The sequence below is a fragment of the Brucella tritici genome (genome assembly GCF_902825325.1).
Classification (GTDB): Bacteria; Pseudomonadota; Alphaproteobacteria; order Rhizobiales; family Rhizobiaceae; genus Brucella.
In genome coordinates, this window is the sequence record NZ_CADEAR010000011.1 from 112,259 (window position 1) to 169,929 (window position 57,671).

Below are 57,671 nucleotides of genomic sequence, written 5' to 3' on the forward strand. Positions count from 1 at the left end.
CCGTGCGATCCAGAAAATCACGGTCGTGGCTGACCAGAATGACTGTGCCGGGAAAACCTGCGACAAGCTCCTGCAGCAGATCGAGGGTTTCCATATCGAGATCGTTGGTTGGTTCGTCGAGGATAAGCAGGTTTGCGGGCCGCGCCAGAACGCGGGCCAGCATCAAACGGGCACGTTCGCCACCGGAAAGTTCGCGAATGGGCGTGCGCGCCTGCTCAGGCTGGAACAGAAAGTCCTTCATATAAGACACGACATGCCGTTGCTCGCCGTTGACCACGAGGCTTTCGCCGCGCCCGTCCGTCAGGTAATGCGCCAGTGTCTCATCCAGATTGAGGCTTTCGCGCTTCTGGTCGAGTTCGGCCATTTCGAGATTGACGCCAAGCCGCAAGGTTCCAGAATCCGGCGCAAGCTTGCCAGTCAAAAGCGACAGAAGCGTCGTCTTTCCGGCACCGTTGGGTCCAACGAGACCGATACGGTCACCGCGCTGCACACGGATCGAAAAATCCTTGACCAGCACGCGCTCGCCATAGGCCTTGCTCAGCCCCTTGGCTTCAATCACCAGCTTGCCGGATTCCTTTGCATCGCTTGCCGCCAGAACCGCCGTCCCTTGCGCCTTGCGATGATTGCGAAAATCGGCGCGCATGGAATGTAGTTCGCCGAGGCGGCGCATATTGCGCTTGCGCCGGGCGGTAACACCGTAGCGCAGCCAATGCTCCTCGCGCGCGATCTGGCGCCCGAGCTTGTGATGGTCGCGCTCTTCCTCCTCCAGCACCTTGTCGCGCCATTCCTCGAAATGGCCAAAACCCTGCTCCAGACGACGCGTGATGCCACGATCCAGCCAAACCGTCGCCCGGCTGACATTCTCCAGAAAGCGGCGGTCATGCGAGATCAAAACAATGGCGGAGCGAATCTGGCGCAGTTCACTTTCCAGCCATTCGATGGTGGTCAGATCCAGATGGTTGGTCGGCTCGTCCAGCAGCAGAACGTCGGGCTGCGGTGCAATCACCCGCGCCAGAGCGGCACGCCGCGCCTCGCCGCCGGACAGATGATCCGGCTTTTCTTCTCCCGTCAGGCCGAGATGTTCGAGAAGATAGGTCACACGATGCGGGTCGTCGGCAGGCCCCAGCCCCGCTTCCACATAGGCACGCACATTGGCAAAGCCGTCCATATCCGGCACCTGTGGCAGATAGCGGATAGTTGCTCCCGGATGTTTGAAAACCTCGCCCGATGTCGCCTCCACCATACCGGCTGCAATCTTGAGCAGGGTGGATTTACCCGAACCATTGCGTCCTACGAGCGCGATGCGGTCGCCTTCGCTCACCGAGAGGCCGGCATCCTCCAGAAGCGGCGTGCCTCCAAAGGTGAGCTTGATCTGGTCGAGGCGAAGGAGTGGTGGTGCCATGGTTCTTTTCGATAAACAGGGTTTAAAATTCCGCCCTGCTTGTCCGCGACAAAAGCCGTTCTGTCAAATGGTACGGCACGAAAAGACCCATGAAAAACAAACAGGCCGGGTTTCCCCGACCTGTCAGCAAACTTATTTATCCAGCAATTGCTGGCCTAGTCATTACTGGCCCAATGCTTACTGGCAAGGCGCTTCGTAGACGCGGCCATACGGATCGCGGTAGCGGCAGTACTGCGTGCCATTGCGCGTCTGGGCTGCACCAAGGAGCGTACCGGCAACGCCGCCGATAGCAGCGCCAGCAAGAGCGCCACGACCATTGCCGCCGATTGCGCCACCGGCGAGAGCGCCGAGTGCTGCGCCACCGACACCGTAACCGGCCGTGCGCTGTTCATTCGTCGTGCATGCAGCCGTCGAGAACGCGAGCACGCCAGCAACAGCAATCATCGTAAGACGTGATTTCATTGAAACATCTCCTACAAGAGTTGAACTAATCACCGACTTTGCGTCCCCAATTTCGGCGTAAAGCAGATGACACCCGCTTGGCCCATTTACAATACGTTTCGCTCGCCAGCGTCAAGCTCTTTCGATTAATAAGGTTAGCGGCCTTGGCGCGGTGTTTCCTCCATCGCCAAGTTGGCGATAAGTATCGCCAATCCAGAATGCGCAGTAACACGAAGTGTTCCACGAACTACATTAGACACTGTCCATGAAGAGCCGAAGGGCAGTGTCACATTATCTAACGGCCACTCCGCATTTGTGATCGAAAGGCCTTCGACAGTGTTGAAATTAATCACACTGAACGGCGTTCCATCGGGAAAGTCATAGACATAATCTCCCGGCGGCAGGGGCCAGGCTTCCTCGGAGCCACTGGATAAAAGCACGTTCCGTCCTTTTGCCGCCTGCGCTGTCGCCATGGTCAGGTGCAGCAGCGTGTGATCAGTGCGCTGCCCGCCGAAAGCTCCACAGAGGATCACCCGATCCGCACCCCGCATATAGGCTTCCTCGAAGGCCAGTTCTCCATCCGTCATGTCCTTGGCGGCAGGGAACGTCTTTTGCGGCACGTGTCCATATTGCACGCGAAGCTCTGCGGAAGTCGAATCGAAATCGCCGAGCCACAGTTCCGGTTCGACACCAAGCGCCGCAGCATGCCTGATCCCGCTATCGGCAGCGAGAATACGCGCATCTGCAATTTGGCGCTTCAGGCGATCGGTCACGACCAGATCGCCGCCGAGGAGAATGACGAATGTGCTCATAAGCCGCTCATAACACGGGCTAATCCGCGCCGGAAGCCTGCATTCGCTGCCGGTGCGATACCCCGAAACATTATTGCCCTTCCCGTTGCGAAAGATTATTGTCGCAACCGCTCTAACGGGGTGCCATCCGCTTCCGCGGATGGCTGAGAGGCCCAAAAGCATTTCCAGCAAAAGTGTAAAACGGTTTTGCGTCCAGAAATGCGGAAAAAAGGCCAACCCGCTGAACCTGATCCGGTTTGCACCGGCGGAGGGATTAGACGCTCCATAAACGGCGCTCAATCCTCTTGTAGTAAAAGAAAGGAAGTGCCGTGATGCGGCTTTTATCTTTGCTGGCTATTTCATTTTCCGCAGCTATGGCTTTCACGCCTTCAGCGCAGGCGAAAGACAAGCTCACCGTCTATACCTATGACAGTTTCGTTTCCGAATGGGGTCCGGGGCCAAAGGTCAAGGAAAACTTCGAGAAGGAATGCGGCTGCGAAGTTGACTGGATCGCCTCCGCCGATGGCGTTGCCCTGCTGAACCGTCTCAAGCTCGAAGGCAGCAATACCAAAGCCGATATCGTCCTCGGTCTCGATACCAATCTGACGACCGAAGCGCGCGCCACCGGCTTTTTTGCACCAAGCGGCATCGACCAGAGCAATGTGAGCGTTCCGGGCGGCTTTAAGGACGATATCTTCGTTCCCTACGACTACGGCTATTTCGCCGTGGTCTACGATTCGGAAAAGCTGCCCAATCCTCCAAAGAGCCTGAAGGAACTGGTCGAAGGCGATCCTTCGCAGAAGATCGTGCTGCAAGACCCGCGCACGTCAACGCCGGGGCTGGGCATGCTGCTCTGGATGAAATCCGTCTACGGCAATGAGGCGGAAGCGGCCTGGCAGAAACTGCAGAAGCGCATTCTCACCGTCACACCCGGCTGGTCGGAGGCTTATGGACTCTTCACCAAGGGCGAAGCCCCGATGGTACTGTCCTATACGACGTCTCCCGCCTATCACATGATCGCGGAAAAGACGGAGCGCTATAAGGCTCTGGCCTATCCGGAGGGTAATTATCTCCAGATCGAGTTAGCCGCTCAAACCACGACCGGCGCAAAAAATCCTCTGGCGCAAAAATTTCTGGCTTTCATGACCGGCCCCGGTTTCCAGAATGTCATTCCTGAAACCAACTGGATGTATCCAGCCGGCAAGACTTCCGCCCCACTTCCAGCCGCTTTCGACGCACTGCCGAAGCCCGAAAAGATGCTTCTCCTCCCTTCCGACGAAGTCGCCAAGAACAGGAAGTCATGGGTCGATGAATGGCTGGCCGCGACCAGTAAATGACGACATTTCCGGCACAGCACCGCACGAAGAACATATCCGCCGCGAAGCCCGCTGCGGGTGCACTGGCGCTTGTCTTTCTGGTCGTGCTTGCCGGCGGCGCGCTTATCGCATTGGCATTTGAAGCGGGCAGCGGCGGCTTCGATGCCGCTGCCAATTTTGACACCTATCTATGGCGGGTTGCTCGTTTCACGATCCTGCAGGCAATCGCTTCAAGCCTGCTTTCCGTGCTGTTTGCGGTTCCTGTCGCCCGCGCACTCTATGCCGAAGCAAATTTTCCGGGGCGCGGGCTTATTCTGCGCCTGTTTGCCCTGCCGCTTGCTCTACCCGCACTCGTTGCAGTGCTCGGCGTCACCAGCATCTATGGCCGCAACGGATTCATTGCGCATCTGTCCGAAGCCGCAGGTCATCCATTCCAGCCTGATATCTACGGAATCACCGGCATCCTGATCGCCCATATCTTCTTTAACATGCCGCTTGCGGTCCGTCTCATTCTGGCAGGATACGAATCCATACCGACCGATTACTTGAAGCTTGCCGCACAGCTCGGCATGGGTAATGGAGCGCGCTTCCGGCTCATCGAATGGCCCGTGATCCGGCGCAATCTGCCGGGCATGATCGGCCTCATTTTCATGCTCTGCGTGACCAGTTTCACGACCGTGCTGACGCTCGGCGGCGGGCCTCGTGCCACCACCCTGGAAGTTGCAATCTACCAGAGCCTGCATTTCGATTTCGATCCGGGCCGGGCGGTCGCCCTCACCTTCACGCAGCTTGTATTGACATTGCTTGTCCTTCTGGCCCTGCGTCTCACCGGAAGGCCATCGGAAGAAGCCTTCACCCATTCCGCGACACCACGACGCTACGGCAAAGCGTCCACGGCTGAGCACATTTCAAACATTGTCGTTATCGGGATAGGTTTCCTCTATGTCGCGCTGCCGATTGCAGGTGTGGTCATCTCCGGTCTCGCTGCCGATCTTGTACGACTATTGACGGAGAGAACGGTCTGGCGCGCGATCGGCACCAGTCTGGTACTCGGTTTTTCAGCAGCACTCCTCTCGGTCATTCTGTCGCTTGCGCTTGTGTCAGCACGTGAAGCAGTGAAAGAACGTAAGCTCGCCAACATCTTCGATACAGGTGCCAGCCTGATCCTTGTCATGCCGCCAATTGTGATCGGCGCTGGCTGGTTCATCCTGCTTCGCCACTTCACCGATCCGTTTGCGATGGCACCATTCATGGTCGTCACCGTCAATGCGGCGATGGCCATGCCCTTTGCCGTGCGTCTGCTGCGCCCGGCGTGGGACACGGCAGCCAGCCGACACAACCGGCTTTGCGCACAACTGGGCATTCGCGGCTTCAACCGTTTCCAGCTCATCGACTGGCCGTCGATCCGCAAACCTTTCGGCATGGCCTTTGCCTTTGCCATGGCGCTTTCTCTTGGCGACCTCGGCACGATTGCCCTGTTCGGCAGTGACGCGCTTTTGACGCTGCCCTATCTCCTCTTGCAGCGCATGGGCAGCTATCGCACATTCGACGCGGCGGGTCTGGCGCTTATTCTCGGGCTGCTTTGCCTCGTGTTGATGATGATCGCGGATCGCGCATCCCGAAAGGAAACGCCTTCTCTATGAATGCCACGATAAACGCCCTTGCCGAAATTCGCCTCGATGACCTTCGTTTCAGCTATGGCGAAACCGCCATGCATTTCGATGCGACGATAAAGGGCGGTGTCATTGCTGCGGTTGTCGGGCCAAGTGGTTCGGGCAAGTCGACACTTCTCAACCTGATTGCCGGTTTCGAACTCCCGCAATCCGGTCATATCTTCATTGGCGATAAAGACGTGAGTGAACTTTCGCCAGCCGACCGGCCTGTTTCGATGGTGTTTCAGGAAAACAACCTGTTTGCCCACCTGACCGTCGAACAGAATGTCGGTCTCGGACGCTCGCCGAACCTGAAGCTGACCGCAGAAGATAGCATCGATATCGCAGAAGCCCTGTCGCGTGTCGGGCTCGCAGGCAAAGAACAGCGCAAGCCTGAAGCGCTTTCCGGCGGCGAACGCCAGCGCGTAGCGATTGCCCGCGCCCTCATACGCCAGCGCCCGATTCTGCTCCTTGACGAAGCCTTCGCCTCACTTGGCCCGGCGCTACGACACCAGATGCTGGATCTGGTCAGGGAGCTTCAACTTGAAACCGGCATGACGGTGCTGATGGTAACGCACACGCCTGAAGATGCGCTCTATCTTGATGCAGTGTTGCTTTTTCTCGACAGTGGTCGGATTTCCGCGATGGGCCCCTCTGCCGAACTGCTTTCGCCGACTGGACCGGAAGCATTGCGGCACTATATCGGCGAAAAGCGGAGTTCAGGGCTAAGCCTCAAATAGAGTTACAGTTGCGGACATATTTTGTTCGCAATCTGCCGGAAGAACCGGTTACAGATTTCTTGTGCTGCCTTGGACGGCTTGTACCTGTTCTGGTCTGTGGCTAGATTTGGCCGCGGATCAAGCAATCTGATTCAGAAGCGAGGATAAAATACTGTTCCGTCAATCGACCCGTTCCCGGGCCTTCCTGCGTCTACCCATCTCCCTGCCAGAATGGACGCAGCAAAATTGGCGGAAACCAGCCATCGGTCTTGGCTTGCTTGCGATCGCCCTGATTTCAGGTTGCCAGTCGATCAATTCCAGCAAAGATCTGGGCCTGCAGCCTTCCGACAATCCGGTGACTGTCGACAATGTAACACGCAATGACCGACTGGCCCAGCTTGGTGCCCAGCAGCATCCGCGTATCCTCGCGACCTATGGCGGCGAGTACAAGGACCAGAAGCTTGAGCGCATGGTGGCGAAGATCGTCGGCAAGCTGACGACCGTTACTGACAAGCCGGACCAGACCTATCGCATCACCATTCTTGATAGTCCCAATATCAATGCCTTCGCATTGCCGGGCGGCTATCTCTACGTAACGCGCGGCCTGCTGGCGCTCGCCAACGACTCTTCGGAAGTCGCGGCTGTCATCGCCCATGAAATGGGCCATGTCATTGCCAATCACGGCATTTTGCGGCAGGAGAAGGAAGCTGAGACAGCCATAGCCGGGCGCGTTGCCAGCGAAGTGCTGCATAATGAATCTGCCAGCCGCGAAGAAGCGCTGCGCGGCAAGTTGCGGCTTGCCCAGTTCTCGCGTAATCAGGAATTGCAGGCGGATGCCATCGGCATCAAGATGATCGGCGAAGCTGGTTATGATCCGTTCGCTTCGGCCCGTTTCCTGCAATCGATGGAAGCCTATACGGGTTTCCGCTCGGTTTCGGGCGCGACAGACGCCAGCCTCGACTTCCTGGCAAGCCACCCGGCAACTCCGCAGCGTATCCAGCTTGCGCTCGGACATGCACGCCGCATCGGCGCACCAGGAGTCGGCACGACTGATCGCGATTCCTTCCTCAACGGTATTGACGGCCTTCTTTACGGCGACTCACCCAATGAAGGTTATGTCCGCGAACAGACCTTCATCCATCCGAAGCTCGGCGTCACTTTCCGGGCACCAGATGGCTTCACCATCGACAATTCAGCCAATGCGGTCATGGCAAGCGGCCCCGGCGAAGTTGCCATTCGTTTCGATGGCGCATCTCTTCCGGCCGGATCGAATCTTGCCGACTATATCCGGTCGGGCTGGGTGACCGGTCTCGACGACAGTTCGATCCAGACCACCACCATCAATGGATTGCCCGCTGCGACTGCGCGCGCCAGTGCCGACCGGTGGCAATTCGACATTGTGGTTATTGGTGCAAACAACAAGGTCTATCGCTTCCTGACAGCGGCACCGAAAGGCAGTAACGCGCTTCTGCCTGCTTCACAGACGGTCACCCAGTCCTTCCGCCTGCTGTCGCCAGCCGAACAAAACGCCATCAAGCCGCTTCGCATCCGCGTCGTGACGGTGAAGCCGGGCGACACGCTGGCCAGCCTGTCGGCACGCATGCAGGGCACCACCCGCAAGCTGGAACTGTTCCGCCTTCTCAATGCCATGTCGGCGGGAGCGACGGTTTCGGTCGGCGACCGCGTGAAGCTGATCAGCGAGTAAGTCACGATGACGGAAACTCTCATCCACTCTGTCCTTGCTGGAAAAGTCGCTCCTCTCGGGGCTCGCGGCGTTCCAAGCGGCATCGACAAGCAGCCGGTTTCCGGCAAGGCCCGCGTGACTTTCGAAGGGCTGGACTGCGATGCGCAGGGCGATCGGAAAGTGCATGGCGGCCCGGAAAAGGTGCTTCATCATTACCCGCACGATCATTATGCGGTCTGGCGCGAAGAGATTGGCGAAAACCCGCGTCTGAATCTGCGCGGTGCTTTCGGCGAAAACATCTCCACGTCGGGTCTCGATGAACACAATGTTGCCGTGGGCGACAGGTTCCGGCTCGGCAGTGCACTTGTCGAGGTTTCACAGGGCCGCCAGCCTTGCTGGAAACTGAACGAACGCTTTGCAACCGCCGACATGGCCGTGCGCGTCCAGAAGACGGGACGAACAGGCTGGTACTATCGTATTCTGGAAGAAGGTCACGTGGAAACCGGCGATACGATGATCCTGGTCGACCGCCTTTCGCCGGACTGGACACTGCATCGTGTCTGGCACCTGCTTTATGTCGACACACTAAATTATGATGAACTGTCTGTGATGGCGGAGCTTTCGCATCTCGCCGACAGCTGGAAGCGCTATGCAGTGCGCCGCCTCGAAAATCGCAAGGTCGAGGACTGGTCGTTGCGCCTTGAAGGCAAGACTGCGGAATCGCAAAAGTAAGGAGCCAATTGGCCCCTCTACTTGTATTGCCCTGACCGTAACAGCTTACGCTTGATAGGCCGCCAGTTCGTGCTGGCTCAAGAGGGCAATCTTCAGCTTCTCCATAGCACGACTTTCAATCTGCCGTACCCTCTCCTTGGAGATGCCAAGCTTTTCACCCAGCGCTTCGAGCGTCACGCCGTCATCATCGAGACGACGCTCACGGATGATGTGCAATTCGCGCTCGTTCAGCGTGTCCAGAGCCACGTTAAGCCACTGATTACGGCGTTCCATATCGATGGAACTTTCGGCGATCTCGTCCTGCAACGGATGATCGTCAACCAGAAAATCCATACGACGGGACGCGCCAGACTCGTCATTGTTCACAGGTGCCGATAGAGAACTGTCTGGTCCCGAAAGGCGGCTGTCCATGATCTCGACATCGTTTGTCGAAACACCCAACTGATCGGAAATTTCCCGATACATCTCAGCCTTGGTCATATTGTCGTCGGACTGAGCCAGTTTCGAACGAAGCCGCCGCAGATTGAAAAACAGCGCCTTTTGCGCCGAACTCGTGCCACCGCGCACGATGGACCAATTGCGCAGGATATAATCCTGCATAGACGCGCGAATCCACCACGACGCATAGGTCGAAAAACGCACTTCCCGTTCGGGATCGAAACGTGCGGCGGCTTCAAGAAGACCGACGTAACCTTCCTGAATGAGATCGTTCATCGGCAATTTGAACTTGCGGAAGCGCCCGGCCATGGAGATGACCAATCTCATATGTGCGGATGTGATGCGATGTAGTGCTTCCTGATCTTTCAGTTCCTTCCAGCGAATGGCGAGGGCTCGCTCCTCTTCGCGCTCCAGATAGGGAGCCGACATTGCGCTGCGGATCATGGATTGAGAAGAGGCTGCTGTCGCTGGGAGGCTACGCGCAACCATAGGCATGCGATTGGCTGGAACTGCGGAAGAACTGCTCATGGATGACTGCTTCATCTGGTTCTCCTGTTCTGAACTCACGCCCGACGGGCGTTCAGTGGAAGGATATGCCAGTCCCACAAAGACCCCTTGGACGAACTAGCGAATTCGCCCAAAACTCCCCGCCAGGCCTATTCTTTGGCCAATATGATTACGCCGCAAAACAAACCCGTTTACGAACTGGTGTCTGGGAGAACGCATCAGCTGCGATCAGGTTCCCTCTCTCCAAGGATAATTCTCTGGCAACGCAGGAAGATGACCAGGGAGGTTAACGATTGATTGCGAAATTCAATAGAATTTTAACCAAACCATATTGCCCTCTATTTGCATGGAGGGCTGTGGAACCCAATTCCTACTGGTCAAGTAGCAAACAAAAAAAGCCCGGCTTTGGCCGGGCTTTTTTGAAAGAAAGCGAAGTAAAGCTTATGCGGCTTCGACTTCATCGTCCTCAAGGTCCGCTTCAGCGTCGGCTTTGCCGCGCTTCGGTCCCTTGGCGAGATTTGCTTCGATCAGACGAACTGCTTCGGTTTCCGAAAGCTTGTTCACGGCAGCGATTTCGCGCGCCATGCGATCAAGGGCAGCTTCATAAAGCTGGCGTTCCGAATAAGACTGTTCCGGCTGGTTCTCAGCGCGGAAAAGATCGCGAACGACTTCCGAGATCGAGATTAGATCGCCGGAATTGATCTTCGCATCATATTCCTGGGCGCGGCGCGACCACATGGTACGCTTCACACGTGCGCGACCCTGTACGACCTTCAGTGCACGTTCAACATAGTCGGTCTCCGACAGCTTGCGCATACCGATGGAAGCGGCTTTGGCTACCGGCACCTTCAGGCGCATCTTGTCTTTTTCGAAATCGATCACGAAAAGCTCGAGCTTGTGGCCTGCCACTTCCTGCTCTTCGATGGTGACGATCTGGCCGACGCCATGAGCCGGATACACGATCGCCTCACCGGCCTTGAAACCGCCACGCGCTACTGGAGCCTTTTTCTGCTGGGATGACATACGCTTCATTACTCCCTGTTGTGCCCGGCGCAACCCGCCGGTTGACACATGATTTTCGACCGCGCTCCGGAGATAATGAAGCACGGAAGTTGTTTGTCGGTTTGGAACTGAAAACGTATCTGACGGCAAATCTAGCCGACCGGGTGTACGGTGAGGGGGACGACGCCAAATCGCAATCATCTTCCCCGGTGCCATTCAGCCCGGTACTAAAGATCAGCCCTTTCAGAGATTAACGCATAGCGCCACGAATTGACGTCCAGTCACCGAAATTATTGGAGCAACCTAACACAATTTCGCGAAAGAATCAACAAATTGCCAAATATGTCGTATTTGGCAATGCAACACGCCTAAAAGATGGGCGTTTTTCCGTGATTTCATTCGTCTTTTGCCGATGCATTGCAGAAAAAGCAAGTGATAATTGCTGTATTCGAGCATTGTCAGACAACCTGGCAGTCTTGACAGGCTGAACGTACGCATCTCGGAAGCGCAAGGTCTTCCGAAACAAAGACATACTTATGCAATACCTTCGTGCTTGCAGCAGCGTGCAAGCAGCGTCTGCAACACCGGGCCGGTATTAGTCACCACTACCCGGCTCGGCAGAGAAATACTTCTCCAGCTTGCCAGCCACGCCGTCCATTTCCTTGGCTTCCGGCAGAGCATCCTTTTTCGCGGTAATATTGGGCCATTTTGCCGCATATTCCGTATTCAGCTCCAACCACTTGTCGAGGCCCGGCTCGGTGTCGGGGCTGATCGCCTCGGCAGGGCATTCCGGTTCACATACGCCACAGTCGATGCACTCGTCGGGATTGATGACGAGCATGTTTTCGCCTTCGTAGAAGCAATCGACCGGACAGACCTCGACGCAGTCCGTATATTTGCAGCGAATGCAATTATCGGTCACGACATACGTCATCGTCGAACTCCTGTTGCCGCCCGAATTCCAGAAGAGGCAGCTTATCTATCCTACAGCTTTGCGCCGATACTCCGGCAAGCCTACAATCGGCTCGGGGCTTTGGAATATCTCGCCACGAAGTCACTGTGCACGGAAATGGTTGCTAGTGGATTGAATTTGACGTTTGATACCTGCCCGACATCAATCTCATTTCAAACGTCAAATTCGAAAAATCCACTAGATCCATGGGTTTATTAGTGGTCTTTTAGATTCCGACATTTGCTCGAAGTCTGTATCAGACCACTAGCCTCAGCCCATGCCCTTTTATGACAATGCGTGAGGTAACGATTTTATCCTGCCATGACAAGGGTACAAACGCCGCAATGTCACGAAGTCACGCACATCTGAAACAGCATTTCGTTTGAGGGCTTTTGCGTGGAAAAGGCTTTCGCCGGGACGGTTCAACACGCAATTTCCATCACCGCCAAAAGATGCCTGCGGCAACGCGTCCGTCTCAGCTTCCGCGCAAACGATCCGTTTCACGGCGTTCTTTCTTGGTCGGGCGCCCTGCTCCGCTCTCACGTTGTGGCACTACCGCCTCCGCTGCCATCGCAGTAGCAGATGCCGGTGGCGGCGAAAGATCTTCATAAAGAAGCTGGGCTTCGGGCGCTGGACCGCGGCGCTCACCTGGAGCAACTATCTTGTAAATGAGGATACGACGATCAAGTGTGATGGTCAGCACATCGCCAACCTTCACCTGATGAGCGGCCTGTTCAATCTTGTCACGGTTGACCCGGACCTTGCCGCCGACGGCGAGTTTCGCCGCCAGCGATCTTGATTTGACCACGCGCGCAAAGAACAGCCACTTGTCGATTCGCTGTCTTGCGCCCGTTTCTGCAGTCATCTTACTTCTTCATCTGCTCTTTCAAAGCAAGAAGCTTGGCAAAAGGCGAATCGGGATCGATACGCGCAGGACGTTCCTGCTCCACCCGTTTGCCGCCCTGATGGCCATGATCGCGCTTCTGCTGACGCTGATTGCCACCACGGAAGTCACCCTTGGAACCTTCGCGCTTGCCTTCGCCGTCGTGACGCTTTTGCTTGTCGAAGCGCTTGCCGCCACGATCATTGCGCGCCTGCTGCTCTGCTCCGCCTTCCGACTTGCGTGCTTCGCCGCCCTGATCGCGGTTCTGATGACTACGATTCTGGTTGCCGCGATTTTGACGCTGACGGTTCTGGTCCTGATTGCGGTTGCGGCCTTCGAAACGACCCTGACGCCACAGAAGAACAGGCTTTGGCTCTTCAGCCACCGCTTCTGCGGTTTCACCGGCCGATGCGGCTTCTGCCGCTACAGGTGCAGCTTCTTCCGCTTTGGCTTCGGTTTCCGTTTCCGTCTCAGCGACAACAACAGGTGCGGGCACAGGTTCAGCCGCTGGCACAGCAGGCTTCTCAGCCTCTGCGACCGGCGAAACGCCAGTTTCCTTGGCTGCAGCTTCGGCCGCGAAAGCATCCAGCTCAGCAAGCTTCGCCGTGACGGCAGCAGCTTCCATGGCCTCGTGACGATAGCCGAGGCTCTTCAGGATTTCTTCCATATCGTCGGTCGTCGCACCGAGAATGGACATCATGGCAGGCGTGACGATGAACCGTCCGCCGTCATAAGCGCCATCCGGACGCGCACCCGAACCCGGACGCCAGGCAAGCGCCGGGCGAATGAGATCGGCAAGACGTTCCAGAATATCGATGCGCACGGCACGGCGGCCCAACACGCGATAGCCTGCCAGACGGTAGAACATCGGATCGAAGGCGGGATCGACCACGACCGACGTGCGGCCAGCGGCCAGCACATTCACGACATCGCCATAACCGGCCCGTTCGCGGCCATCGTTTTTCAGCGCCCAGAGCAGTGTAATGAGACCGGCAGGAGCAGGCTTCAGCAACATGGGCATGAAGACATGATAGGCACCGAAACGCACGCCGAGACGGCGAAGCGCCGCGCGCGAATCCTGATCGAGCCCACGCACTTCCTCTGCCACATCGCGGCGCGGAAGAATGCCAAGATTCTCGACGATCTGGAATGCAAGACCGCGTGTCATGCCCGTCAGGGCATCAGCGGCAGCCAGATCGGTGAGCGGCTTCAGAACGGTTTCGATATGATGGGCGACGAACCGTTCGATACGTGCGGCAACCTTGTCGCGAGCCGCTCCGGTAAGCTGTTCGTCGGCCAGGATCACCGCACGCGGCTTCAACAGGTCATCACCTGCAACCAGCGTTGCGACCGTTGCGCCAACCCAGCGCATAACGCCATCCGAGCCGAGCGCGAAATCGCCGTTCGGCGCAGCAGCAAAGCGCTCAGCGCGACGTTCGAACTCGGCGGCCAGCGCCTTTTGTGCAGCCGACTTCACCGCCTTGGCGTCCGGCCCATCGGCCTGAACGTCAGCGGTAAAACGGAATCCTTCCAGTTGCCCGACATTGTGGCCTTCGACAATCACGTCTCCGGCAGGGCTGATTTCTGCTTCAAGCATGGCATTCTCTCTCAGGCGCCTCATAAGCACGCTTGTCCTGCGGTCTACAAAGCGTTTCGTCAACCTTTCATGCAGCGCGTCGGACAATCTGTCCTCAATTTCGCGCGTCTTTTCCTGCCAGTGTGTCGGATCGGCAAGCCATCCCGGCCTGTGCGACACAAAAGTCCAGGTTCGAATTTGCGCCACACGATGCGACAGGGTGTCGATTTCCCCCTCTGTGCTATCGGCGCGGCGCACCTGTTCGCTCATATAATCTTCATCGACGCTCCCTCGGCGGACAAGATCCTGATAGATGGTTGCAATGATATCGGCATGCTGCGCCGGCGCGATCTTGCGATAATCGGGCAGCGCGCAGGCGTCCCACAAAAGCTCGATGCGTGCCGGTGTCTTGGCGAGCCGCACAATCTCTTCGTCTTTCGACAAATTTTCAAGCGCTTGTTGATCGACGGCTGGCAAAGCCTTGGCCAATCCTTCGATCGGTGCGGGTGTTTCCAGAGAAAATCGCAGGGAATCGAGCGATGAAAAGTCGAACCGCGCCGTGCGCCACTGTAGAACTTTCACCGGATCGAAATTATGCGCTTCCACCCGCTCGACCAGTTCTTCGTCGAACGGATGCACCTGCCCTGTCACGCCGAAGGTGCCGTCACGCAGGTGTCGGCCCGCGCGCCCGGCGATCTGTCCTACTTCGGCAGGCGTCAGATCGCGGAACTGATAGCCGTCGAATTTGCGGTTCTGCGCAAAGGCGACATGATCGACATCAAGATTAAGACCCATGCCGATAGCATCGGTCGCTACCAGAAAATCGACATCGCCCGACTGGTAAAGTTCAACCTGTGCGTTGCGTGTGCGCGGGCTGAGCGCGCCCATGACCACCGCAGCGCCTCCGCGCTGGCGACGGATCAGCTCGGCAATCGCGTAAACTTCATCCGCGGAAAAGGCAACAATGGCGGAACGGTTCGGCAGGCGCGTAATCTTCTTGGAACCGGCATAGGCCAGATGCGACAGGCGCGGACGCGTCACCACATTGATGCCACGCAGAAGCTTTTCCAGAATGCCGCGCATAGTGCCAGCACCAAGCAGGAGCGTCTCCTGCCGTCCGCGCAGATGCAGGATGCGGTCGGTGAATATATGGCCGCGCTCCAGATCACCGGCGAGCTGCACTTCATCGATGGCCACGAAAGCCACGTCGGTACGGCGCGGCATGGCCTCGACTGTGCAGACGGAATAGCGCGCGCCGAGCGGCACGATCTTTTCCTCACCCGTGACCAGCGCGACATTAGCCGCACCGACCCGTTCCACAACGCGGTTATAGACCTCACGCGCCAGAAGGCGCAGCGGCAGGCCGATCATCCCGCTTCCATGCGACAGCATGCGTTCGATGGCCAGATGGGTTTTGCCGGTATTGGTCGGCCCAAGCACCGCAGTCACATCGCGGCCACTCAGGGTCAGCGGCAAATCATGGGCAGGGAGTTGGTTCATGCCAATAATCGGATTCCCGGTACAAATGCCCGTCACGGGCTGGATGCTGGTTCTTGCGATAGCACTATACGACCCGCACCGAAAGCGCTCCTGTTAAGTTTCAGTATGGACGAGTTGCCAACCTTTCGGCGACCGATGTGCTGCCGGTCAATAACTTGTCGATTAACGATTGGAACGACTCTGGAACGAATCGGCGACGAATCGCTGACTCGGATAGCTTCGCCTTTTGTTCACGGCAATATATAGTAAGTCTAACACAAAACCCCACAATATGCTGAATCGGATGTTCCGCTTTTCTGTGTTCTCCTGACGCGAAACGACACCGCCGTTAACTTTTGGCAAAACCTGTCAACAGGCTGTTCCGATAGCAATGCGATTCTTCAGAAAGTCTTAATGATTACTGATATTTCGTTAATGCCTGAAGAGTTGCAAACTCGGTCTCCGTTAACCTTCAGGCCAAAGCCGGAACGAATCGGCGACGAATCACTGATCTGTAAATATTCTTCATTTGTTCTCACCACATCTGGTGTTCGAAGTGCCCGATGCACCATAGAAAACCGAAACCGGACGAACCTTGATGAGCATTTCTTCGATTTCGCGTTAACTTTTCCGGCAATTCTGTCACGCCGACGCTGCGGATTTCAAACGTCTCATTGCGGAAACAAAAAGGCGGACGGAGCTATTTCTCCACCCGCCTCTGTTCCGATGAAGGAGAAGGTCAGTCGCGCTCGACGCACAAGGCAACGCCCATGCCGCCGCCGATGCAAAGCGTCGTCAGACCGCGCTTGGCATCACGGCGCTGCATTTCGTAAAGCAGCGTTGTCAGAACGCGCGCGCCGGAGGCACCGATCGGATGACCGATCGCGATTGCTCCGCCATTGACGTTGACGATATCCGGATTGAGCCCAAGATCACGCACAACAGCGCAGGACTGCGCTGCAAAGGCTTCATTGGCTTCGACCAGATCGAGATCGCCGACGCTCCAGCCTGCCCTTTCCAGAGCCTTTTTGGTCGCCGGAATAGGACCTGTTCCCATGATCGACGGGTCCACGCCAGCCGTTGCCCAGGAAACGATGCGCGCCAGCGGCTTCACACCACGTTTGGCTGCTTCATCCGCATCCATCAGCACAACAGCAGCAGCGCCATCGTTAATACCGGATGCATTGCCCGCAGTGACTGTTCCTTCCTTGTCGAAGGCCGGTTTCAGCTTGGTCAAAGCCTCCATCGTTGTACCGGGGCGGATATATTCGTCCGCCGAAACAACGATATCCCCCTTGCGACCCTTTACGGTAAAGGGAACGATTTCATCCTCGAACCTGCCGGCAGTCTGTGCCGCCTCAGCCTTCTGCTGGGAGGCCAGCGCAAACTCATCCTGATCACTACGGGTCAGTTGCCACTGGCGGGCAATGTTTTCCGCCGTAATCCCCATGTGATAGCCATTAAAGGCATCGATCAGGCCGTCTTTCAGCATGGTGTCGGTCATCTTGAAGTCGCCCATCTTCACGCCTGACCGCAAATGCGCGCAATGCGGCGCCATCGACATGGATTCCTGACCACCCGCCACGATGATCTTGGCATCACCGGAAAGAATCTGTTGCATGCCGAGCGCGACCGCCCGCAAACCGGAACCACATAGCTGGTTGATCGAGAAAGCCGTTGTCTCCTTCGGGCAACCGGCGTCCATTGCCGCCTGCCGCGCCGGGTTCTGCCCTTCACCTGCCGTCAGCACCTGCCCGAGAATAACCTCGTCCACATCCGTCGCCGCCACACCGGCGCGTTCCAGCGCGCCTTTGATGACCGTCGCACCCAGTTCATGCGCCGGGACATTGGCAAATGCACCGTTGAAAGCGCCGACTGCGGTGCGGGCTGCGCTGGCAATGACGATGGCTTTCTGGTCGGACATTCTTTCCTCCTTGAAATGTTGCGCAACACAAAGACCAAAATTCCGGCCTTGGCAAGCTTTGCCGTGCGCCAGCAACCGTCTTCATGAAAATCGATAAAGTGTTTTTCCTGTGACAAGAAGCATTCGAGTGTGCATCGCAAGCCATCATCGCTAAATTACACTGAGCTATATATAGGAGATATCCATGCCTTCATTGACGCTCGAACGAGCCAATACGATCATTGCCGGTGCTTTTGCCAAAGCCGAAGAACTGAAACTGAAGCCGCTTGCTGTTTGCGTCCTCGATGCCGGCGGCCATGTGAAGGCTTTCCAGCGTCAGGACGGTGCGTCCATGCTCCGTTTCGAGATCGGTTCGGGCAAGGCCTATGGCGCCCTTGCGGTCGGTACCGGCTCGCGCTGGCTGAACAATCAGGCGAAGGATCGCCCACATTTCCTGGAAGGACTTTCGGGTGTATCAGGCGGCAAGATCGTGCCGGTGCCGGGCGGCGTTCTGATCAAGGATGCTGACGGCGAAATCATCGGTGCGGTCGGTATTTCCGGCGACACGTCGGATAATGACGAAATTGCAGCCATTGCCGGTATCGAAGGCGCTGGCTTTGCGTCCGACGCAGGCTGATTGCCTTCTGCTCAGCACTTCCACATAGCTGATAGATGGGGTTGGTGGACATCCAACAGCCCCATCTTGCAAGATAGAACAAAAAGGCAAGAGCTTTTTGCGATTACCGGCTTGTTCCGCCTTCTATTTCAGATTCTTACCTGCAAAAGAGGCCACAGCACCGGGGACCGCTCGTTCCGTGCTCCCGATGCGGCATGGCGTATCTGACAAGTTTAGGAATGAATCTTCATTATAGCGAGTATTCTCAAATATATTAAAGAAAGAAACAGCCGATGACACTGACAATCCGCCATTCGCAATTATTGTTTTAAGAATGTAGTCCATATCAATTACCAATCAAATTAAAATAAAACCACACACTATTCATCATAGCGCAATGCGGCTTAACTTTGTTTTTTGACCAACTAATCAAAAAGTGATCAACTACAGATTATATTTATGAAATCATCTTACAATTATAAAATTATCGTAAAAAAACGCCGCTTCCGGAAACCGGAAACGGCGTTCTTGAAAACCATCCTTCGGCTGCAATGCAGCTTCAGACTTATTCCTTAGCTTCGAGGACCTGACGGCCGCGATACATACCGCTCTTGAGATCGATATGATGCGGACGACGAAGTTCGCCCGAGTTCTTATCCTCGACATAGGTCGGGGCCTTGAGAGCGTCAGCCGAACGGCGCATGCCGCGCTTCGACGGAGACGTTTTTCGTTTTGGTACTGCCATGGATCCAGCTCCACTGATCGGTCAATAAACGTCCGGCACGGCCCCGAAGAGCCTGTCACATCGGACAAAATTCCGGAAAGTCACGTGCCTATACACGCTCTAACGGCGTTTGACCAGCGGGAGTCTGATCTTTTTTTCGTATCGCGTATTTATTGCACGCAAACCACATAGGGTCCCGACCGTGCAGCGCGCCCGGCAACGATCCGGGCAATGCGCTGCATGTTCCGCGTCGGCTTGGCTGGATTGCGCAAAGCCGGGTTCGGCAACGTGACGGCAAGCAATGCGGATTGCTGCGCGTTGAGTTTTGCTGCCGGGCGCTTGAAATAATGCTGGGCGGCGGCCTCGATCCCGTAAATGCCCGGTCCCCACTCGGCGATATTCAGATAGATTTCCATAATACGCTTTTTGGACAGAATACCGTCAGCAGCCAGCGCTAGCGGAAATTCGAGCCCCTTGCGGACATAAGAGCGCCCATTCCAGAGGAAGAGGTTCTTCACGGTCTGCATCGTGATCGTGGAAGCGCCGCGGCTCGGGCCACCCTCGCCCGCATCGTCCAGAACCAGCCCAAGCTGATGCCAGTCCACCCCGCCATGGCTACAGAACTGACCATCCTCAGCCATCATCACCGAATTGACGAGAACTGGCGCGACGTCATCGATACTGACCCATCTGCGGTCCACCCCCTGAAACAGAACATAGTCCTTGACCATCAGGGTCGAAATCGGGCGGACGAAGGGCACGGAATACACAAGAAGCAGGAAAATCGGCAATACGGCCAGAATCACCAGGATCTTGAGCGCGAGAGCAATCCGGGCACCCCAAACGGGATCTGCCAGATAATTGCGTCCATCTTTGCTCTTGATGATGATTTTTGCCACTGCCACCGCCTGCTACCTTCCCCCAAGCGACATAAACCATTCCTTAATAAGTTTGAACCGGATTCCATAATCCAACCGGGGAAACAAGTCGAAACGCGCCGTTTCGTGACGTTCAAATGAAAAAGCCTGTGCTGATCGTTGTGGCCAGTTGACCAATTCAGCGCTTTCGTCCATCCCCTTTGCCATGGAAAAGCTGTCGACCGATTTCACCGCCGTTCTCAACCATCGCGCCATGGAAGTGGAAATGGTACTGACGGGCCTTCTGGACCAACGCCTCAGGACGGGAGAAATCGCCCGCCCGGAACGGCTGCTCGCTGCCATGCGCCACGGTGTCCTGAATGGCGGCAAGCGCCTCCGGCCTTTTCTCGTTGTCGAAAGTGCCGCTTTGTTCGGCGAAGGTGGCGACGCTGTTCTGCGTGTTGCTGCCGCTCTCGAATGCATTCACTGCTATTCGCTTGTCCATGACGATCTGCCAGCCATGGACGACGATGATCTGCGGCGCGGTCAGCCGACAGTGCACAAGGCATTTGATGAAGCCGCCGCCATTCTGGCGGGTGACGGCCTTCTGACCTATGCTTTCGACATCATCTCGTCGGATGAAACCAATCTCGATGCAGCAATTCGCGTGCAACTGGTTTCAGCGCTTGCCCGCGCATCCGGCCTCGGAGGTATGGTGGGCGGACAGGCTCTCGATCTAATGGCCGAAACCAGCAAGCCCGACGAAGCCGGTATTATCACGCTGCAGGCCATGAAGACCGGCGCGCTGATCCGTTTCGCCTGCGAAGCCGGAGCCATCATCGCCAATGCATCCAGCGAAGACCGTGAGCGTATGGCCGAATTCGGCTCGGCCATCGGCCTTGCCTTCCAGTTGGCGGACGATCTTCTGGATGTCACTGCCGACGCAGAGGCGATGGGCAAGGCGACCGGCAAGGATGCCGCCGCCGGAAAAGCCACGCTGGTATCACTTCACGGCATCGACTGGACGCGCAAGCAACTGTCCGGACTGGTTGCCCAAGCGGAAAGCCTGCTGGCGCCTTTCGGCAAGGATGCGGACATCCTGAAGCAGGCCGCCCGCTTCATCGCCGAACGCCAGAGCTAAAATTTACAGATCGTCCTCGCGTACCTTAATGAGGACCACATCATCAGCTGAAAGCACGCGTCCGTCCTGAGCGCGAACATCGAGCGCCGCTACATCCTCGCCTGAAACGCTGTCGACGAGGCGTGAATGTGTCTCGCCCGGCGCAAAGAGGTGCTTTTCACCCCATTGCCGGAGCGACACAATAACGGGCAGCAGATCGCGCCCTTTTGCCGTCAGGCGATATTCCTGATGCGCCCCGCCATTGGGGTCAGGCACAGATTCCATGATCCCCTCGCCCGTCAGCTTGCGCAGGCGTTCCGAGAGAATATTGCGGGCGATCCCCAGATTCTTCTGAAAGGCGCTGAAGCGCGTCACGCCGTCAAAAGCTTCGCGTACGATCAGCAGCGACCACCAGTCTCCAATGACATCAAGCGCCCGCGCACTCGGGCAATAATCGCCTTTCATGCTTTTCTTCCGAACCATGTTCACTCCATCGATTGCAATCTGGTTGCAATATAAAACCTTTTACGCTATATGCAAAATGGTTTCATTTTGAAACCATTTTAGGAGTCCGTCATGCAAACGTCAACCGACGCGGCAACAACGCTGTCCGCGAACCCTGATGCACGCCCTTTGCTTTCTTCGGCCGCTCTTTTTCTGTTTGCGGCTGCAAGCGGACTGGCGGTAGCCAATGTCTATTTCGCTCACCCGCTACTTGATGTGATGGCCGATGACCTTGGCCTCAAGCGTTCTACAGCAGGCCTCATCGTCGCTGCCAGCCAGCTCGGTTATGCAATTGGCCTGATATTCCTTGTCCCGCTCGGCGATCTGCTCAACCGGCGCAAACTCATCATCACGCATTTTCTTCTGTCGGTCCTGTCCCTGATTGCAATCGGTTTTGCGGCCAATACCACCGTGCTTCTGGTCGCCATGGCCTTTATGGGATTACTCGCCGTCGTCACACAGGCACTTGTCGCCTACGCGGCCAGCCTCGCAACACCGGCGCGACGCGGCCATGTGGTCGGCATCGTAACCAGTGGCATTGTGCTCGGTATATTGCTGGCGCGCGCGATAGCTGGCGCCCTCACCGACATTGGTGGCTGGCGCAGCGTCTATTTCGTTTCCGCCATTCTCACGCTTTTGATCGCGTTCATGCTCTGGCGCAACCTCCCAGACCAGAAACGACAGCAGACAAGCCTCAGCTATCCGGCACTCATTTTGTCGCTCGTGACGCTGTTTCGTTCCGAGCCAGTGCTGCGCATTCGCGCCATCATCGCGATGCTGATCTTCGCCAATATCACCACTTTGCTCGCGCCACTGGTCATGCCGCTCAGCGCTCCGCCCTTCGAACTGAGCCATGCCCAGATCGGTCTGTTCGGCCTGGCAGGTGCAGCCGGAGCGCTCGCCGCATCGCGTGCCGGGAGCGTGGCGGATCGCGGTCATGCCCAGCGCATGACAGGCTTCGCCTTGTTGTTGATGTTCTTCTCATGGGGACCGATAGCCCTGCTGGGGCATTCGCTGCTCTGGCTGATCGCAGGCGTGCTGATACTCGACTTTGGCCTTCAGGCCGTCCACGTCACCAATCAGGCGATGATCTACCGTGTGCGACCGGACGCACAAAACAGGCTCACCGCCGCCTACATGGTTTTCTATTCCATCGGCAGCGCAAGCGGTTCGGCAGTTTCAACCTGGATCTATGCTCATGCAGGCTGGAATGGCGTTTGCCTGCTCGGCACAGGCATCAGCCTTGTCACGCTCATCTTCTGGGCAGCAACGCTAAAAACGACGCCAGAAGCCGCGACACGCGCGGTCATCTGTACAGCTTAGTTCTGTCCCGAAGCAACCTTCTGCTCAAGCCCGAAGCGGTTCTCGATGTAATCGGCAACCATCTTCTGGAAGTCCTCGGCAATGGCGGGACCGCGCAGCGTCGTGACCTTCTTGCCATCGACAAAGACCGGCGCGGACGGGGTTTCGCCCGTGCCGGGAAGCGAAATGCCGATATCCGCGTGCTTCGATTCGCCCGGACCGTTGACGATGCAGCCCATCACGGCCACCGACAGCGCTTCCACACCGGGATATTTCTCACGCCAGACTGGCATGTTGCGACGAATATCGTCCTGAATGGTCTGCGCCAGTTCCTGAAACACCGTCGACGTCGTGCGGCCGCAACCGGGACATGCCGCAACGATAGGGATGAACTGACGGAAGCCCATGGTCTGCAGAAGCTCCTGCGACACCTGCACTTCTCGCGTGCGGTCGCCGCCGGGTTCCGGGGTCAGCGAAATGCGGATCGTGTCGCCAATGCCCTGCTGCAGCAGAATGCCCATGGCCGCCGACGAAGCGACAATACCCTTGGTGCCCATGCCTGCTTCGGTAAGACCCAGATGCAGCGCATGATTGGAACGCTGCGCCAGCATCGTATAGACGGCGATCAGATCCTGCACCTGGCTGACCTTGGCCGACAGAATGATCTTGTCGCGACCAAGGCCGATCTCTTCGGCAAGATTGGCGGAAATCAGAGCCGACTGCACAATGGCCTCGCGCATGACTTCCTGTGCGCTCAATGGCGCGCCAGCGTCCTGATTGCGATCCATCAGCGTGGTCAGCAATTCCTGATCGAGCGATCCCCAATTGACGCCAATCCGCACCGGTTTGTCATAGCGGATCGCCATTTCGACGATATCGGCGAACTGCTTGTCCTTCTTGTCCTTGAAACCGACATTGCCCGGATTGATGCGATATTTTGCAAGCGCTTCCGCGCAGGCCGGATGATCGGCGAGCAGCTTATGACCGATATAATGGAAATCACCGACCAGAGGCACATCATGGCCAAGTCGCTCCAGCCGTTCGCGAATTTTCGGCACGGCCGCAGCCGATTCATCGCGATCCACCGTGATGCGCACGATTTCCGAACCGGCGCGGTGAAGTGCAGCCACCTGCGCGACCGTGGAATCCACATCCGCCGTGTCCGTGTTGGTCATTGATTGCACGACGACGGGCGCATTGCCGCCGACGATAACGCCACCGACACTGACGCCAACCGATTGGCGGCGAGGAAATGGATGCGAAAAATAGCTGACGGTCTCGGAAGACATTTTGCTCTGTTCTTAACTGTACCTGTTTTCAGGTGACGCAGCGCGACGCGATTGTCAACGCCCACATTTATCTGGGTCTGCGTATATCCGGCTTTCGCTTTATATAATCGCTTGCCGACGCAATGTCGCCCTCTCATTATGTCGTGACCACAAGGAGGATCCTGCCCATGACCGACGCAACTGCCCGCAAGACCGCAATCGTCACCGGATCAAATTCCGGGATCGGCCTCGGTATAGCCCATGCGCTGGCGGTGGCGGGACAAAACGTCGTGATCAACTCATTCACCGACCGTGACGAGGATCACGCGCTCGCGGCCAAGCTCAGCGAAGAACATGGTGTCAGCGTGGTCTATATAGCGGCCGATATGTCGAAGGCCGACCAATGCCGCGAGCTCATCGCAGAAACGGTGAAGCAGTTCGGCCACGTGGACATTCTCGTCAACAATGCCGGTATCCAGCATGTATCTCCGGTCGAAGAGTTTCCACCTGACCAATGGGACCGCATCATCGCAATCAACCTGACATCGGCCTTTCACACCTCTGCTGCCGCGATCCCGCATATGCGTAAGAGCGGCTGGGGCCGCATAATCAATATCGCTTCAGCGCATGGCCTCGTGGCATCGCCGTTCAAGTCGGCATATGTGGCCGCCAAGCACGGCATTGTCGGCTTCACCAAAACGCTGGCGCTGGAACTTGCAACAGCAAAGATCACCGCCAATTCCATCTGCCCCGGCTATGTGCTGACGCCGCTTGTCGAGGCGCAGATACCGGACCAGATGAAAGCCTATCACATGGATCGGGAAACCGTGATCCGCGACGTGATGCTCGACAAGCAGCCGACGAAGGAATTCGTCACTACCGCACAGATTGGCGCTGTTGCCGCCTTCCTCGCAGGCGATGCGGCAGCGCAGATCAACGGCGCTGCCATTCCTGTCGATGGCGGCTGGACGGCAGAGTAGCGCATCCCGAAAAGTGGGAACCGGTTTTCGGGATGCGCGTCATAAGAAAGTTCAGTGCTTATGGTCGGCGTAACGCGCCAGACTTGAGAAAGCCAACACGACCAGCAGCAAGACCGGAAGCGCCAGAAACACCACGCCAAAGCCGCTATGCTTGGCAACGAAACCGATCAGCGACGGTGCCACCAACATGCCGGAATAGCCAAGCGTCGTCGCGATGGACAGGCCGACACTCGGATTGACGCCCGGCATGTTGCCAGCCATCGAGAAGGCTATCGGCACCATGTTGGAAATGCCGATCCCGCAGATCGCGAAGCCGATAATCGCGGTGGTTGAGCTGTTTCCGAAACCGACGATCAGCATGCCGATGATGGCAATGACCGTGCAGGCGCGCAGGGTTTTAACCGCACCGAACCGGTCGCGAACCAGATCGCCTGCAAAACGCATGATCGCCATAGAACCCGAAAATGCTGCAAAGCCGAAGCCAGCCACCGTAACGGAAGCGCCCAGATCCTGGCGCATATGATAGGCGCCCCAATCGAGAATCGCTCCTTCCGGCACCATGGAGAACAGCGCCATGACGCCGACAAGCCAGGGCAGAGGACTGCGTGGCAAGGTAAGCTTCTGCTTTTCGCCGCTTGGATGATGATGCTCCGTGTCCGGGATGATCGAGGGCCAGGCGATGGCGATCAGGATAGCGGCGACAATCGTCGTGACCAGCGCATGAACAGTCGATCCGAATTGCGCGATGAGAAAGCCACCCGTGGCAGCGCCGATCAGGCCGCCAAGGCTCCAGAAAGCATGGCAGGATGACATGATCGCCCGGCGCATCTTTTTCTCGACAGCGACCGCATTGGCATTCATGGAGACATCCATCGCAGCCATGGTTCCGCCGAAATAGAACATCACGATCACAGCCGTGATCACATTCGGCACCAGTGCGATGACCAATAGGGCCGGAATAAAGGCAAGCGCAAAAATGCGCACCACCATGCCCGAACCGCGATGCGCCGAAAGAGCGCCTGCGACCGGCATCATAGCCAGGGAACCAAGGCCGAAGACGAGGATCATCAGTCCCATTCCGGCACTATCAAGCCCGAGACGCTCCGCAAATTCCGGGATCTTTGGAGCCCAACCGCCGAAAATATAGCCGTTCATCAGAAACAGGAGCGCAACCGCAATCCGCTCTTTGGTTATAATCGGCGCACGCGCAGGCGCCGCATCTTCGCGTCCGGAAACCTGTTCCATCTATCCCTCAGTTGCGGTCCGCTGCCGCACGTAAAATCTTCATACCTGAAGCCGCATAGGGCGCAAGCGCTGCTTCATCCGCATCATATTCGACAGCCATGACACCGACATCGTCCAAGGAAACGACGTCATGGGCGGCAACCGTACCAAGCTTGTCACTGGTGATGGCAAGCGCCACTATCCGGCTGCGCCCGGCAATCACCCGTTTGAATTCCGCATCGTCCAGATGCAGTGCCGTCACGCCGATTTCGGCAGCAATACCGCATGCACCCAAAACGCAAAGGTCGGGGCGCAGCAATTCGGCATCGCGCAAGGCACGCGCCCCGACGGCAGCACTCACCCGCCGGTCGATAGGTCCGCCGATCATGATCAGCTCGATCTCCGGTGAGCCCATGAGAATGGCAGCGATGGACGGTGTATTGGTGACCACGGTGATGGCTTCACGGCGTTCGACCAAAAGCCGCGCCAGCGCCGTGTTCACCGAAGAAGCATCCAGAAACACCGTCATGCCTGGCTCGACCAGTCCCGCCAGAACTGCTGCCAGTGCGGCCTTCGCCTGTGGTCGCTCGGAATCCCGTTCAGCAAGCGGGGGAGGCTCAGGCACGGCACGCAACGCACCGCCATAGACACGTCTGCAAAGCCCCGCCGCCGCCAACTCGCGCAGATCGCGCCGGATCGTATCCTCGGACACACCGAAGCTTTCCGCCAGTTCAGCCGCCAGCACACGGCCTGACTGTTGTAGCAGTTCCTGAATGCGCGCCTGTCTTTCGTGGAGCAGAAGTTCTGTCACCGTCACCCTCTCACCATGCACAATCATGCATAAATCGGTACAAACATGCATAGCAGATTTTGGAAGCCCTGCAAGCGCAAACAAAAGCCGTGCCTTTTGACAGGCACTGCATTAATGTTTCTGATGCTTTTAACGACTGCGAAAGCGACAGTTATGGTCTGATGGGCCGCTACGCTTCCCCCTCATCCTGAGCCTGTCGAAGGACGAGGGCAGGCGTTGTGTATTTCCCTCGCCCTTCGAGACGCCGTTTCAACGGCTCCTCAGGATGAGGGAAAAGGAGACCTGGAACGCGATCAGAAGATTGATCCGCCTCGGCTGAAGCCCATAACTATTCGGAATAGACGACAAGCAAATCCTTCGCATCGATCTGTTCGCCGGGGCGCACCAGCACTTCCGCGATCTTGCCATCGCGCTCGGCATGAATAGCAGTTTCCATCTTCATCGCCTCGATAGAAAGCAGCACGTCGCCCTGCGTAACCGTCTGGCCAGTCGCAACAGCAACCGTGGAGACGACACCCGGCATCGGCGCGCCGACCTGTTTGTCGTTTCCGGCTTCCACCTTGCGGCGGACACCGCCGGAAGCGCCTTTGGCACGGTTCGGCACCTTGATGCGGCGTGGCTGGCCATTCAGCTCGAAGAACACCGTCACCATGCCCTTCTCGTCGGTCTCGCTCATCGCCTGATTAACGATCACCAGCGTCTTGCCGCGTTCCAGATCGACGAAGACTTCTTCTTCCGGCTTCAGGCCATAGAAATAGACCGGTGTCGGCAGAACGCTTGTTGGACCATAGGTTTCCTGCGCGGAAGCATAATCGGTGAACACCTTCGGATACATCAGCGCCGACGCGAATTCCTGATCGGAAATCTTGCGATCGACCGTTTCCTCGAAGCCTTCACGCTCGGCATTCAGATCGGCAGGTTCCAGCAGGGCGCCGGGACGCACGGTGAACGGCTCTTCGCCCTTCAGAATTTTCTTCTGCAACGCCTTCGGCCATCCCGATGGCGGCTGACCGAGATCACCACGCATCATCGACACCACGGAATCCGGGAAAGCAATGTCCTTTGCCGGATTTTCGACGTCGGCAACCGTGAGGTCCTGACTGACCATCATGAGCGCCATGTCGCCCACGACCTTGGAGGATGGCGTGACCTTGACGATGTCGCCGAACATGCGGTTCACATCGGCATAGGCTTGCGCCACCTCGTGCCAGCGGGTTTCAAGTCCCAGAGAGCGGGCCTGCTCCTTCAAGTTGGTGAACTGGCCGCCCGGCATTTCATGCAAGTAAACTTCCGAAGCAGGTCCCTTGAGGTCGCTTTCGAAGGCCGCATACTGGTTGCGCACGGCCTCCCAATAGAAGGAGATGCGGCGGATCGAATCCGGGTCGAGACCCGGATCACGTTCGGCCCCGTGCAGCGCCTCCACGATGGAGCCGAGGCAAGGCTGCGATGTGTTGCCGGACAGTGCATCCATCGCCGCATCGACCACATCCACGCCCGCATCAATCGCGGCAAGCACGGTCGCGGCCGAAATGCCCGACGTATCATGCGTATGGAAATGGATCGGCAGATCGGTTTCCTCGCGCAGCGCCTTGAACAGGGCGCGGGCTGCGGCAGGCTTCAAAAGCCCCGCCATATCCTTCACCGCAATGATATGCGCGCCGGCTTTTTCAACTTCCTTCGCCAGATCAACGTAATATTTGAGATCATATTTGGCGCGTTCCGGATTGAGGATATCGCCCGTGTAGCAGATAGCCGCTTCGCAGAGCTTGTTTTCCTCCAGCACCGCGTCCATCGACACGCGCATGTTCTCGACCCAGTTGAGACTATCGAAAACGCGGAACAGATCAATGCCGCCCCGTGCCGCCTCGCGCACGAAATATTTTACGACATTGTCGGGATAGGATTTATAACCGACGCCGTTTGCACCGCGCAAAAGCATCTGCAGAAGAAGGTTTGGCGCAGCTTCACGCACCAGTGCCAGACGCTCCCACGGATCTTCGGTGAGGAAGCGCATCGAAACGTCGAAGGTCGCACCGCCCCAGCATTCCAGCGAGAACAGGTTGGGCAGTGCCTGCGCATAGGAATTGGCAATGCGGGCAATGTCGTAAGTGCGCATACGCGTCGCCAGAAGCGACTGATGGCCGTCTCGCATGGTCGTATCGGTAATCAGCGCACGCTTTTCGTTGCGCACCCATTCCGCGAACTTCTTCGGCCCAAGCTGATCCAGACGCTGCTTGGTGCCATCAACAACTGGCTTATCGCCGAACCACGGCACACGGGGCTTGGCCGCATCCTTAGCCGGCTTTGCACGCCCCTTGGTTTCGGGATGGCCATTGACCGTCACGTCGGCAATATAGGTCAGAAGCTTGGTAGCACGATCCTGCCGCTTGACCTGCTCAAACAGTTCCGGTGTCGTGTCGATGAAGCGCGTCGTATAGTCGTTGGCCTGAAACTTCGGATGATTGATAATCGCTTCGAGGAAGGTGAGGTTCGTCGCAACACCACGGATACGGAACTCGCGCAGGGCGCGATCCATACGGCGGATGGCCTCCAGAGGAGTTGCGCCTGAAGCGGTCACCTTGACAAGCAGTGGATCGTAATAGCGGGTGATGAACGCACCCGAATAGGCCGTACCGCCGTCCAGACGGATGCCGAAGCCCGATGCCGAGCGATAGGCCTGAATGCGTCCGTAATCAGGAATGAAGTTCTGTTCCGGGTCTTCCGTCGTGATACGGCACTGAAGCGCATGGCCGTTAAGGCGAATATCTTCCTGAAGCGGCACACCTGATTCCGGTGTGCCGATTGCAAAACCTTCCAGAATATGGATCTGCGCCTTAACGATATCGATGCCAGTCACCTGCTCGGTGACGGTATGCTCAACCTGAATGCGCGGATTGACCTCAATGAAATAGAACTTGCCGCTATCGACATCCATCAGGAACTCGACAGTACCCGCGCCGATATAATCGGTGGCATGGGCGATCTTTAAACCATAGCCAGCCAGCTCCTGACGCTGCCCGTCGTTGAGATAAGGCGCCGGCGCCCGTTCCACGACCTTCTGGTTGCGGCGCTGGATCGAGCAGTCACGCTCGAAAAGATGAACCGCATTGCCATGCGTATCACCCAATATCTGCACTTCGACATGGCGCGCGCGTTCAATGAGCTTTTCGAGATAAACTTCATCCTTGCCGAATGCAGCCTTGGCCTCGCGCTTGGCTTCCGTCACTTCGCGGGCAAGATCGGCTTCCGCGCGGATGGCGCGCATACCGCGACCGCCACCGCCCCAGCTCGCCTTCAGCATCAGCGGATAGCCGATTTCTGCCGCAAGCTTCTTTACTTCCTCCATATCGTCAGGAAGCGGGTCAGTGGCCGGAACCACCGGTACGCCGATTTCAATGGCAAGATTGCGTGCCGCAACCTTGTTGCCAAGGCGGCGCATGGTCTCCGGCTTCGGGCCGATGAAAATAATGCCGTTTTCTGCACAGGCCTCGGCAAATTCCGGGCTCTCCGACAAAAGGCCGTAGCCGGGATGGATCGCATCGGCACCTGAAAGCTTGGCGACGCGGATAATCTCATCAATGGAAAGATAGCTTTCAATCGGACCGAGATCGCGATCCAGATGTGGGCCGCGACCAACCTGATAGCTTTCATCGGCTTTGAAGCGATGCAGGGAAAGTTTGTCTTCCTCAGCCCATATGGCCACCGTTTTGAGCCCTAGCTCATTGGCGGCGCGGAATACGCGAATTGCGATTTCAGATCGGTTGGCGACCAGAATTTTCCGGATAGGCTTTTGGGCGAAAGACAAGGCAGATCTCCCTAACTGCAATGACAAAGGCGCCATTGCTTAACCTGCAATAGACACAAGCGCAAACAAACTGTGCAACCGGGAGATAAAAACAAAATGCCCGACTAAACGCCGGGCAGATTGATGAATTTTGTAGCAGTTTATGCTAATATATCAGGCACAAGAGCGGTTCCTATTATGAAGCAATCATCAGACCCGCTCTAAGCATCTGTGTTCTCGCATTATCCAACGCAAAACCGCTTCGCGCTTTTGCTGGAAATTCTCCGTTACTTCTGGAAGTAATTATACTTGCCGTCTTCACCCTTGCGCCATTCGAACATGACGTAAGGCGAAAGGCTTGGATCGCCCTTGGCATCGAAGGAGATGTCGCCAAGCACTGTCTTGAACGGACCCTTTTCCTTCATCGCAGTCGCAACTTCCTGCGGGTCGTTGCTTCCGGCAGCATTGGCGGCGTTGACCAGCGACTGCACACCGGCATAGGCATAGAAAGTATAGGCTTCAGGCTCAAAGCCCTTGTCGCGGAAAGCCTTGATGAGTTCCGCATTCGACTTGTCGTCGCGCGGATCGGGACCGAAGGTGTTCATGACGCCACCCACAGCATCGCCGGCGATCGAGGCGAGTTCGTTGGACACGATACCATCGCCGGAAATGAACTGTGCCTTGAGGCCCTGATCATCCATCTGACGGATGAGCAGACCCGCTTCCGGATGCATGCCGCCCCAGTAAACAGCGGTGATGCCAGCAGCCTTCATCTTGGAGATGAGTGCGGAGAAATCCTTGTCGCCCTGGTTCACACCTTCGTAGAGCGTTTCCTTCATGCCATTGTCGTTGAGCGACTTCTTGGTTTCGTCGGCAAGGCCCTGACCGTAAGGGGTCTTGTCGTGAAGGATGGCGACCTTACCGTCCTTGTAATTGTCGGCCATATATTTGCCGGCAACGATGCCCTGCTGGTCATCGCGACGGCAGGTGCGGAAGGTGTTCCACAGTTCGCGCTCGGTGAAGGTCGGGTTCGTGGTGCCCGGAGCGATCATCAGCACGCCGTTTTCAGCGTAGATGTCGGAAGTCGGAATGCTGACGCCGGAATTGAAGTGACCAATGACGAACTGAACGCCGTCGCCTACGAACTTGTTCGCAACAGAAATGCCCTGCTTCGGATCGGCAGCGTCATCGCCATAGACGATGGTGATCTGCTCGCCATTCATGCCACCCTTGGCATTGGCTTCTGCGACTGCCGCTTCGACACCGCGCTTGATCTGCTCGCCGAAAGCCGCCTGGCTGCCGGTCAGAGGTGCGCCAACGCCGAGCTGGATGTCAGCGAAGGATACGCCGCCCATCGCAACCAGTGCCGAAAGGCAGACGCCGCAGAATAAGGATTTCTTCATTTCAGTTGCTCCCACTAAACGCAGCCCGAAAGCCTGAAAAGGTTTCGGGATACGCATCAAAACACTCATTCAGAGCGGCAATCCGACCGGATCAGATCGCCGCAAATTTTGTAGGTTCAACAGCGACGGCAGAGCCATCACGCGCAAACCCTAATCTTCGAATGGGAGATTGCGTCAGCCCCATGAACGCAATTCGGGCTTGAAACCGCCCGCGTTGAAACTGGTCCTCCCACCAGAACACGACACTAAGCATAGAGAATCGCTCTACGTCTAATCATCAAGATAGATACAATCACGCCCGATGGGGAAGTAAAGTAATGATTTCGTCTATATCCTGCTTTTTCCGCATGACTTCATGCGGAACAGAAGCGTGAAAACGAAAATGCCCGGCGCAAAGCCGGGCATCTCAACTCATCGGGAAAGAATATAAGGAAAACTTACTGCTGAATGTAAGTATATTTCCCGTCAGCACCCTTTTCCCACTTGTACATGACGTAGCCCGGCAGCTTCGGATCGCCCTTATCGTCATAGGACAGGTCGCCAAGCACAGTCTTGAACGGACCCTTTTCCTTGAGCGCCTTGGCGATTTCCTGCGGATCGTTGCTGCCGGCAGCCTTTGCGGCCTGCGCCAGCGACTGAACAGCCGCATAGGAATAGAGCGTGTAGGCTTCCGGTTCGAAACCGGCGTCGCGGAACTTCTTCACCAGATCGGCATTGTTCGGATTGTTGCGCGGATCGGGACCGAAGGTGTTCAGCGTACCTTCGACAGCGGGACCTGCGATCGAGGCCAGTTCGTTCGACACGATGCCGTCACCAGAGATGAACTGGGCCTTCACGCCCTGGTCAGCCATCTGACGGATGATGAGACCGGCTTCCGGATGCAGGCCACCCCAGTAAACCACCGTCACGCCAGCCTGCTTGAGCTTGGCGATCAGAGCGGAGAAGTCCTTTTCACCAACGTTCACGCCTTCATAAAGGGCTTCCTTGGTGCCAAGTTCATTGAGCTTCTTCTTGGTTTCGTCGGCAAGGCCCTGACCGTAAGGGGTCTTGTCGTGAATGACGGCGATCTTCGCATCCTTGAAATGGTCGAAGATGTACTGGCCGGCCACGATGCCCTGCTGGTCGTCACGGCCGCATGTGCGGAACGTGTTCCAGAGCTGGCGCTCGGTATAGACCGGGTTGGTCGCGGCGGGCGAGATTTCGAGAATGCCGTTTTCGGCATAGACTTCCGAAGCCGGAATCGAAACGCCCGAGTTGAAGTGACCGATGACATATTTCACGCCGTCGGCTGCGAATTTGTTGGCAACGGAAATGCCCTGCTTCGGATCCGAAACGTCATCGCCGAGCGAGATCGAGATTTTCTCGCCATTGATGCCACCCGCATCGTTGACTTCCTTGATTGCGGCTTCCGCGCCCTTCTGGATCTGCGCGCCATAAACGGCGTTCGGACCGGTCAGAGGTGCACCGATACCCAGAACAACGTCAGCCCAAGCCGAGCCCCCGAAAGCCATAACTGCTGCAAGAGCAACGCCTGCGAAAAGCGATTTCTTCATTGTTGGAACTCCCATCATTGTATTTACCCCGAAACGATGTTTTGCATCGCCTTATTTTCTTGCTGATTACTCAGCAATATCTACGCTGAATCTTATTACTGTCAACGTGATCTTACAAAAAAGCTTCGCCGCATGACGGCGAAGCTTTAAAATTATTTTGCCTTCCAGCTGAGAGGTGAGGCTTTTTCATAAAGCCAGCTATATTGCCGCACCATTTGCTTGGTACGGGTGTAGCGGAAACCAACCGTACCGATAATCATCAGTACGATTACATCAACCAGATAGTAGTGGAACGAAAGAAGCGTTCCCTCAAACAGCGCGAAGTGGATGAAGCGCACCGCAGCTCCCAGCGGGATCAGATAGAGCAGAAGCTGCGGATAGGTGCGCCACGTCGAAGCACAGGCACGCCCCGTCATCCAGGCGGCCCAGCCGCCCAGCAGACAGGTGATGAGGAAAAACAACCAGAACGACGATTCTTCGTAGAGAATACCCTGCATGATTTCCTCCTAGTGCCTTCCGCCTTCGAGATAGGCAGCGCGGACTTCCGGATCGGCCAGCAATTCGCGGCCAGCGCCGCTCATGGTGATCGAGCCGTTGACCATCACATAGCCGCGGTCTGCGAGCTTCAACGCACCGAATGCGTTCTGCTCGACGAGAAACACCGTCAGTCCCTGTGTACGGTTCAGTTCCTTGATCGCCTCGAAAATCTGCTTCACGATCAGCGGCGCAAGACCCAGCGACGGTTCGTCGAGAAGCAAAAGCTTCGGACGCGCCATCAGCGCGCGGGCGATTGCCAGCATCTGCTGTTCGCCGCCCGAGAGCGTACCGCCACGCTGGTTGATGCGTTCCTTCAGACGCGGGAACAGGTCGAACATCAGCTTTACGTCTTCTTCGAAATATTGCTGATTATCGAGGCTTGCGCCCATCTGGAGATTTTCCAGAACCGTCATGCGCGGAAAGATGCGACGGCCTTCCGGCGACTGCGCAATGCGCAGCTTGGCAATCTCGTGCGGCGGCATGGATGTGATATCCTTGCCGTTGAAGAGAATACGGCCGGTACGTGCCTTCGGTGAACCGAAGATCGTCATCATAAGCGTCGATTTACCGGCGCCGTTGGCGCCGATCAGCGCCACGATCTCGCCCTCGTCGACGGTGAGGTCGATACCCTTGAGGGCGCAAATATTGCCGTAATAGGTCTCGACCTTCTCGACGGCCAGAAGCGGTTGCTTTTTCTGCATGGTTTCAGCCTGCATCATTCGCCTCCCTTCTTCGGCTTGGCAGAAGCTTTTGTCGGGGCTTTGGCGCGTTTTGCGCCGCTGCTTTTCGCAGCCCCACTCTTGCCAGCTTTCACGGGAGCAGTCTTATGGCTCGTCGGAACATCGCCTGATTCAACGCGTTCGGAGAACTCGGTCGCCTGACCGGCGGCGAGTTGCTTGGCCTGTCCGACCCAGTCTTCGCGCGCGATACGCCCGTCGAATTCCAGATAGGTTTCAGCTTCCACAATATCCGCTTCGGTCCAGGCGGCGATCTGATCGAAATGATAGATGCCGTGTTCGTTAAGCTTCGTTTCGTTGACCGCGCCGATGCCCTTGATGAGGGTCAGATTGTCGGCCTTGCCGCCGCGTGCTTCGGCCAGGCCACCGGCGAGAGAAGCGCGTCCTGACGGTGCTTCGCCCGTCTCTTCGGCAATTTCTTCCTCGATGGCTTCCTCGGCAAGCTGAGCGGCGACCAGATGCGCCGGATCGGCAACACCCGGCTTATCCGCCTCTTCAATAAGCTCGGCAATCTCTTCGTCATCGACGCCGAGATAAGCGGCAATAACGCGCGGATCGTTCTTGACTTCTTCCGGCGCACCGTCGGAAATCTTGGTGCCGTATTCCAGCACGATCACATGGTCGGAGATTTCCATGACCACCGACATGTCGTGTTCGATCAGCAGGATCGACGTGCCTGTTTCCTTGCGGATATCGAGCAGGAGCTTGTTAAGCTCTGCCGATTCACGCGGATTGAGACCAGCGGCCGGTTCATCGAGGCAGAGGATTTCCGGCTCGGTACACATGGCGCGGGCGATTTCCAGACGGCGCTGATCGCCATAGGGCAGATCGCCCGCCGGATCGTCCGCACGACCGATCAGGTTGATTTTCTCCAGCCAGTAACGCGCCTTTTCAACCGCGTCCTTCGCCGCCGACTTGTAGCCGGGCAGACCGAGAAGGCCGAGGATCGTATAGCCCGACGAGCGCATGAGCGTGTTGTGCTGCGCGACCAGCAGGTTTTCCAGAACGGTGAGGCCCGAGAACAGGCGGATGTTCTGGAAGGTACGCGCCACCTTGGCCTGCTTGGTGATCTGGAAGTCAGGCAGGCGCTCAAGCAGGAACTTGTCGCCCGTCTTCCGGTTCATCGTCAGCATGCCGCCCGTCGGCTTGTAGAAACCGGTGATACAATTGAAGACCGTGGTCTTGCCTGCACCGTTCGGGCCGATGATCGCTGTGATATCCCCACGCTTCACGTTGAAGCTCAGATCGTTGATGGCCACGAGACCGCCAAAGCGCATCGAGAGATGCTCGACCTGCAGGATGGTGTCTTTTTCAGTGTTGCCCAATTCGGCTTTATCAGGCGCAGTGCCAGACATAGTGCTTATCTCCGCCATCAGCCGTGCCCTTCCTTGGTAAAGGCACCCGACACCATCTTCTTCTCATGCAGGAAGGCACTCGGTTCTCGACTTCCGACGAAACCACGCGGCTTCCAGACCATGACCACGACCATGGCGATGCCGAAGATGAGCATACGGTAGAGTTCCGGTGTGAAATCAGGCCCGAAAATGGCTTTCAGGAAGCTCATTTCGCGCAGGATTTCCGTGCCGCCGATCATGACGATCGCGGCAATGGCGATGCCGACCAGCGAGCCCATGCCACCCAGAACGACGATGGCCAGAATGACGGCGGATTCGAGGAACACGAAGGATTCCGGGCTGACGAAGCCCTGACGCGCGGCAAAGAAGGAACCCGCAAAACCACCGAACATCGCGCCCGTGGCGAAAGCCGTGAGCTTGGTCGTGGTGGTGTTGATGCCGAGCGAACGGCAGGCGATTTCATCTTCACGCAGTGCTTCCCATGCGCGGCCAACCGGCATGCGGCGCAGACGGATGGTGACCCAGGCCGTCAGGAGCGCCAGCAGAAGGATGACGTAATAGAGGAAGAACTTGTAGTGCGCCGCCGAGAAGGTGAGGCCGAAATGAGCGGCGAAGCCATCCTTGCTGGCATTGAAAGGCAGGCCGAAGAAGGTTGCCTTGGCAATGCCGGAAACGCCGAATGTGCCGCGGGTGAGATCGGTCCAGTTGATGAGAACCAGTCGGATGATTTCGCCGAAGGCAAGCGTCACGATGGCGAGATAGTCACCACGCAGACGCAGGACCGGGAAGCCCAGAATAACACCCCAGGTCGCGGCGAGAATACCGGCAATTGGCAGCAGCATCCAGAAGGACAGGCCGAAATAGGCCGACAGCAGCGCATAGGAATAAGCGCCCACTGCATAGAAGGCGACGTAACCCAGATCGAGAAGACCAGCGAGACCCACGACGATGTTGAGGCCCCAGGCCAGCATCACATAAATGAGGATCTGGACGCCGAAATTATCGACCCATTTGAGCGATCCCTGCCAGCCGAGGAAGGCGACGATCAGGATCGGGTAGACAAAGAGGAAGGCAACGCCGAGGCGCGAGAAGTTGCGGCGCACGAAAGACGGGCTTTCGACCGCGGCGGTCGGCTGCTTGCTCTTGGCAAGCTTGCGCGCTTCCAGGGTTGGCTGGAGGAAGGCGACGAACAGGAAGCGACCAACCGCAGCCAGTGCGACCATAACGGCCAGCGTGCCCCAGCGCTGAACGAGCACCAGTTCGTTGTTGATGTTCTGATCGGTCTTGAAACCGATGATGAGGCAGAAGAGACCCAGAGCCAGAAGACCGGCGAAGAACCCTTCACGAATGGCCCGGCCAAAAAGGGAATCCGGGCGTGAACTCGACTGTGCAGCCATGATTAAACCTTTTCGACTTCAGGACGGCCAAGAATGCCGGACGGCATGAAGATCAGCACGATGGCGAGGATCGAAAACGCAGCAACGTCCTTGTAGTCGATCGAGAAATACGCCGACCACAATGCCTCGATGAGACCGATGAGCAAGCCACCGACCACAGCGCCCGGAAGCGAGCCGATGCCGCCCAGAACAGCCGCCGTGAACGCCTTGACGCCGGGGATGAAGCCGTCGGCAAAGGAAATCACGCCATAGAAGGAAAGGTAGAGCGTACCGGCCACCGCCGCGAGCATCGCACCCATCACGAAGGTGAGCGAAATGACGCGATCGACATTGATGCCGAGAAGCGCCGCCATCTTGCGATCCTGCTCACAGGCACGCTGCGCACGACCGAGCGAGGTGCGATTGACGATACACCAGAAGATCGTCAGCAGCACCGCTGTCACCACGATGACCACAACCTGCTTCAGCGAGATCGTCACATTGGTCCCCAGGATATTGTAGGAACCGTTCAGAAGCTGAGGCACCGGCTTGTTACGTGGCCCCTGCGTCACCTGGACGAAGTTGGACAAGGCAATCGACATGCCGATAGCCGTGATCAACGGTGCGAGGCGGAACGAACCACGCAGCGGCCGGTAGGCCACGCGCTCGATCGTCCAGCTCCACAACCCCGTCAGCAACATGGCGACGACCATCATCAGAAGAAGCATCAGCGCAATAGGCAATGCTCCAATGAAGGTTGTGATGATTAGAAAAACAATCAGCGCCATGAAGGCACCGAGCATGAAGACATCGCCATGAGCAAAGTTGATCATGCCGATAATGCCGTAGACCATCGTGTAGCCGATGGCGATCAGGCCATAGATCGAGCCGAGCGCGAGCCCGTTGATCACCTGCTGGAAGAAATATTCCATCGAGAAGCCACCCATTTTACCGCCCGGGATTTTTTGACGCATCTTTATTTCGTGCGCCTTCATTTTATTCCCGGCTATTTACACCTAACGGCTGTATAGAGGAATGCAACCCCCTTTTGTCTCAGACAAAAGACTAAGGGCATCATCCTTCCACAAACTAGTTATGTCCCCTACTAAACGTCCTGTATATGTTTTTTTCTCCTACCCAGGACGCCTTATTCCACATTTTCTACACGGCTCGAAAGCCAAAAAATTGGGAGCCAGTATGAAATTTACCAGCCATACCCACTTTACGCGACCGTAAACCCATGTGCAAAGGGATCGCGATCATCGATAAAGATCGTATTATATCCCGTCATGCGTGCCCAGCCAGCAATTGAAGGGATAATTGCCGGCAATGTACGGTCCTGACCTACCACTTCCGTAGCACGCTCGACACGGCCGTGGAAAAGCGACCCGATAATGGATTCATGCACGAACTCATCGCCAGGCTTCAATTTGCCCTTGGCGGCCAGTTGCGCCATACGCGCAGACGTACCGGTGCCACATGGCGAACGGTCGATTGCCTTGTCACCGTAGAAGACTGCGTTACGGGCATGCGCTTCCTGATGTTTCGCCTTGCCGGTCCACAGAATATGGCTCAGACGGTTGATATCGGGCAGCAGAGGATGCTGGAACTTGTACTTCTCGTTCAGCCGCTGGCGCAGGATCGGGCTCCATGCAATCAGCTGCAAAGCGGAATAATCTTCCATATCCGTGTAATTTTCTTGCGGCTCGACGATAGCGTAGAAATTACCGCCATAAGCCACATCGACCTTGATGTTTCCGAGGTCGGGGCAGTCAACTTCCAGCCCTTCGGCATAAAGGAAAGCCGGAACATTGGTGAGACGAACCCGCTCGACATACTGGCCGTTTTGCTCATATTCGATCGCCACCAGACCGGCAGGCGTATCGAGATTGAGCTTGCCCGGCGTCTTCGGCGTCACCAGACCCTGCTCTATCGCCATCGTCACGGTTCCGATGGTGCCATGACCGCACATCGGCAGACAGCCGGACGTTTCGATGAACAGCACAGCGACATCGCAATCGGGGCGCGTCGGCGGATAAAGGATGGAACCGGACATCATATCGTGGCCGCGCGGCTCGAACATGAGACCGGTACGGATCCAGTCATACTCGCGGAGAAAATGCGCCCGCTTTTCCATCATGGTCGAACCTTCGAGGTTCGGCCCGCCGCCTGCCACCAGACGCACGGGGTTGCCGCATGTATGTCCGTCGACGCAGAAGAAGGAATGTCTTGCCATGATGGTCAGTTCCGAAAACGTTGTGGCTTGAAAGGTTCAATGTCGATTGCAGGCACGGCACCCGTGATGAGATCGCGGATAAGCCGCCCGGTCGCAGCCGATTGCGTGAGGCCGAGATGGCCGTGGCCGAAGCCATAATAGATATTGCCGCCAGCCGAAGCCCTGCCGATAACCGGCACTGAATCCGGCATGGACGGCCGATAGCCCATCCATTGCCGGCCGCCCTCGGTGCGAAGACCCGGCAGGAACATGGAAGCTTTCTTCAGCATGGCTTCGGATCGTGCGAAATTAGGCGGCAGGTCGAGACCGCCGAATTCCACCGCACCACCGACACGCAAGCCGGTTTCCATCGGCGTGACAACGAAACCGTGGCCGGGGAAGGTCAACTGTCGCTTCACATCGAAACTGCCGACCGGCAATGTCGTATTATAGCCGCGCTCGGTGTCGAGCGGCACCGCGTCGCCAAATCCTTTGGCAAGGTCGCGCGACCATGCACCGGCCATCAGGACAAGATGCACCGCCTTGATTTCGGTCCCATCTTCCAGACGAATACTCGCCCTATCATTGTCCGACTGCGCATTCACAACCTTGGCCTGAAGGAAGTGCGCGCCCTTGCTTTCGGCATAGGCCCAGATGGCCTTGCCGAACAGTTTGGGATCGCTGACATTCTTCCAGCCAGGAACGAAAGTTCCAGCAACGAAACGCGGACTCAAGCCCGGCTGCAATTCAGCAAGCCGGTTGCCGCGCACATGCTCATAGGCGATGCCCGCCTTCTCGCGGACATCCCAGCCCGGCTGAGAGACCGCAAGCTCGGCTTCACTTTCATAAAGCTCCAGATTGCCATTTTCGCGCAGCCTGTCGCGCAGCCCTGCCCTGTCGATCAGCGCCATCATCTCGCTGCCGGCAAGACGCATGATATCGGCCTGTGCAATCGCTGTTTTCGCCAGCGCATCCGCACTGCTCGCGCGCCAGAACCGATAAAGCCACGGCACCATTTTTGGAAAATAGGAGGGACGGATCGAAAAAGGCCCGAGCGGGTCCATCAGCCAGCCCGGCACTTTGCGCATCACGCCTTTGGAAGCCAGCGGCAGAATATCGGAGAAAGCAAGCGCCGCCGCATTACCTGAACTGGTTTCCTCGCAAATACCGCTTCTGTCGATGACCAGAACCTGACGTCCCGCCTCGGCAAGCAAGGCAGCTGTCGCGACGCCGACAATGCCGCCACCAACAATGAGAATATCCCGCTGACCCTGCGGATCAGATTTCATCTTAGACGGCTCCCCACCGGTTATTTTACGCATATTCCAGAATATTGACCAACGAACCGAACAGTGTCGATGCTTCGGGCAATTGGCATGCAGTATGTTCAATGCCAGCCATCCGGCTCTGTCCATCGATTTTTTGGAATGACACTGTGCTGAAAACTCGCCATCGCTTGAAAAAGCCACAAAGGCTGATTTAGGGAACGACCAGTTCAAATCAGATCATATTGATATATCAGAGATATATCTGTAAGATTGAACTATGTCAATCGTCGTAACCACAAGGCATGGACAGGCATGGAAGAAACGAACGTTCGAGACACGCTGGCACGGAGCCCGGCAAACATGCCGCAGGCGACCATGGACAGCTGGGGCAGCGAAAGCCTCGCCGAGCAGGCCTATCGTATTCTGGAACGTTCCATCGTCACGCTGGAACTGGAACCCGGCACTGTCGTCAACGAGCGCACGCTGATCGAACTCACCGGCATGGGCCGCACCCCCATGCGCGAGGCCATTCAACGGCTCGCCTGGGAAGGTCTTGTGGAAGTGCGTCCGCGCTCCGGCATTGCCATTGCGGCCATCGACCCGAAGGATTTCATCAAGGTGCTGGACGCCCGCGAAGGCGTTGAGCGCGTGCTGGCGCGTGACGCCGCACGCTTCGGCAGCCCTCGCGACTATGAACGGCTTGAAGCCGCTGCTGCTGCCATGCGGCAGGCGATCCCGAACGAGGATGTGGCGCTGTTTCTCGATGCCGACAAGGCATTCGACATTGTTCTGGGAGCGGCAGCAAGCAATCCCTATGCCGCACGCATCGCAGCCCCCCTGCAAACCCACAGCCGTCGTTTCTGGTTCCGCCTTCGCCCGTCGACCGGCATAGCCGGCTCGGCCAATGCACATGCGACACTGATCGAGGCGATCGTCTCCCGTCAACCGGAGCAGGCGAGCGATACGGCAAGCAAATTGATGGCGTATCTTCGTACCCTTGCACCCTGATTTTCGACGCCGGGCATCCAAGAACCATCAACGTTGTCGCAAGGACCGTCGCGACCGCTCATTATCTCGGACATCCATCGCGGCAGCCGAACTGGTATCGAAAATCAGGCCGTCATCAGTGTTCACGCCATTCAAAGCGCGCGTATAAGCATGGCGCGTCCCACGCTTCATATCCTGTGCCTGCACCGAAACGATGGACAGAACAGCACATAAGCCGATAACAGCCTGAGACGAATAACGCATATCAAACGCTCCCCGCCCGAGTTTTCTAGTATTGATGACTATGCCAGTGGACCGCCAGGCTGCGACCGAAAGAAGGCGGGAGACGTCTGCTTTCGAGACTTCGCTTCACGAAGCGGTGATTTCCAAAACAAAAAAAGCCGAAGTTTGAACTTCGGCTTTGGGTATCGCAGGGACCGTCGAGCCCGATTAATGGGTCTTGTTCATCGAGTCCGACATTTTGCGAAGCACGTTGAGCGCAATGCTCAGTTCCTCGTCACTCACGCCTTCCAGAAGGTCCTCGCGAACGTCACCGGCAAGCTTCACGACCTGCTCAGCCAGAATCTTGCCTTCCGCCGTCATCACCACCCGCTTCGCGCGACGGTCGCCCTGAACAGTCTGACGTTCAATGAACGACTGCCGCTCCAGACCATCAAGCAGGCGCACCATGGTCGCATTCTCTATTTCCAACGCTTCCGCCAGTTCCTTCTGATAAAGACCTTCCTGTTCCATCAGGGCTAGCAGAGTGCGCGCCCGGGCCAGCGTCAGACCGCGTTCCTTCACGCGCGCATCAAAAACAGTGCGAAGCCGGCGATTAACTTTCGCCATGGCATTAATCATTTCAGCCTTGAGATCTGCCGTATCCATGCCAATCGCCTTATATATTAGTAAACTAATGATTATGAATTTGGATAAATCGCTGGCGAACTATTTTCAAGCGAACTTCATGAACTCACGCAAGCGTGATGGGATTTGGCGCCGATATGACAGTTCTGCGAACAAATTCACTGCGGAGCGGGTGATCTGGAGCATTTCCCGTTGCGATTGAAACATTGGGAATGCTCTATCTTTTTGTTTTTACGCGCATCTTGTTCCAAAAACCGTTTCACACTTTTCGGGATGCGCTCAAAAAAGAAAAAGCGGGCAAAGCCCGCTTTCCCAAAAAACGATAGGTGGTGCCGATTAGGCTGGCATGATCGTTCCCTGCAGCGTCATCAGCTGATGCAGGAAGATTTCTGCCTTGGTGCGGTGTTCGTTCGACGAAGCATCGTCCAGAGCCTTGCGGGCATGATCGATACGGCGCTGAATATCTGCCGGATCGATATCGTCCACATGGGTCGCCGATTCGGCCAGAACGGTGCAGCCCTGCGGAGTGATATCGGCGAAACCGCCAAAGACTACGTAGGAGTCGGACTTGCCGTCGGCAAGCTTCACCGAAACGACACCCGGCATGATCGTCGTCATCAGCGGCGAATGACCGGCGAGAGCCGTCAGATAGCCTTCGCTACCCGGAATGACGACTTCCGTCACCTGCGCGGAAAGCAGGAGCCGTTCAGGCGACACGAGTTCGAATTGGAAAGCTTGAGCCATGGTTCTCACTTGAATTCAAAAGCATGAGCCCGAAAACGACTTCCGGAAAAGATCATGCTTAAACAAAATGATTGGCTTTCACGGCGGGCCTTGCGGCCCACCGGGAAATTCATTTCATCACGCAGCTTCAGCTGCCAGCTTCTTCGCCTTTTCGATCGCTTCTTCAATCGAGCCGACCATGTAGAAAGCCGGTTCTGGAAGATGATCGTATTCACCTGCGCAAAGGCCCTTGAAGCCCTTGATGGTGTCGGCGAGGTCAACCAGCTTGCCTGGCGAACCGGTGAAGACTTCAGCAACGAAGAACGGCTGCGACAGGAAGCGTTCGATCTTACGAGCGCGCGCAACGGTCAGCTTGTCGTCTTCCGACAGTTCGTCCATGCCGAGGATGGCGATGATGTCCTGAAGCGACTTGTAGCGCTGAAGGATCGACTGAACCTGACGGGCTACAGCGTAGTGTTCTTCACCAACGATCATAGGATCGAGCATACGCGACGTGGATTCGAGAGGATCCACAGCCGGGTAAATACCCTTTTCAGCGATCGAACGGTTCAGCGTGGTGGTCGCGTCCAAGTGAGCGAACGACGTTGCTGGTGCAGGGTCGGTCAAGTCGTCGGCAGGAACGTAAATTGCCTGAACCGAGGTGATCGAGCCCTTGGTCGTTGTGGTGATGCGTTCCTGCATCGCACCCATGTCGGTTGCCAGCGTCGGCTGATAACCCACAGCGGAAGGAATACGGCCGAGAAGAGCCGAAAGTTCCGAACCAGCCTGCGTGAAGCGGAAGATGTTGTCCACGAAGAACAGAACGTCCTGGCCCTGGTCACGGAAGTTTTCAGCAACCGTCAGACCCGACAGGGCAACGCGAGCGCGCGCACCCGGAGGCTCGTTCATCTGACCGTAAACGAGTGCAGCCTTGGAACCTTCACCGCCACCGAGCTTGTTAACGCCCGATTCGATCATTTCGTGGTAAAGGTCGTTACCTTCACGAGTACGTTCACCAACGCCTGCGAATACCGAGTAACCGCCGTGCGCCTTGGCGACGTTGTTGATCAGTTCCATGATGAGAACGGTCTTGCCGACGCCTGCGCCGCCGAACAGACCAATCTTGCCGCCCTTAGCGTATGGAGCGAGAAGGTCGACGACCTTGATGCCCGTTACCAGGATTTCAGCTTCAGTCGACTGTTCGATGTACTCAGGAGCTTCCTGGTGAATCGCGCGACGTGCAGTGGTCTTGATCGGACCTGCTTCGTCAACTGGCTCACCAATAACGTTCATAATACGGCCAAGCGTTTCTTCGCCAACCGGAACCATGATCGGGTTGCCCGTGTCGCGTACTTCGTGACCACGGACGAGACCTTCGGTCGAGTCCATAGCAATCGTGCGAACGGTGTTTTCGCCCAGGTGCTGTGCAACTTCAAGAACCAGACGGCTGCCGAGGTTGTCGGTTTCCAGAGCGTTGAGGATCAGCGGGAGCTGACCGTCTTCGAACTGTACGTCGACAACAGCGCCGATGACCTGAGTGATCTTGCCTACTGCGCCGGTCGTTGCAGCCTTGGGAGCTGCACCAGACTTGGCGGCTGCCGCCTTCGCTGGAGCCTTTTTGGCTGGAGCTTTCGCCGCTGCTGGCTTCGCTTCGGCCGCGGCGGTAGTTTTCGGGGTCGCTGCTTTTGCCATCGATCCTTTTACCTTCCGATTAGAGCGCTTCCGCGCCCGAAATGATTTCGATCAGTTCCTTGGTGATCTGGGCCTGACGCTGACGGTTATACGTGATCGACAACTTGTTGATCATGTCACCGGCGTTACGCGTCGCATTGTCCATCGCGCTCATCTTCGCGCCCATTTCGCCCGCCACATTTTCCAGCAGAGCGCGGAAAATCTGGACCGAAATATTGCGTGGGATCAGCGTCGACAGGATCGCCGCAGGATCAGGTTCGTACTCATAAATCGCATCGCCTGCAGTGTCCGCCTGCGCAACATCGCCAGCCGAAGCCGGAATGATCTGCTGTGCAGTTGGAATCTGTGCAATCACCGACTTGAATTCGGAATAGAACAGGGTGCAGACATCAAATTCGCCTTGTTCGAACAGCTCGATCACCTTGTGGCCGATCTGGTCGGCATGCACAAAAGCGAGCTGCTTGACTTCACGCAAATTGACGTGGTCGATAATCAGCGAGGCAAACTCGCGACGCAGAATATCTGCGCCCTTCTTGCCGACCGTGATGATCTTGACCGTCTTGCCTTCAGCAAGGAGCTTGCGGGCATGATCGCGCGCCAGACGCGCGATCTGCGAGTTGAAACCGCCGCAAAGGCCACGTTCTGCGGTGCAGACGACGAGCAGATGCACGTCGTCCTTGCCCGTACCGGCCATCAGGGCCGGCGCATCTTCGCCGGTTACGTTCTGCGCGATATTTGCGAGAACGGCACCCATGCGCTGCGAATAGGGCCTTGCGGCTTCCGCAGCTTCCTGGGCACGGCGCAGCTTCGCCGCGGCGACCATCTGCATCGCCTTGGTGATTTTCTGCGTCGCCTTGACCGAGGCGATACGGTTTCTCAGATCCTTTAGTGAAGGCATCCGTTCATCCCGTCACAAAATTCAAGCGAAAGACTTGGCGAACGCGTCGACCGCTGCCTTGAGCTTTGCTTTGATGTTGTCGGTGAGCGCCTTTTCGTCGCGAATCGCATCGAGAACATCCTTGTGCTCGGTGCGCAGCGAAGAAAGAAGACCTGCTTCGAACTTGCCGACCTGGTTGACGGCGATCTTGTCGAGATAGCCATTCACGCCAGCGTAAATCACGGCAACCTGTTCTTCCGTCTTGAGCGGCGAGAACTGCGGCTGCTTGAGAAGCTCGGTCAGACGTGCGCCACGGTTCAGCAAACGCTGGGTCGAGGCATCGAGATCCGAGCCGAACTGTGCGAAGGCGGCCATTTCACGATACTGGGCGAGCTCGCCCTTGATCGAACCGGCAACCTGCTTCATGGCCTTGACCTGCGCCGAAGAACCAACGCGCGAAACCGACAGACCGACGTTAACAGCCGGACGGATACCCTGATAGAACAGGTTGGTTTCGAGGAAGATCTGGCCGTCGGTGATCGAGATCACGTTGGTCGGAATGAAGGCAGAAACGTCGTTGCCCTGCGTTTCGATGACCGGCAGAGCCGTCAGCGAGCCAGCGCCGTTTTCGTCGTTGAGCTTTGCAGCGCGTTCGAGAAGACGGGAATGCAGATAGAAAACGTCGCCCGGATAAGCTTCGCGGCCCGGAGGACGACGGAGCAGAAGCGACATCTGACGGTAAGCGACAGCCTGCTTGGACAGATCGTCGTAGCCGATCAGTGCGTGCATCGAGTTGTCGCGGAAATATTCGCCCATGGCGCAGCCCGCAAACGGAGCGAGATACTGCATCGGAGCCGGATCGGAAGCGGTAGCCGCAATAACGATCGAATATTCCAGAGCGCCGCGTTCTTCGAGAACCTTAACGAACTGGGCAACGGTCGAACGCTTCTGGCCGATAGCAACGTAAACGCAATAAAGCTTTTCGCTGTCCGGGCCGTTGTCGTGGATCGGCTTCTGGTTCAGGAAGGTGTCGAGAATAATGGCAGTCTTGCCGGTCTGACGGTCACCGATGACCAGCTCGCGCTGGCCGCGGCCAACCGGGATCAGAGCGTCAACAGCCTTGAGGCCGGTCGACATTGGCTCATGAACCGACTTGCGCGGAATGATGCCCGGTGCCTTCACGTCGACGCGGCGACGCTCGGTAGCAACGATTGGGCCCTTGCCGTCGATCGGGTTGCCGAGAGCGTCGACAACGCGGCCCAGCAGGCCGGGACCGACTGGAACGTCAACGATTGCGCCGGTACGCTTGACGATGTCGCCTTCCTTGATGTCACGGTCGGCACCGAAGATAACGACGCCGACATTGTCGCTTTCAAGGTTCAGCGCCATGCCGCGAATGCCACCAGGGAATTCGACCATTTCACCGGCCTGGACATTGTCCAGACCATAGACGCGGGCGATACCGTCGCCAACGGAAAGAACCTGACCGACCTCGGAGACCTCAGCCTCCTTGCCGAAGTTCTTGATTTGCTCTTTCAGGATAGCGGAAATTTCCGCGGCGCGGATGTCCATCAGCCGACCTCTTTCAGTGCAAGCTTGAGAGAAGAAAGTTTAGTGCGAAGGGACGTGTCGATCTGACGCGAACCCATCTTGACGATAAGACCGCCGAGGATCGACGGATCGACGGTGACATTGATCGTCACGTCCTTGCCGGCCACGCCCTTCAGCGTTGCCTTCAATTCGTTCTGCTGCGCAGCACTCAGTTCGTGCGCGGAGATGACATCGGCGGAGACTTCACCGCGATGTTCGGCAGCAATCTTGCGGAAAGCGGCGATGATGCCCGGGAGGGCGAAGAGACGACGGTTCCGCGCGACAACGCGCAGGAAATTTCCGACCAGACCCTTGATGCCCGCCTTGTCGGCGAGAGCGCCGATGGCGTGAAGCTGATCTTCCGAAGAAAATACCGGACTGGAAATCAGTCGCTTGAGGTCCTCGCTTCCGCTCAGAAGCGCCTCGAAACGGTCAAGATCTTTTTCCACAGCCGCAACGGATTTCGCGTCGAGTGCGAGCTCGAAAAGAGATCCGGCGTAACGCTGTGCGACACCTGAAATGAGCGAAGACGTTTCAGCCACGAACAACCTGCTCTCTACGTTGAAACCATCCTTTTGGGACCCAATCTTGTTCAGGACGCCAAACCGATGATTTTATTGAATGTTTCCGGAAAACCACTGACGCGCGAGCACGTCAACACCGAAATGTGATTGCCGTCTAGCATAGACGAACAGGACTCGCAACACGCGAATCCGGCACTTTTGTGTAAGATTTGCCGCCTTTCGCGGTCAAAAAAGTCGCATCTGCCCCGGCGAGGCGACCTTCCGTTACACAACCTGCACGCCTGACGTGCAGAAGGGCACCGTTTCCGATCAGGAAATGAAGCCGAAAGCGTAAAGCAGTGGACCTGCTGCAAGCACGAATTCCACCAGTGCTGCGAGACTGCCATAGACGCGTCCCCCAGCCGGTCCGCCCTTGCGGCCCGCCGCATCCGACATCATCGAAATGAAGCGTCCGAACAGCGCAAATCCCCATACGGAGCCCAGCACCACCCAGAGGAACGGCTGTGCGAAAATAAGGCACCCGAGCCCCACGCCGAGATAAGGTCCGGCGAGCGTCGCACGGACGGAACCGTAACCTTCGGGACGGCCGTTGATCGGCTGGAGCCGCAGCAGCTTCAACGTTATGCCGGGCGCAAAAAGCATGACAAGACCGGCCAATGCCGTGATGGCGGCAGAGCCCCAGGCAAGCCATTCTCCGGTCGTGGCAGGAAGATAGAATTCCATCGCAATTACCCTCGTCGTTTCTTGCCGTATAAGCATGTCTCCCAAAAGTGGGAACCGGTTTTGGGATCAAGACATGCGGAGAGATAATCCGATAGAACATTTCCCACAATCAAACCGAACTGGAAATCTGTAGCGGAATTTCCGTCGATCTTCCACGCCTTTGGCTGTCAAAGGGCCTGTTAAAGGGCATGTCAAAGGAAGCTTTGCGGATCGATATCCACCTGCACTCTTATCGAGCCTTTTTCCTTCGGCCCGTTGGCAAGCAAGACGCGAATAAATCCTTGAATATCCGCGCGTTTTGTTCCGTGCACGAGAATGCGGAAACGATGGCGTCCCCGTACCAGCGCAAGCGGCGCCTCGGCAGGCCCGAGCACGGAAATCTCCGGGGATGAAGGGGCTGCACGACGAAGCGCGCGCGCATGATTTTCGGCATCGGGCCGGTTGTCGGCTGAAATAATCAGCGCGGCAAGCCGTCCGAAAGGCGGCAAAGCGCTGCGTTCGCGCTCGTCGATCTCGCGGGCATAGAATGCGTCCGCATCGCCGCTGACGATTGCCCGCATCACCGGGTGATCCGGCTGGTAGGTCTGGATGAGGCCGAGGCTCTTGCGACCGGTTCGGCCGGCACGTCCCGTCACCTGATTGAGCAACTGGAAAGTGCGTTCAGCCGCGCGCGGATCGCCATTGGCAAGCCCCAGATCGGCATCCACGACGCCCACCAATGTCATGTTGGGAAAGTTGTGCCCCTTGGCAACAAGCTGCGTGCCGATGACGATATCCGCCTCGCCCTTTGCGATAGCGTCGAGTTCCAGCCGCAATCGCTTCACGCCGCCTGCCATATCAGACGAAAGAACTATGATTCGTGCTTCGCTGAAAGTCGCCGCCACTTCTTCTGCAATGCGCTCCACACCGGGCCCGCAGGCAACCAGATGATCCAGCGTACCACATTCGGGACAAGCCTCCGGCACCGGCTCATGATAGCCGCACTGGTGGCACATGAGCTGACCGCGAAAACGATGTTCCACCAACCAGCTCGAACATTGTGGGCACTGGAAGCGATGACCGCAAACCCGGCATAGCGTCAAAGGCGCATAACCGCGTCGATTGAGGAACAAAAGCGCCTGCTCGCCGCGTTCCACCGTCTTGCCGACAGCTTCGGTCAGTGCGGGCGACAGAAACCGGCCAGGCGGCGGCGGCGAACGCCGCATATCGATGGTCTTCAGATCGGGCAACGCCGCTTCCGCATAGCGACCGTAGAGCTTGATTCGCTTGTAGCGTCCCTGCTCGGCATTAACCTGACTTTCGATGGATGGCGTGGCCGATGCCAGCACCACCGGGAAACCGCTGATATGGCCGCGCACCACCGCCATGTCGCGCGCATTGTAGAAGACCCGGTCTTCCTGTTTGTAAGCCGGGTCATGTTCTTCATCGACGACGATCAGCCCCAGTTCCTTGAAGGGCAGAAAAAGCGCCGACCGCGCACCTGCCACAACCCGCACCGTGCCCTCCGCAATCTGCCGCCAGACACGTTCGCGGGTGCGGGGAGCAAGGTCGGAATGCCATTCGGCAGGCTTGGCCCCAAAACGATCATGAAACCGGTCGAGAAACTGTTGTGTCAGCGCGATCTCAGGCAGGAGAATCAGCACCTGCCTGCCTTGCTCAATCGCCTTGGCAACGGCTTCGAAATAAACCTCGGTCTTGCCCGATCCGGTCACGCCGTCGAGCAGCGAAACCGAAAAACAGCCGGCTTCCACGGCTTCCGACAGCATTTCAGCCGCCGCCTGCTGGTCTTCTGAAAGCGTGGCCCGCGCATAGTCGATATCAGGTTTTGCCACCACGGCTGGCGGCGGCAGCATGACTTCTTCAAAAATGCCTTGTGCCTTCAACCCGTCCACGACCGTCATGGAGACACCCGCCGCATGGGCAAGGCCGGATCTGGTCCATGCAAGCCCGTCTCGGGCAAGCTCCATCACCCGCGCCCGCGCCTCGGTCATGCGCTCCGGCTCGCCGCCAGAATATCGAAGCCCCGGCACTGATGGCTCGGGATCGAATGCGGCAGGCACACGCAGGACCATACGCGCCACCATACCGGGTGGTGAAAGCGTGTAGTCCGCAGCCCAGCGCATGAAGCGCAGCATGTCGCCCCCCACCGGCGGGCAGTCGAAAACTTCGGAAATCTCCCGCAGTTTTCTGGCATCAACGGCATCGGTCTCGCCCTCGCAGACGATCCCTGCCACCTCACGAGGTCCAAGCGGCACGCGCACGATCGATCCGGGCTGGACGTTCATCCCTTCCGGAACCATATATGAATAAGGCCGCTCTGCGGGCATGGGCACGAGCACGGGAACGACCCGTGGTGCGAGTTCCGGAAACAGACCAGAAATGGGGTTTGCAATATCGTGCGAATCTTTCGACATGATCGCGTGACCTTGGCGCGGCTTTGCGCTAAAGAAAAGCCACCTTCCGGGAATTAAATGGTTTTAAATTCCTCAAATCCACCCGCGCTCATTATGGAGGAACGCTGTTATGAAGTTTTTCGTGGACACTGCGGACGTCAAGGAAATCCGCGAGCTCAATGACCTTGGGCTGGTCGATGGCGTGACCACCAACCCGTCCCTCATCCTGAAGTCGGGTCGTGACATTATCGAAGTGACCAAGGAAATCTGCAACATCGTCAAGGGCCCGGTTTCTGCCGAGGTTGCCGCGACGGAATATGAGCAGATGATGAAGGAAGCTGCCGTCATCTCCAAGATCGCTGACAATATCTGCATCAAGCTGCCTGTAACCCTTGACGGACTGAAAGCCTGTAAGGCTCTGTCGTCTGACGGCCACAAGGTCAACATGACGCTCTGCTTCTCGGCCAATCAGGCGCTTCTGGCAGCCAAGGCCGGCGCGACCTTCATTTCGCCGTTCATTGGCCGTCTCGACGATACCGGCATCAACGGTATGGAGTTGATTGCCGAAATCCGCACGATTTACGACAATTATGATTTCCGCACCGAAATTCTTGCCGCTTCGGTTCGCACCGTCAATCACGTCAAGGAAGCAGCACTCATCGGCGCCGATGTCGTGACCGCACCTCCGGCAACGCTCAAGGCACTGGTCAAGCATCCGCTGACCGACAAGGGCCTCGAAACCTTCCTCGCTGATTGGGCGAAAACCGGTCAGAAGATCGCCTGATCGGCGACCTTGCCAGACGAATGAAAGGCGGGCTATTGGCTCGCCTTTTTTTATTCCAGCACCGTTTCCCCGTCCTGCTTGCTCACCCGGATCGGTCGTGCGCCGCAGTGCTCGGTAATCGCGCTGGCAAGGGCGGCTGAATGGGTCACCACCCATATCTGGCTGCGTTCGGATGCCTGCGCGATCATTCGGGCAAGTGACGGGATCATATCGGGATGCAGGCTTGCCTCCGGCTCGTTGAGCGCGATCAGTGGCGGCAGGCGATAGGAGAGCAGCGCACCCGCCAGAGCCAGCAGGCGAATCTGTCCGTCGGACAATTCTCCGGGGCGAAATGTCCGCGGCGGGAAAGCCGGAAAGTTCAAACCGAAAGTCGCCGTTTCGTCCGGATAGGGAATAACCAGCTTGGCGCCTTCCAGCGCGTCGGCAACCAGACGATCGAGATCGACCGTATCCTGCCGGATATGCGCCAGCGTCGCAAAGACCGAGGCAAGATTGCCGCCGTCCTCGTCCAGCATCGCAGCAGTTGCGGCTATGGACGGCTGGCGTACCGGCGCATCACGGTCGCTTCGAAAACCATGGTAAAAGCGCCAGCCACGTATCTGCGCAGAAAGATCGCCTATCTCTGGATAATGGCCGGATTGCCCAAGCACTGCCAGCCCGCTTTCCGAAGTCAGCAGGCGCGCCGGGTGCTCCATGCGCCGCCCTTCCCCGTCCCGCGCGAAAGCCGCAGGTCCGCGCCGGCCCATCAGATCGACGGGGCGACGGCCCGTATCGAGATTGAGCTGTTCTTCCTTGATCTGCGGCTCGAAGGGAAAGGCGCCGGAAACCGGCGGCGGCAGACCTGCCTCGACACGATAGGAAAGACGCGAGGCCAGTCGCTCGTCTTCAAAAACCGCTTCCAGAATGATACGCGCCGTTTCGTGCTTGCGGCGATTGCCGCTCCACATGGCCGATTGCATCCCGCCTTCGCGCACCACTTCTGTCGAAAGATTGCCCTCGGCAGCGGCCTTCACCAGTTGCAGCGCCCGATAGAGGTTGGATTTTCCAGCACCGTTCTCGCCGACAAAAACCGTCACCTGCCCGAGGTCGAACCGCACGGAACGCAGCGAGCGATAGCCTTTGGCTGTAAACGAAACGAGACGCATGATCCCTCTGGTACAAAGACAAAAGGCGGCACGAACCCGCACCGCCTTTTGGAACAATCGGCATCAAGCCGAAATCAGAGCTTTGACATTTTCATCGCCAGAGCGAGGAATATCTGTTCGGCCAGTTCTTCCGCCGCACGCTTGCGCGCATCGCGTTCGGCACGCAGATTTGCGAATTCCTGACGCGGACGGTCAAAGGAAGCGCCAACCGTGCGGGTACCAGTGGCAAGCGGCTTGCCATCCTTGTCACGCAACACGAAATTCGACGTTGCCTTGACGATACCGGACGATGGACGGCCCGTACGGTCGGTCTGATCGCCAATATCGACGCTTACGGCCGCAAGCGTATAGCTGCTCAGACCGAGACCGAGCCGATAGGTCGGGTTGGCCGGCTCACCGGCACCGCCGCCGAGCAGGAAGATCAGGCGATTGCGGACCTGCTGCTGAAACACATCGCCAGCCGGATCGATGGCCACCGAAGCAAGCTTGGTGCGCATGTCCGGTGTCACGCTGCCGCCTATGGTTCCACCGGCACCACCGCCGGAGGAATAAAGCGGCTGCACGGTGCATCCAGCCATCAGCACCGCAGCTCCGAGCGCGAAAAACGCAACGCGGAAGGCTTTGATTGCAGAGAAAAAGCGGTCAGGCAACGACATTGACGATCCTTTGCGGCACCACGATAACCTTCTTCGGCGAGCCTCCATTGAGCGCAGCCTTGACGAAGTCAAGTTCGAGCACCGCCTGCTGGATGCTAGATTGATCAGCGTCGCGGGCGATTGTCAAATCCCCACGCTTCTTGCCGTTGATCTGCACCGGCATAACGATCTCGTTTTCCACCACCAATGCCGGATCGAATTCCGGCCAGGCGCTGCGGGCAACCAATGTTTCACGACCGGCAATCTTGCCGCCCAGCACAGCCAGACACTGTTCAGCCAGATGCGGCATCATCGGCGCCAGCATCAGGATGAGCTTTTCGGTGACGTCACGGACAGCACTCTTCAACTCGTCATCCGCATTGCCCGAAGCCACCTGCTGCAGGGAAGCAGCAGCCGTATTGACCAGCTCGTAAAGACGGGCGACGCCACGGTTGAAGGCGAGCTTCTCGATATCGTCGCCGACAGCCTTGACCGCCTTGTGCGCAGCCTTGGAAACGACAAGGGCTTCGCCCTGCGTCCCGGTTTTGGGCGCAACGTCCTTCAGATGTTCGGCGGCTTCCGCCACCAGACGCCAGACGCGCTGCACAAAACGATGGGCGCCTTCAGCACCGGCTTCCGTCCAGATCACGTCACGCTCGGGCGGCGAATCAGACAGCATGAACCAGCGCGCCGTATCGGCACCGTAGGAAGCGATAATGTCATCGGGATCGACAACATTCTTCTTCGACTTCGACATCTTCTCGATGGAACCGATTTCCACCGGCTCGCCTGTCGAGAGCAAGGTCGCGCTGCGCTTGCCGTCGGTTTCCTCAATACGAATATCGGCAGGCGCTACCCACTGGCCATTGGCCTTGTAGGTCTCGTGCACAACCATGCCCTGCGTGAACAGGCCCTTGAACGGCTCATCGATGCCGACGTGACCGGCGACCTTCATCGCACGGGTGAAGAAACGCGAATAGAGCAGATGCAGGATCGCGTGTTCGATACCGCCGATATACTGATCGACCGGCAGCCAGTGATCGGCAACCTTGCGGTCGGTCGGCTCGTTTTCCCATGGTGCCGTAAAGCGGGCATAGTACCAGGACGAATCGACGAACGTGTCCATCGTATCGGTTTCACGGCGCGCATCAGCACCGCATTTCGGGCACTTCACATGACGCCAGGTCGCGTGACGGTCGAGCGGATTACCCGGACGGTCGAACTCGACATCGTCCGGCAGCTTGACCGGCAGATCGGCGCGCGGCACCGGATTGACGCCACAGCTTTCGCAATGGATCATTGGAATCGGGCAGCCCCAGTAGCGCTGGCGCGAAATGCCCCAGTCACGCAGACGGAACTGCACCTTGCGCTCAGCCTGCGGGCTATTGCCGAGGCTGGTCTTTTCCAGACGATTGGCCACTTCATTGAAGGCCGCTTCCGGCGTCATGCCGTCGAGGAAGCGTGAATTGATCATCAGGCCGTCGTCGGTATAGGCCGTTTCACCAATGCTGAAGCTTGCCGCGTCTTCACCCTTCGGCAGAACGACAGGCGTAACCTTCAATTTGTACTTGTTGGCGAAATCCAGGTCGCGCTGATCGTGCGCCGGGCAGCCGAACACTGCGCCCGTGCCGTATTCCATCAGGACGAAATTGGCGACATAGACCGGCAGTTCCCAGTTCTCGTCGAACGGGTGCTTGACCTTGACGCCGGTGTCGAAGCCCTTCTTTTCTGCCGTTTCAAGCGCTGCCAGCGATGTTCCATGGTGATGGCATTCCTCGATGAAGCCGGAAAGCGAAGCATTGTCTTCAGCCAGCTTCTTCGCCAGCGGATGATCGGCGGAAATAGCCACGAAAGCCGCACCGAACAGCGTGTCCGGACGGGTCGTATAGACTTCGATTTCCGAGAAACCGGCAGGCGCGGTATTGCCGTCCAGCGCAAAACGGACCTGCAGGCCTTCCGACTTGCCGATCCAGTTGCGCTGCATCAGGCGAACCTTTTCCGGCCACTGGTCGAGCGTGTCGAGACCGGCCAGCAATTCCTCGCTGAAATCGGTGATCTTGAAGAACCATTGCGTCAGTTCGCGCTGTTCGACCAGCGCACCCGAACGCCAGCCGCGGCCATCCACCACCTGCTCGTTGGCGAGCACGGTGTTGTCGACCGGGTCCCAGTTGACCTTGGAGGTCTTGCGCGTCACCAGACCTTTTTCGAAAAGGTCGATGAACAGCATCTGCTGACGATGATAATATTCCACGTCGCAGGTCGCGAATTCACGCGCCCAGTCGAGCGAAAGGCCCATCGACTTGAGCTGGCTGCGCATCGTGGCGATGTTCTGGTAGGTCCATTCCTTCGGGTGAACCTTATTCTGCATCGCCGCGTTTTCCGCAGGCATGCCGAACGCATCCCATCCCATCGGATGAAGCACGTTGAAACCCTTGGCACGCTTGTAACGGGCGACAACGTCACCCATCGCATAGTTGCGCACATGGCCCATATGGATGCGCCCCGACGGATAGGGGAACATCTCGAGCACATAATATTTCTCGCGGCTGTCGCTATTGTCGGTTTCGAAGGTCCGGTCTTCTTCCCAGACTTTCTGCCAATGAGCTTCCGCCACGCGCGGATTATAACGTTCGGCTGCCATGACCGTATTTACTCGTACGAAGGTGATGCAATAAGGAGAGTCGATGTTTAATGGCGACCTTCACCACGTATTGGCGAAAGCGTCAACCTTTTGCGGATGAAAAGCCTGAAAGCGAGAGTTTCATGTCAGATATCGTAGCGAACCTGAACACGGTCAAGGCCGCAATCGCCAATGCCGAACAGGAAGCACAGCGCGACAAGGGTTCCGTTACACTCGTCGCAGTGTCGAAAACCTTCGATGCGGAAGAAATCCGCCCGGCACTCGACGCGGGCCAGCGCGTCTTCGGTGAAAACCGCGTACAGGAAGCACAAGCCAAATGGCCCCGACTGCGCGAGGATTATTCCGGCATCGAACTGCATCTGATCGGCCCGCTGCAATCCAACAAGGCCGCCGACGCCGTCGCTCTTTTTGATGTCATCGAAACCGTCGACCGCGAAAAGATCGCAGCCGCCTTGGCCAGCGAGATCAAAAAGCAGGGCAAGGCCCCGAAGCTTTACGTGCAGGTAAATACCGGACTTGAAGAACAGAAGGCCGGCATTGCGCCCAAAGATGCCGTCGCCTTTGTCGAGCGCTGCCGCAAGGAACATGGTCTCGCCATCGAGGGGTTGATGTGCATCCCGCCTGCGGATGAAAATCCCGGCCCCCATTTCGCGCTTCTGGAAAAGCTCGCCCGCGAGGCACAGGTCGAAAAGCTTTCCATGGGCATGTCGGGCGATTACGAGACCGCCATCGGTTTCGGCGCGACATCGGTGCGTGTCGGCTCGGCCATCTTCGGCGGGCGGAGCTATACCGCCCCCGCCTGAATCCTTTGTCCATCACCTATATTAGTGCAGGACGATCTCGCCCTGCACACTCCTCCAGTCCGAGGGGCCAAGCAGCCGGAAATGCGTGTAGCTGACCGAATGCAACGGCCCGTCAATCTCCCGATTCCAGAATTCGATGAAGTGATTGAGCACCGGAAAATCGGGCGCCAGATCAT

At 57.3% G+C, this 57,671-nt stretch carries 50 protein-coding genes and 1 riboswitch (2 of these 51 running past the window's edge); of the genes, 12 read left to right on the forward strand and 38 right to left on the reverse strand.

Features of this window, described 5'->3' with window-relative positions; all coding sequences use genetic code 11:
* From HWX93_RS16645 to HWX93_RS16655, 3 genes are all read right to left on the reverse strand, one after another.
* Nucleotides 1-1,402 carry the 5' portion of an ABC-F family ATP-binding cassette domain-containing protein gene (locus HWX93_RS16645; protein WP_176038005.1) on the reverse strand. The gene continues 416 nt to the left of window position 1, outside the view, so the window shows 1,402 of its 1,818 coding nt (coding positions 1-1,402); its start codon is at nt 1,400-1,402; the stop codon falls past the left edge of the window.
* 177 nt (nt 1,403-1,579) lie between these two features.
* Nucleotides 1,580-1,864 carry a hypothetical protein gene (locus HWX93_RS16650; RefSeq protein ID WP_010661429.1) on the reverse strand — a complete coding sequence of 95 codons (285 nt, stop codon included), beginning with the start codon at nt 1,862-1,864 and terminating at the stop codon, nt 1,580-1,582.
* A gap of 134 nt (nt 1,865-1,998) precedes the next feature.
* Nucleotides 1,999-2,655, reverse strand: coding sequence for a thiamine diphosphokinase (locus tag HWX93_RS16655; RefSeq protein WP_176038006.1), 657 nt, complete (start codon nt 2,653-2,655; stop codon nt 1,999-2,001).
* 106 nt (nt 2,656-2,761) lie between these two features.
* A riboswitch (TPP riboswitch) is annotated at nt 2,762-2,925 on the forward strand.
* Nucleotides 2,926-2,966: 41 nt separating this feature from the next.
* Here HWX93_RS16655 and thiB point away from each other — a divergent pair.
* From thiB to HWX93_RS16680, 5 genes are all read left to right on the forward strand, one after another.
* Complete coding sequence (thiB, locus tag HWX93_RS16660) at nt 2,967-3,971, forward strand: thiamine ABC transporter substrate binding subunit (protein WP_176038007.1); 1,005 nt, start codon at nt 2,967-2,969, stop codon at nt 3,969-3,971.
* Nucleotides 3,968-5,593: a thiamine/thiamine pyrophosphate ABC transporter permease ThiP gene (gene thiP / locus HWX93_RS16665; RefSeq protein WP_176038008.1), complete on the forward strand. Its 1,626-nt coding sequence runs from the start codon at nt 3,968-3,970 to the stop codon at nt 5,591-5,593. Before thiB ends, thiP begins: the two co-directional genes overlap by 4 nt.
* 8 nt (nt 5,594-5,601) lie before the next feature.
* Complete coding sequence (thiQ, locus tag HWX93_RS16670; protein ID WP_176038046.1) at nt 5,602-6,342, forward strand: thiamine ABC transporter ATP-binding protein; 741 nt, start codon at nt 5,602-5,604, stop codon at nt 6,340-6,342.
* A gap of 202 nt (nt 6,343-6,544) precedes the next feature.
* Nucleotides 6,545-8,026 (forward strand): cell division protease CdlP, encoded by a 1,482-nt coding sequence (cdlP, locus tag HWX93_RS16675; RefSeq protein WP_176038047.1) that lies wholly within the window; start codon nt 6,545-6,547, stop codon nt 8,024-8,026.
* 6 nt (nt 8,027-8,032) lie between these two features.
* Nucleotides 8,033-8,737: an MOSC domain-containing protein gene (locus tag HWX93_RS16680; RefSeq protein WP_176038009.1), complete on the forward strand. Its 705-nt coding sequence runs from the start codon at nt 8,033-8,035 to the stop codon at nt 8,735-8,737.
* A 45-nt stretch (nt 8,738-8,782) separates the two neighbouring features.
* Here HWX93_RS16680 and HWX93_RS16685 read toward each other — a convergent pair whose 3' ends face one another.
* The 6 genes from HWX93_RS16685 to HWX93_RS16710 all read right to left on the reverse strand — a co-directional run bounded on the left by HWX93_RS16685 (nt 8,783) and on the right by HWX93_RS16710 (nt 17,498).
* The gene (locus HWX93_RS16685; RefSeq protein WP_176038010.1) at nt 8,783-9,718 is read right to left on the reverse strand and encodes an RNA polymerase factor sigma-32; all 936 of its coding nucleotides are present in this window, start codon (nt 9,716-9,718) and stop codon (nt 8,783-8,785) included.
* A 405-nt stretch (nt 9,719-10,123) separates the two neighbouring features.
* Nucleotides 10,124-10,705: a CarD family transcriptional regulator gene (locus HWX93_RS16690; protein WP_176038048.1), complete on the reverse strand. Its 582-nt coding sequence runs from the start codon at nt 10,703-10,705 to the stop codon at nt 10,124-10,126.
* Between the two features lie 574 nt (nt 10,706-11,279).
* Nucleotides 11,280-11,618, reverse strand: a complete 339-nt coding sequence (gene fdxA, locus HWX93_RS16695) for a ferredoxin FdxA (protein ID WP_006467781.1) — start codon at nt 11,616-11,618, stop codon at nt 11,280-11,282.
* A 493-nt stretch (nt 11,619-12,111) separates the two neighbouring features.
* Nucleotides 12,112-12,501, reverse strand: coding sequence for an RNA-binding S4 domain-containing protein (locus tag HWX93_RS16700; RefSeq protein ID WP_109989011.1), 390 nt, complete (start codon nt 12,499-12,501; stop codon nt 12,112-12,114).
* A gap of 1 nt (nt 12,502) precedes the next feature.
* Nucleotides 12,503-15,595, reverse strand: a complete 3,093-nt coding sequence (locus HWX93_RS16705) for a helicase-related protein (RefSeq protein WP_176038011.1) — start codon at nt 15,593-15,595, stop codon at nt 12,503-12,505.
* 718 nt (nt 15,596-16,313) lie between these two features.
* On the reverse strand, nt 16,314-17,498 hold the full coding sequence (locus HWX93_RS16710) for an acetyl-CoA C-acetyltransferase (RefSeq protein WP_176038012.1): 1,185 nt from the start codon (nt 17,496-17,498) through the stop codon (nt 16,314-16,316).
* Between the two features lie 184 nt (nt 17,499-17,682).
* Here HWX93_RS16710 and HWX93_RS16715 point away from each other — a divergent pair, with 184 nt between their 5' ends.
* The gene (locus HWX93_RS16715) at nt 17,683-18,114 is read left to right on the forward strand and encodes a GlcG/HbpS family heme-binding protein (protein ID WP_109989014.1); all 432 of its coding nucleotides are present in this window, start codon (nt 17,683-17,685) and stop codon (nt 18,112-18,114) included.
* A gap of 544 nt (nt 18,115-18,658) precedes the next feature.
* Here the strand turns inward: HWX93_RS16715 and rpmF are convergent.
* The gene (gene rpmF / locus HWX93_RS16720) at nt 18,659-18,838 is read right to left on the reverse strand and encodes a 50S ribosomal protein L32 (protein ID WP_006467787.1); all 180 of its coding nucleotides are present in this window, start codon (nt 18,836-18,838) and stop codon (nt 18,659-18,661) included.
* 149 nt (nt 18,839-18,987) lie between these two features.
* Complete coding sequence (gene mtgA / locus HWX93_RS16725) at nt 18,988-19,716, reverse strand: monofunctional biosynthetic peptidoglycan transglycosylase (RefSeq protein ID WP_176038049.1); 729 nt, start codon at nt 19,714-19,716, stop codon at nt 18,988-18,990.
* Between the two features lie 184 nt (nt 19,717-19,900).
* Between mtgA and HWX93_RS16730 the strand changes: the two genes are divergently transcribed.
* Complete coding sequence (locus HWX93_RS16730; RefSeq protein ID WP_176038050.1) at nt 19,901-20,815, forward strand: polyprenyl synthetase family protein; 915 nt, start codon at nt 19,901-19,903, stop codon at nt 20,813-20,815.
* A 3-nt stretch (nt 20,816-20,818) separates the two neighbouring features.
* Here the strand turns inward: HWX93_RS16730 and HWX93_RS16735 are convergent, their stop codons facing one another.
* Nucleotides 20,819-21,277: a winged helix-turn-helix transcriptional regulator gene (locus tag HWX93_RS16735; protein ID WP_176038013.1), complete on the reverse strand. Its 459-nt coding sequence runs from the start codon at nt 21,275-21,277 to the stop codon at nt 20,819-20,821.
* A 93-nt stretch (nt 21,278-21,370) separates the two neighbouring features.
* Here HWX93_RS16735 and HWX93_RS16740 point away from each other — a divergent pair, with 93 nt between their 5' ends.
* Nucleotides 21,371-22,621: an MFS transporter gene (locus HWX93_RS16740; protein ID WP_176038014.1), complete on the forward strand. Its 1,251-nt coding sequence runs from the start codon at nt 21,371-21,373 to the stop codon at nt 22,619-22,621.
* On the opposite strand, the gene ispG is transcribed toward HWX93_RS16740, so the two are convergent.
* Nucleotides 22,618-23,889, reverse strand: a complete 1,272-nt coding sequence (gene ispG, locus HWX93_RS16745) for a flavodoxin-dependent (E)-4-hydroxy-3-methylbut-2-enyl-diphosphate synthase (protein WP_176038015.1) — start codon at nt 23,887-23,889, stop codon at nt 22,618-22,620. The genes HWX93_RS16740 and ispG overlap by 4 nt on opposite strands.
* Nucleotides 23,890-24,056: 167 nt before the next feature.
* On the opposite strand from ispG, the gene HWX93_RS16750 reads away from it, so the two are divergent.
* On the forward strand, nt 24,057-24,848 hold the full coding sequence (locus HWX93_RS16750; RefSeq protein WP_176038016.1) for a 3-hydroxybutyrate dehydrogenase: 792 nt from the start codon (nt 24,057-24,059) through the stop codon (nt 24,846-24,848).
* A 51-nt stretch (nt 24,849-24,899) separates the two neighbouring features.
* Here the strand turns inward: HWX93_RS16750 and HWX93_RS16755 are convergent, their stop codons facing one another.
* The 12 genes from HWX93_RS16755 to HWX93_RS16810 form a co-directional block, all read right to left on the reverse strand.
* A complete protein-coding gene (locus tag HWX93_RS16755; protein WP_176038017.1) occupies nt 24,900-26,093 on the reverse strand; it encodes an MFS transporter in 1,194 nt (397 codons plus the stop codon).
* A 7-nt stretch (nt 26,094-26,100) separates the two neighbouring features.
* Nucleotides 26,101-26,934, reverse strand: coding sequence for a DeoR/GlpR family DNA-binding transcription regulator (locus tag HWX93_RS16760; RefSeq protein WP_176038018.1), 834 nt, complete (start codon nt 26,932-26,934; stop codon nt 26,101-26,103).
* Between the two features lie 277 nt (nt 26,935-27,211).
* The gene (pyc, locus tag HWX93_RS16765) at nt 27,212-30,688 is read right to left on the reverse strand and encodes a pyruvate carboxylase (RefSeq protein WP_176038019.1); all 3,477 of its coding nucleotides are present in this window, start codon (nt 30,686-30,688) and stop codon (nt 27,212-27,214) included.
* Between the two features lie 266 nt (nt 30,689-30,954).
* Nucleotides 30,955-32,070 (reverse strand): branched-chain amino acid ABC transporter substrate-binding protein, encoded by a 1,116-nt coding sequence (locus tag HWX93_RS16770; protein WP_109989023.1) that lies wholly within the window; start codon nt 32,068-32,070, stop codon nt 30,955-30,957.
* 437 nt (nt 32,071-32,507) lie between these two features.
* Nucleotides 32,508-33,623: a branched-chain amino acid ABC transporter substrate-binding protein gene (locus HWX93_RS16775; RefSeq protein WP_109989024.1), complete on the reverse strand. Its 1,116-nt coding sequence runs from the start codon at nt 33,621-33,623 to the stop codon at nt 32,508-32,510.
* Nucleotides 33,624-33,775: 152 nt separating this feature from the next.
* Nucleotides 33,776-34,120, reverse strand: a complete 345-nt coding sequence (locus HWX93_RS16780; protein ID WP_109989025.1) for a DUF6867 family protein — start codon at nt 34,118-34,120, stop codon at nt 33,776-33,778.
* Between the two features lie 9 nt (nt 34,121-34,129).
* Entirely contained in the window at nt 34,130-34,876 is a 747-nt protein-coding gene (locus tag HWX93_RS16785; protein WP_061347978.1) for an ABC transporter ATP-binding protein, read from the reverse strand.
* Nucleotides 34,876-36,270 (reverse strand): ATP-binding cassette domain-containing protein, encoded by a 1,395-nt coding sequence (locus HWX93_RS16790; protein ID WP_419191020.1) that lies wholly within the window; start codon nt 36,268-36,270, stop codon nt 34,876-34,878. The genes HWX93_RS16785 and HWX93_RS16790 overlap by 1 nt, the downstream gene beginning before the upstream one ends.
* A complete protein-coding gene (gene livM / locus HWX93_RS16795; RefSeq protein ID WP_109989027.1) occupies nt 36,270-37,649 on the reverse strand; it encodes a high-affinity branched-chain amino acid ABC transporter permease LivM in 1,380 nt (459 codons plus the stop codon). The genes HWX93_RS16790 and livM overlap by 1 nt, the downstream gene beginning before the upstream one ends.
* A gap of 2 nt (nt 37,650-37,651) precedes the next feature.
* The gene (locus HWX93_RS16800; RefSeq protein WP_176038051.1) at nt 37,652-38,560 is read right to left on the reverse strand and encodes a branched-chain amino acid ABC transporter permease; all 909 of its coding nucleotides are present in this window, start codon (nt 38,558-38,560) and stop codon (nt 37,652-37,654) included.
* A 290-nt stretch (nt 38,561-38,850) separates the two neighbouring features.
* Nucleotides 38,851-39,864 carry a 4-hydroxyproline epimerase gene (locus tag HWX93_RS16805; protein ID WP_176038021.1) on the reverse strand — a complete coding sequence of 338 codons (1,014 nt, stop codon included), beginning with the start codon at nt 39,862-39,864 and terminating at the stop codon, nt 38,851-38,853.
* 5 nt (nt 39,865-39,869) lie between these two features.
* The gene (locus HWX93_RS16810; protein WP_176038022.1) at nt 39,870-41,132 is read right to left on the reverse strand and encodes an NAD(P)/FAD-dependent oxidoreductase; all 1,263 of its coding nucleotides are present in this window, start codon (nt 41,130-41,132) and stop codon (nt 39,870-39,872) included.
* 339 nt (nt 41,133-41,471) lie between these two features.
* Here HWX93_RS16810 and HWX93_RS16815 point away from each other — a divergent pair, with 339 nt between their 5' ends.
* The gene (locus HWX93_RS16815; RefSeq protein WP_235969127.1) at nt 41,472-42,119 is read left to right on the forward strand and encodes a GntR family transcriptional regulator; all 648 of its coding nucleotides are present in this window, start codon (nt 41,472-41,474) and stop codon (nt 42,117-42,119) included.
* A gap of 27 nt (nt 42,120-42,146) precedes the next feature.
* On the opposite strand, the gene HWX93_RS16820 is transcribed toward HWX93_RS16815, so the two are convergent.
* The 9 genes from HWX93_RS16820 to HWX93_RS16860 all read right to left on the reverse strand — a co-directional run bounded on the left by HWX93_RS16820 (nt 42,147) and on the right by HWX93_RS16860 (nt 51,508).
* Complete coding sequence (locus tag HWX93_RS16820; RefSeq protein WP_176038024.1) at nt 42,147-42,362, reverse strand: hypothetical protein; 216 nt, start codon at nt 42,360-42,362, stop codon at nt 42,147-42,149.
* 186 nt (nt 42,363-42,548) lie between these two features.
* Nucleotides 42,549-42,986, reverse strand: coding sequence for a MarR family winged helix-turn-helix transcriptional regulator (locus tag HWX93_RS16825; protein WP_176038025.1), 438 nt, complete (start codon nt 42,984-42,986; stop codon nt 42,549-42,551).
* A gap of 315 nt (nt 42,987-43,301) precedes the next feature.
* Nucleotides 43,302-43,709 (reverse strand): F0F1 ATP synthase subunit epsilon, encoded by a 408-nt coding sequence (locus HWX93_RS16830; RefSeq protein WP_109989032.1) that lies wholly within the window; start codon nt 43,707-43,709, stop codon nt 43,302-43,304.
* A 117-nt stretch (nt 43,710-43,826) separates the two neighbouring features.
* Nucleotides 43,827-45,380, reverse strand: a complete 1,554-nt coding sequence (gene atpD, locus HWX93_RS16835; protein WP_109989033.1) for a F0F1 ATP synthase subunit beta — start codon at nt 45,378-45,380, stop codon at nt 43,827-43,829.
* A gap of 19 nt (nt 45,381-45,399) precedes the next feature.
* Entirely contained in the window at nt 45,400-46,278 is an 879-nt protein-coding gene (locus HWX93_RS16840; RefSeq protein ID WP_061347969.1) for a F0F1 ATP synthase subunit gamma, read from the reverse strand.
* Nucleotides 46,279-46,299: 21 nt separating this feature from the next.
* On the reverse strand, nt 46,300-47,829 hold the full coding sequence (gene atpA / locus HWX93_RS16845) for a F0F1 ATP synthase subunit alpha (RefSeq protein ID WP_109989035.1): 1,530 nt from the start codon (nt 47,827-47,829) through the stop codon (nt 46,300-46,302).
* Complete coding sequence (locus tag HWX93_RS16850) at nt 47,829-48,389, reverse strand: F0F1 ATP synthase subunit delta (protein WP_012091258.1); 561 nt, start codon at nt 48,387-48,389, stop codon at nt 47,829-47,831. The genes atpA and HWX93_RS16850 overlap by 1 nt, the downstream gene beginning before the upstream one ends.
* A gap of 291 nt (nt 48,390-48,680) precedes the next feature.
* Nucleotides 48,681-49,094, reverse strand: a complete 414-nt coding sequence (locus tag HWX93_RS16855) for a DUF4345 domain-containing protein (RefSeq protein ID WP_176038026.1) — start codon at nt 49,092-49,094, stop codon at nt 48,681-48,683.
* A 191-nt stretch (nt 49,095-49,285) separates the two neighbouring features.
* A complete protein-coding gene (locus tag HWX93_RS16860) occupies nt 49,286-51,508 on the reverse strand; it encodes a primosomal protein N' (protein ID WP_176038027.1) in 2,223 nt (740 codons plus the stop codon).
* A 109-nt stretch (nt 51,509-51,617) separates the two neighbouring features.
* Between HWX93_RS16860 and fsa the strand changes: the two genes are divergently transcribed.
* Nucleotides 51,618-52,271, forward strand: coding sequence for a fructose-6-phosphate aldolase (gene fsa / locus HWX93_RS16865; protein ID WP_109989038.1), 654 nt, complete (start codon nt 51,618-51,620; stop codon nt 52,269-52,271).
* A gap of 50 nt (nt 52,272-52,321) precedes the next feature.
* Here the strand turns inward: fsa and HWX93_RS16870 are convergent, their stop codons facing one another.
* From HWX93_RS16870 to leuS, 3 genes are all read right to left on the reverse strand, one after another.
* Nucleotides 52,322-53,416: an AAA family ATPase gene (locus HWX93_RS16870; protein ID WP_176038028.1), complete on the reverse strand. Its 1,095-nt coding sequence runs from the start codon at nt 53,414-53,416 to the stop codon at nt 52,322-52,324.
* A gap of 74 nt (nt 53,417-53,490) precedes the next feature.
* Nucleotides 53,491-54,072: an LPS assembly lipoprotein LptE gene (gene lptE, locus HWX93_RS16875; RefSeq protein WP_109989040.1), complete on the reverse strand. Its 582-nt coding sequence runs from the start codon at nt 54,070-54,072 to the stop codon at nt 53,491-53,493.
* Nucleotides 54,059-56,692, reverse strand: a complete 2,634-nt coding sequence (gene leuS, locus HWX93_RS16880) for a leucine--tRNA ligase (protein WP_109989041.1) — start codon at nt 56,690-56,692, stop codon at nt 54,059-54,061. The genes lptE and leuS overlap by 14 nt, the downstream gene beginning before the upstream one ends.
* Nucleotides 56,693-56,814: 122 nt before the next feature.
* On the opposite strand from leuS, the gene HWX93_RS16885 reads away from it, so the two are divergent.
* Nucleotides 56,815-57,495, forward strand: a complete 681-nt coding sequence (locus HWX93_RS16885; protein WP_176038029.1) for a YggS family pyridoxal phosphate-dependent enzyme — start codon at nt 56,815-56,817, stop codon at nt 57,493-57,495.
* A gap of 21 nt (nt 57,496-57,516) precedes the next feature.
* Here HWX93_RS16885 and HWX93_RS16890 read toward each other — a convergent pair whose 3' ends face one another.
* Nucleotides 57,517-57,671, reverse strand: partial view of an usg protein gene (locus tag HWX93_RS16890; RefSeq protein ID WP_176038030.1) — the 3' portion only. The gene runs 133 nt beyond the window's last position; the window shows 155 of its 288 coding nt (coding positions 134-288); the start codon falls outside the window, past its right edge — the gene reads right to left on this strand; it ends in the stop codon at nt 57,517-57,519.

Bases quoted from the DNA above. Each gene is read 5' to 3' on its own strand.
- HWX93_RS16650 (WP_010661429.1), bottom strand. From the start codon at position 1,864: ATGAAATCACGTCTTACGATGATTGCTGTTGCTGGCGTGCTCGCGTTC.
- HWX93_RS16655 (WP_176038006.1), bottom strand. From the start codon at position 2,655: ATGAGCACATTCGTCATTCTCCTCGGCGGCGATCTGGTCGTGACCGAT.
- thiB (WP_176038007.1), top strand. From the start codon at position 2,967: ATGCGGCTTTTATCTTTGCTGGCTATTTCATTTTCCGCAGCTATGGCT.
- thiP (WP_176038008.1), top strand. From the start codon at position 3,968: ATGACGACATTTCCGGCACAGCACCGCACGAAGAACATATCCGCCGCG.
- HWX93_RS16680 (WP_176038009.1), top strand. From the start codon at position 8,033: ATGACGGAAACTCTCATCCACTCTGTCCTTGCTGGAAAAGTCGCTCCT.
- HWX93_RS16685 (WP_176038010.1), bottom strand. From the start codon at position 9,718: ATGAAGCAGTCATCCATGAGCAGTTCTTCCGCAGTTCCAGCCAATCGC.
- HWX93_RS16690 (WP_176038048.1), bottom strand. From the start codon at position 10,705: ATGTCATCCCAGCAGAAAAAGGCTCCAGTAGCGCGTGGCGGTTTCAAG.
- fdxA (WP_006467781.1), bottom strand. From the start codon at position 11,618: ATGACGTATGTCGTGACCGATAATTGCATTCGCTGCAAATATACGGAC.
- HWX93_RS16700 (WP_109989011.1), bottom strand. From the start codon at position 12,501: ATGACTGCAGAAACGGGCGCAAGACAGCGAATCGACAAGTGGCTGTTC.
- HWX93_RS16705 (WP_176038011.1), bottom strand. From the start codon at position 15,595: ATGAACCAACTCCCTGCCCATGATTTGCCGCTGACCCTGAGTGGCCGC.
- HWX93_RS16710 (WP_176038012.1), bottom strand. From the start codon at position 17,498: ATGTCCGACCAGAAAGCCATCGTCATTGCCAGCGCAGCCCGCACCGCA.
- HWX93_RS16715 (WP_109989014.1), top strand. From the start codon at position 17,683: ATGCCTTCATTGACGCTCGAACGAGCCAATACGATCATTGCCGGTGCT.
- rpmF (WP_006467787.1), bottom strand. From the start codon at position 18,838: ATGGCAGTACCAAAACGAAAAACGTCTCCGTCGAAGCGCGGCATGCGC.
- HWX93_RS16730 (WP_176038050.1), top strand. From the start codon at position 19,901: ATGGAAAAGCTGTCGACCGATTTCACCGCCGTTCTCAACCATCGCGCC.
- HWX93_RS16735 (WP_176038013.1), bottom strand. From the start codon at position 21,277: ATGGTTCGGAAGAAAAGCATGAAAGGCGATTATTGCCCGAGTGCGCGG.
- HWX93_RS16740 (WP_176038014.1), top strand. From the start codon at position 21,371: ATGCAAACGTCAACCGACGCGGCAACAACGCTGTCCGCGAACCCTGAT.
- ispG (WP_176038015.1), bottom strand. From the start codon at position 23,889: ATGTCTTCCGAGACCGTCAGCTATTTTTCGCATCCATTTCCTCGCCGC.
- HWX93_RS16750 (WP_176038016.1), top strand. From the start codon at position 24,057: ATGACCGACGCAACTGCCCGCAAGACCGCAATCGTCACCGGATCAAAT.
- HWX93_RS16755 (WP_176038017.1), bottom strand. From the start codon at position 26,093: ATGGAACAGGTTTCCGGACGCGAAGATGCGGCGCCTGCGCGTGCGCCG.
- HWX93_RS16760 (WP_176038018.1), bottom strand. From the start codon at position 26,934: ATGCATGTTTGTACCGATTTATGCATGATTGTGCATGGTGAGAGGGTG.
- HWX93_RS16770 (WP_109989023.1), bottom strand. From the start codon at position 32,070: ATGAAGAAATCCTTATTCTGCGGCGTCTGCCTTTCGGCACTGGTTGCG.
- HWX93_RS16775 (WP_109989024.1), bottom strand. From the start codon at position 33,623: ATGAAGAAATCGCTTTTCGCAGGCGTTGCTCTTGCAGCAGTTATGGCT.
- HWX93_RS16780 (WP_109989025.1), bottom strand. From the start codon at position 34,120: ATGCAGGGTATTCTCTACGAAGAATCGTCGTTCTGGTTGTTTTTCCTC.
- HWX93_RS16785 (WP_061347978.1), bottom strand. From the start codon at position 34,876: ATGCAGGCTGAAACCATGCAGAAAAAGCAACCGCTTCTGGCCGTCGAG.
- HWX93_RS16790 (WP_419191020.1), bottom strand. From the start codon at position 36,270: ATGGCGGAGATAAGCACTATGTCTGGCACTGCGCCTGATAAAGCCGAA.
- livM (WP_109989027.1), bottom strand. From the start codon at position 37,649: ATGGCTGCACAGTCGAGTTCACGCCCGGATTCCCTTTTTGGCCGGGCC.
- HWX93_RS16800 (WP_176038051.1), bottom strand. From the start codon at position 38,560: ATGGAATATTTCTTCCAGCAGGTGATCAACGGGCTCGCGCTCGGCTCG.
- HWX93_RS16805 (WP_176038021.1), bottom strand. From the start codon at position 39,864: ATGGCAAGACATTCCTTCTTCTGCGTCGACGGACATACATGCGGCAAC.
- HWX93_RS16810 (WP_176038022.1), bottom strand. From the start codon at position 41,132: ATGAAATCTGATCCGCAGGGTCAGCGGGATATTCTCATTGTTGGTGGC.
- HWX93_RS16815 (WP_235969127.1), top strand. From the start codon at position 41,472: ATGCCGCAGGCGACCATGGACAGCTGGGGCAGCGAAAGCCTCGCCGAG.
- HWX93_RS16820 (WP_176038024.1), bottom strand. From the start codon at position 42,362: ATGCGTTATTCGTCTCAGGCTGTTATCGGCTTATGTGCTGTTCTGTCC.
- HWX93_RS16825 (WP_176038025.1), bottom strand. From the start codon at position 42,986: ATGGATACGGCAGATCTCAAGGCTGAAATGATTAATGCCATGGCGAAA.
- HWX93_RS16830 (WP_109989032.1), bottom strand. From the start codon at position 43,709: ATGGCTCAAGCTTTCCAATTCGAACTCGTGTCGCCTGAACGGCTCCTG.
- atpD (WP_109989033.1), bottom strand. From the start codon at position 45,380: ATGGCAAAAGCAGCGACCCCGAAAACTACCGCCGCGGCCGAAGCGAAG.
- HWX93_RS16840 (WP_061347969.1), bottom strand. From the start codon at position 46,278: ATGCCTTCACTAAAGGATCTGAGAAACCGTATCGCCTCGGTCAAGGCG.
- atpA (WP_109989035.1), bottom strand. From the start codon at position 47,829: ATGGACATCCGCGCCGCGGAAATTTCCGCTATCCTGAAAGAGCAAATC.
- HWX93_RS16855 (WP_176038026.1), bottom strand. From the start codon at position 49,094: ATGGAATTCTATCTTCCTGCCACGACCGGAGAATGGCTTGCCTGGGGC.
- HWX93_RS16860 (WP_176038027.1), bottom strand. From the start codon at position 51,508: ATGTCGAAAGATTCGCACGATATTGCAAACCCCATTTCTGGTCTGTTT.
- fsa (WP_109989038.1), top strand. From the start codon at position 51,618: ATGAAGTTTTTCGTGGACACTGCGGACGTCAAGGAAATCCGCGAGCTC.
- HWX93_RS16870 (WP_176038028.1), bottom strand. From the start codon at position 53,416: ATGCGTCTCGTTTCGTTTACAGCCAAAGGCTATCGCTCGCTGCGTTCC.
- lptE (WP_109989040.1), bottom strand. From the start codon at position 54,072: ATGTCGTTGCCTGACCGCTTTTTCTCTGCAATCAAAGCCTTCCGCGTT.
- leuS (WP_109989041.1), bottom strand. From the start codon at position 56,692: ATGGCAGCCGAACGTTATAATCCGCGCGTGGCGGAAGCTCATTGGCAG.
- HWX93_RS16885 (WP_176038029.1), top strand. From the start codon at position 56,815: ATGTCAGATATCGTAGCGAACCTGAACACGGTCAAGGCCGCAATCGCC.